Origin of the sequence: Gracilibacillus kekensis (assembly GCF_900143085.1) — a bacterium.
In the GTDB taxonomy this organism is placed as follows: domain Bacteria; phylum Bacillota; class Bacilli; order Bacillales; family Amphibacillaceae; genus Gracilibacillus; species Gracilibacillus kekensis.
The window spans coordinates 461,372-512,748 of sequence record NZ_FRCZ01000002.1; the positions used below are offsets into that span (position 1 = coordinate 461,372).

42 protein-coding genes (1 of these 42 cut by a window edge) are annotated in these 51,377 nt (G+C 35.5%); 11 read left to right on the forward strand and 31 right to left on the reverse strand.

The features are described from left to right. The 3 genes from BUC25_RS07635 to BUC25_RS07645 all read right to left on the reverse strand — a co-directional run. Positions 1–1,879 carry the 5' portion of an alpha-glucuronidase family glycosyl hydrolase gene (locus BUC25_RS07635; RefSeq protein ID WP_073201271.1) on the reverse strand. The gene continues 158 nt to the left of window position 1, outside the view, so the window shows 1,879 of its 2,037 coding nt (coding positions 1–1,879); the start codon lies at positions 1,877–1,879; its stop codon lies beyond the left edge, outside the window. 17 nt (positions 1,880–1,896) lie between these two features. Continuing rightward, positions 1,897–2,574, reverse strand: coding sequence for a GntR family transcriptional regulator (locus BUC25_RS07640; RefSeq protein ID WP_073201272.1), 678 nt, complete (start codon positions 2,572–2,574; stop codon positions 1,897–1,899). Positions 2,575–2,697: 123 nt separating this feature from the next. Beyond that, the gene (locus BUC25_RS07645; RefSeq protein ID WP_073201273.1) at positions 2,698–3,171 is read right to left on the reverse strand and encodes a hypothetical protein; all 474 of its coding nucleotides are present in this window, start codon (positions 3,169–3,171) and stop codon (positions 2,698–2,700) included. A 441-nt stretch (positions 3,172–3,612) separates the two neighbouring features. Here BUC25_RS07645 and BUC25_RS19770 point away from each other — a divergent pair, with 441 nt between their 5' ends. Together BUC25_RS19770 and BUC25_RS07655 are read left to right on the forward strand one after the other, a co-directional pair. Then, positions 3,613–3,828: a serine hydrolase gene (locus BUC25_RS19770; RefSeq protein WP_073201274.1), complete on the forward strand. Its 216-nt coding sequence runs from the start codon at positions 3,613–3,615 to the stop codon at positions 3,826–3,828. 22 nt (positions 3,829–3,850) lie between these two features. Then, positions 3,851–4,684: a serine hydrolase domain-containing protein gene (locus tag BUC25_RS07655; protein ID WP_342039390.1), complete on the forward strand. Its 834-nt coding sequence runs from the start codon at positions 3,851–3,853 to the stop codon at positions 4,682–4,684. A 132-nt stretch (positions 4,685–4,816) separates the two neighbouring features. Here BUC25_RS07655 and BUC25_RS07660 read toward each other — a convergent pair whose 3' ends face one another. The 7 genes from BUC25_RS07660 to BUC25_RS07690 all read right to left on the reverse strand — a co-directional run bounded on the left by BUC25_RS07660 (position 4,817) and on the right by BUC25_RS07690 (position 10,849). After that, entirely contained in the window at positions 4,817–5,332 is a 516-nt protein-coding gene (locus BUC25_RS07660) for a DoxX family protein (RefSeq protein WP_073201276.1), read from the reverse strand. A gap of 54 nt (positions 5,333–5,386) precedes the next feature. Then, the gene (locus tag BUC25_RS07665; RefSeq protein ID WP_073201277.1) at positions 5,387–5,902 is read right to left on the reverse strand and encodes a DoxX family protein; all 516 of its coding nucleotides are present in this window, start codon (positions 5,900–5,902) and stop codon (positions 5,387–5,389) included. A 263-nt stretch (positions 5,903–6,165) separates the two neighbouring features. Then, entirely contained in the window at positions 6,166–6,567 is a 402-nt protein-coding gene (locus BUC25_RS07670; RefSeq protein WP_073201278.1) for a hypothetical protein, read from the reverse strand. A gap of 171 nt (positions 6,568–6,738) precedes the next feature. Next, positions 6,739–7,560, reverse strand: a complete 822-nt coding sequence (locus tag BUC25_RS07675) for a sugar phosphate isomerase/epimerase family protein (protein ID WP_073201279.1) — start codon at positions 7,558–7,560, stop codon at positions 6,739–6,741. Beyond that, a complete protein-coding gene (locus BUC25_RS07680) occupies positions 7,557–8,735 on the reverse strand; it encodes a dihydrodipicolinate synthase family protein (RefSeq protein ID WP_073201280.1) in 1,179 nt (392 codons plus the stop codon). Before BUC25_RS07680 ends, BUC25_RS07675 begins: the two co-directional genes overlap by 4 nt. A gap of 12 nt (positions 8,736–8,747) precedes the next feature. Beyond that, positions 8,748–9,899, reverse strand: a complete 1,152-nt coding sequence (locus tag BUC25_RS07685) for a Gfo/Idh/MocA family protein (protein WP_073201281.1) — start codon at positions 9,897–9,899, stop codon at positions 8,748–8,750. Positions 9,900–10,033: 134 nt separating this feature from the next. Beyond that, positions 10,034–10,849 carry an AraC family transcriptional regulator gene (locus BUC25_RS07690; RefSeq protein ID WP_073201282.1) on the reverse strand — a complete coding sequence of 272 codons (816 nt, stop codon included), beginning with the start codon at positions 10,847–10,849 and terminating at the stop codon, positions 10,034–10,036. A 138-nt stretch (positions 10,850–10,987) separates the two neighbouring features. On the opposite strand from BUC25_RS07690, the gene BUC25_RS07695 reads away from it, so the two are divergent. Then, positions 10,988–12,169 (forward strand): Gfo/Idh/MocA family protein, encoded by a 1,182-nt coding sequence (locus BUC25_RS07695; RefSeq protein WP_073201283.1) that lies wholly within the window; start codon positions 10,988–10,990, stop codon positions 12,167–12,169. Positions 12,170–12,282: 113 nt separating this feature from the next. On the opposite strand, the gene dhaM is transcribed toward BUC25_RS07695, so the two are convergent. From dhaM to BUC25_RS07745, 10 genes are all read right to left on the reverse strand, one after another. Next, complete coding sequence (dhaM, locus tag BUC25_RS07700; RefSeq protein ID WP_073201330.1) at positions 12,283–12,672, reverse strand: dihydroxyacetone kinase phosphoryl donor subunit DhaM; 390 nt, start codon at positions 12,670–12,672, stop codon at positions 12,283–12,285. Between the two features lie 4 nt (positions 12,673–12,676). Next, complete coding sequence (gene dhaL, locus BUC25_RS07705; RefSeq protein WP_073201284.1) at positions 12,677–13,297, reverse strand: dihydroxyacetone kinase subunit DhaL; 621 nt, start codon at positions 13,295–13,297, stop codon at positions 12,677–12,679. A gap of 33 nt (positions 13,298–13,330) precedes the next feature. Next, on the reverse strand, positions 13,331–14,323 hold the full coding sequence (dhaK, locus tag BUC25_RS07710) for a dihydroxyacetone kinase subunit DhaK (protein ID WP_073201285.1): 993 nt from the start codon (positions 14,321–14,323) through the stop codon (positions 13,331–13,333). 248 nt (positions 14,324–14,571) lie between these two features. Next, the gene (locus tag BUC25_RS07715; RefSeq protein WP_073201286.1) at positions 14,572–16,221 is read right to left on the reverse strand and encodes a glycerol-3-phosphate dehydrogenase/oxidase; all 1,650 of its coding nucleotides are present in this window, start codon (positions 16,219–16,221) and stop codon (positions 14,572–14,574) included. Between the two features lie 26 nt (positions 16,222–16,247). Continuing rightward, positions 16,248–17,738: a glycerol kinase GlpK gene (gene glpK / locus BUC25_RS07720; protein WP_073201287.1), complete on the reverse strand. Its 1,491-nt coding sequence runs from the start codon at positions 17,736–17,738 to the stop codon at positions 16,248–16,250. Between the two features lie 242 nt (positions 17,739–17,980). Further along, positions 17,981–20,365, reverse strand: coding sequence for a glycoside hydrolase family 31 protein (locus BUC25_RS07725; RefSeq protein ID WP_073201288.1), 2,385 nt, complete (start codon positions 20,363–20,365; stop codon positions 17,981–17,983). Between the two features lie 22 nt (positions 20,366–20,387). Beyond that, on the reverse strand, positions 20,388–21,692 hold the full coding sequence (locus tag BUC25_RS07730; protein ID WP_073201289.1) for a TRAP transporter large permease: 1,305 nt from the start codon (positions 21,690–21,692) through the stop codon (positions 20,388–20,390). Position 21,693: 1 nt separating this feature from the next. After that, positions 21,694–22,182 carry a TRAP transporter small permease gene (locus tag BUC25_RS07735; protein WP_073201290.1) on the reverse strand — a complete coding sequence of 163 codons (489 nt, stop codon included), beginning with the start codon at positions 22,180–22,182 and terminating at the stop codon, positions 21,694–21,696. Positions 22,183–22,342: 160 nt separating this feature from the next. Then, positions 22,343–23,359, reverse strand: a complete 1,017-nt coding sequence (locus BUC25_RS07740; protein ID WP_073201291.1) for a TRAP transporter substrate-binding protein — start codon at positions 23,357–23,359, stop codon at positions 22,343–22,345. A gap of 306 nt (positions 23,360–23,665) precedes the next feature. Next, the gene (locus tag BUC25_RS07745) at positions 23,666–24,214 is read right to left on the reverse strand and encodes a glycerol-3-phosphate responsive antiterminator (RefSeq protein ID WP_073201292.1); all 549 of its coding nucleotides are present in this window, start codon (positions 24,212–24,214) and stop codon (positions 23,666–23,668) included. A gap of 381 nt (positions 24,215–24,595) precedes the next feature. Between BUC25_RS07745 and ppc the strand changes: the two genes are divergently transcribed. From ppc to BUC25_RS07785, 8 genes are all read left to right on the forward strand, one after another. Beyond that, the gene (gene ppc, locus BUC25_RS07750; RefSeq protein WP_073201293.1) at positions 24,596–27,349 is read left to right on the forward strand and encodes a phosphoenolpyruvate carboxylase; all 2,754 of its coding nucleotides are present in this window, start codon (positions 24,596–24,598) and stop codon (positions 27,347–27,349) included. Between the two features lie 446 nt (positions 27,350–27,795). Beyond that, a complete protein-coding gene (locus tag BUC25_RS07755; RefSeq protein ID WP_073201294.1) occupies positions 27,796–28,077 on the forward strand; it encodes a spore morphogenesis/germination protein YwcE in 282 nt (93 codons plus the stop codon). A gap of 137 nt (positions 28,078–28,214) precedes the next feature. Next, positions 28,215–29,342: a glycerate kinase gene (locus BUC25_RS07760; protein ID WP_073201295.1), complete on the forward strand. Its 1,128-nt coding sequence runs from the start codon at positions 28,215–28,217 to the stop codon at positions 29,340–29,342. Between the two features lie 181 nt (positions 29,343–29,523). Then, a complete protein-coding gene (locus tag BUC25_RS07765) occupies positions 29,524–30,474 on the forward strand; it encodes a ribose-phosphate diphosphokinase (protein ID WP_073201296.1) in 951 nt (316 codons plus the stop codon). Between the two features lie 318 nt (positions 30,475–30,792). Continuing rightward, positions 30,793–31,557, forward strand: a complete 765-nt coding sequence (locus tag BUC25_RS07770) for an ABC transporter permease (RefSeq protein ID WP_073201297.1) — start codon at positions 30,793–30,795, stop codon at positions 31,555–31,557. Positions 31,558–31,577: 20 nt separating this feature from the next. Further along, a complete protein-coding gene (locus BUC25_RS07775; RefSeq protein ID WP_073201298.1) occupies positions 31,578–32,351 on the forward strand; it encodes an ABC transporter ATP-binding protein in 774 nt (257 codons plus the stop codon). A gap of 50 nt (positions 32,352–32,401) precedes the next feature. Further along, positions 32,402–33,472: an ABC transporter substrate-binding protein gene (locus BUC25_RS07780; protein WP_073201299.1), complete on the forward strand. Its 1,071-nt coding sequence runs from the start codon at positions 32,402–32,404 to the stop codon at positions 33,470–33,472. Between the two features lie 82 nt (positions 33,473–33,554). Continuing rightward, positions 33,555–34,082: a nitroreductase family protein gene (locus tag BUC25_RS07785; protein ID WP_073201300.1), complete on the forward strand. Its 528-nt coding sequence runs from the start codon at positions 33,555–33,557 to the stop codon at positions 34,080–34,082. 94 nt (positions 34,083–34,176) lie between these two features. On the opposite strand, the gene BUC25_RS07790 is transcribed toward BUC25_RS07785, so the two are convergent. From BUC25_RS07790 to BUC25_RS07840, 11 genes are all read right to left on the reverse strand, one after another. Continuing rightward, positions 34,177–35,901, reverse strand: a complete 1,725-nt coding sequence (locus BUC25_RS07790; protein WP_073201301.1) for a heparinase II/III domain-containing protein — start codon at positions 35,899–35,901, stop codon at positions 34,177–34,179. Further along, positions 35,898–37,505: a response regulator gene (locus BUC25_RS07795; RefSeq protein ID WP_073201302.1), complete on the reverse strand. Its 1,608-nt coding sequence runs from the start codon at positions 37,503–37,505 to the stop codon at positions 35,898–35,900. The genes BUC25_RS07790 and BUC25_RS07795 overlap by 4 nt, the downstream gene beginning before the upstream one ends. After that, positions 37,483–39,303 (reverse strand): sensor histidine kinase, encoded by a 1,821-nt coding sequence (locus tag BUC25_RS07800; RefSeq protein ID WP_073201303.1) that lies wholly within the window; start codon positions 39,301–39,303, stop codon positions 37,483–37,485. The genes BUC25_RS07795 and BUC25_RS07800 overlap by 23 nt, the downstream gene beginning before the upstream one ends. 93 nt (positions 39,304–39,396) lie before the next feature. Further along, on the reverse strand, positions 39,397–40,800 hold the full coding sequence (locus BUC25_RS07805) for an extracellular solute-binding protein (protein WP_244535154.1): 1,404 nt from the start codon (positions 40,798–40,800) through the stop codon (positions 39,397–39,399). Between the two features lie 135 nt (positions 40,801–40,935). After that, the gene (locus tag BUC25_RS07810; protein WP_425292870.1) at positions 40,936–41,739 is read right to left on the reverse strand and encodes a carbohydrate ABC transporter permease; all 804 of its coding nucleotides are present in this window, start codon (positions 41,737–41,739) and stop codon (positions 40,936–40,938) included. Between the two features lie 55 nt (positions 41,740–41,794). Further along, on the reverse strand, positions 41,795–42,694 hold the full coding sequence (locus BUC25_RS07815) for a carbohydrate ABC transporter permease (RefSeq protein ID WP_073201332.1): 900 nt from the start codon (positions 42,692–42,694) through the stop codon (positions 41,795–41,797). A 43-nt stretch (positions 42,695–42,737) separates the two neighbouring features. Then, positions 42,738–43,409, reverse strand: coding sequence for a YesL family protein (locus BUC25_RS07820; protein WP_073201305.1), 672 nt, complete (start codon positions 43,407–43,409; stop codon positions 42,738–42,740). A gap of 496 nt (positions 43,410–43,905) precedes the next feature. Next, complete coding sequence (locus BUC25_RS07825; RefSeq protein WP_211619563.1) at positions 43,906–44,322, reverse strand: LPXTG cell wall anchor domain-containing protein; 417 nt, start codon at positions 44,320–44,322, stop codon at positions 43,906–43,908. Beyond that, positions 44,303–47,710: a glycoside hydrolase gene (locus BUC25_RS07830; RefSeq protein ID WP_073201307.1), complete on the reverse strand. Its 3,408-nt coding sequence runs from the start codon at positions 47,708–47,710 to the stop codon at positions 44,303–44,305. Before BUC25_RS07830 ends, BUC25_RS07825 begins: the two co-directional genes overlap by 20 nt. 169 nt (positions 47,711–47,879) lie before the next feature. Beyond that, the gene (locus BUC25_RS07835) at positions 47,880–49,601 is read right to left on the reverse strand and encodes a glycoside hydrolase family 35 protein (protein ID WP_073201308.1); all 1,722 of its coding nucleotides are present in this window, start codon (positions 49,599–49,601) and stop codon (positions 47,880–47,882) included. Between the two features lie 188 nt (positions 49,602–49,789). Beyond that, a complete protein-coding gene (locus BUC25_RS07840) occupies positions 49,790–50,821 on the reverse strand; it encodes a LacI family DNA-binding transcriptional regulator (protein ID WP_073201309.1) in 1,032 nt (343 codons plus the stop codon). Positions 50,822–51,377: the final 556 nt, after the last annotated feature.

Sequence of the window (51,377 nt, forward strand, 5' to 3'; positions counted from 1 at the left end):
CCCATCTTTCAATCAGACCATCCACTTGATTGAACCCTTTGAAATGGGTATCGTAAATATGTTGGATAACACTTTTTCCATTTTTTAACATATACTTGTATGGCACGTAATGGAAAAATAAAAGCAGTTCATCAGGACAATGCTCCAGGCTATTATATTTGGATTGGTTTGGTTCCTCATACTGTTCTGTATATCCTGTACCAGTTTCTTTGGTACGATCTACACCTATTCCATCTCGATCTGCAAAGTGATAGGTTCCCCATCTCGAATATTCATAGCCATCAATATTTGGTCCATAGTGAACTCCTGGTGTTACCATCCAGCCAACACCTAGAGGTGCCGTATAATTTTCGTAAATTTCCCATGAGTTTAATAACATATCTTCTATTGTTCCAATAATTGTTTCTGTATTACCAAAAGTTTGAATAATCCACTCTTGAGCAATTTCCTTTGCTGAAAGAGAAGGGTCCCATGTTAAGCGGCCATACCCGTAAAGATTTGCTTGCGCTAGTGTATTACCTGTCCAATTCTCATCATCACCTATATTGGAAACTGCTGAAATTCCGCTGTATTTATAAGGATGAATATTACCAGCCACAATTTCTTCTATACTACTGCCTTCACCTTTGATATGTGTATCAAATTGTAATACTTGTTTCCATTGTGGAATCAAATAGCAAAGGTCTATTTGTTGACCTGTATATTCTTGTGCTACTTGAAATTCTATTATTTGATTGGTGTTTGGCATGGCCCCTATCAAAGGAGAAACAGGTTCTCTTACTTGGAAATCCATTGGGCCATTTTTGATTTGTAAAATAACATTTTCATGAAAACGCCCATCTAATGGTTTAAAGTGATCGAATGCCGCTCTTGCGCGATCTGTTGAGCGATCTCGCCAATCTTGCAGACAATTATAAACAAAGCAACGCCAAACTACTTTACCATTAAATGGCTCTAATGCTTCCGCTAACATATTGGAACCATCTGCATGATCTCGATCATATGTAAAAGGGCCAGGTCGATGTTCGGAGTCCGCTTTGACAACGAACCCTCCAAAATCAGGAATATATTCATAAATCTCTGCTGCTTTATCTCTCCACCATTCTTTTACAGACTGATCTAGTGGATCTGCTGTTGATAAGCCACCGATCGCCATTGGACTGGCAAAGTTAATGCTTAAATATAATGTAACACCGTATGCTCTAAATATTTCTGCGATTTGTTTAATTTCTGGTAAATATTTTTTTGTAATAAAGTACGTTTCTTCTTTCCACACATTAACGTTATTAATAGAAATCGCATTAATCCCAACCGATGATAGATATCTGGCATAATCCTTGATTCTAGATTTATCCTGAACAATTTGGCCATTCTTATAAAATATCGAATTACCAGAATACCCTCTCTCTACACTTCCATCAAGATTATCCCACTGATTCAACATACGGAATTGATTTTTTGGTTGTTGAAAAATTTCAAGGTCACTTATATCCTTTTCCAGTTGTACTAAACGAATCAAATGATGCACTCCATATAATACCGCTCGATCCGAGTTACCAATCACTTTTAATTGATGATTGGAACTAGATAGAAGATAACCTTCATCATTGCTAGACTTTAACTTTTGGATTTGTGTTTCATTAAGTAAATTTCCAAGTTTCTCTATGGTACCGATTACAATTTTAGCTGTAGGATCTTCCCCCTTTACCTTTATTGCTTGGTTTAACATTTTTGATAATGCGAAATCTACTTCTACTTTTGCTGATTTAATGGCAGGTGTATCACCAAAAACACTAATTTCATTCATTAATAATTCATATTGTTTTATGTTTGAGATTGGACGATATTGCAACCACATATTATATTTAGTACGATTCATTTCAAATTCCTCCTTCATTATACAAAAAATTCTGGATATTCTTGTTTTAATTTATCTTTTTCAATATCTACTAGTTGCAGGTGATCTGTATTAGCTTGTTCAGCTAAATTAGTATCCTTTAAAGAAACTGCTTCAAATATCTTCCTATGTTGGGAGACTATAATATTCCAATCATGGTTTACGGATAATCGTAACAAACGTAGACGATCAAATTGGATATTCATACGTTTCACCATTTCCCATGTTCGGTTCTTGCCACATCCTCTATATAATAATTGATGAAATTCATCATCCAATTCAAATAAACGTTGAAACGATCCTTTTTCTAAGGAAAACTCTTGGAGTGTTAAATTAGATTCTAATTGTATTAAATCTTCTTCACTGATCATTTCAACTGCTTCTTTAACAATTGCTTTTTCGATATTTTCCCGAACAAATCGACCTTCTTCTACAAGTTTCAAATCAATCTTTGTCACAATAGTTCCGATCTGAGGATAGACACCTAATAACTCCTCTTGATTTAATTTTAAAAATGCCTCTCTGACGGGCGTTCGACTTACATCTAATTTTTCAGATATTTCTTTTTCAGATAACTTCGTCCCCGGAGCAATATCTCCGTTCATAATTTGCGCTTTTATAGTATCATATACGTAATCACGTGATGAGCCTCTGGTTCTTTGGTTTTGAGTAACCATTCCTACACCCTCTTTATACTAGTATGGTAGATTCATTATACTGTTTTTATTGACTTAATTCAACTTAAAAAAACAAAATAATTATCTAACTATATAATAACAAATGATTTTCTTATAATATATTTAGTCTTCCCAGAGCATGGTCCATTTTTGATCCTCTTCTAAAACAATAACTGGCTGATGGATTTCCAGATAGCCATATTTGCTTTCGTAAAAATAGATAACTGTTAACCTGTAAGCGGTTTGGGGAAAGTTGTTTTCTTGATCAAGCTGATAGCCTTTTATTTTTTCGGCATCAGTCACTTTAAATTCAAATGTATCTACTCCAAAGTGATCAAAGAATACATGAGCTCGATCTTGTATATAGCCCGTTTTATCAAACTTTTCTTTCATATGGGAATGAAATAATTCCCATGAATTTGAAAAATCCCCTTTTTGTTCATACTGATAAAATTCCTCTACGAAATTAATTACTTTTCGTTCTGTCGAGAAAAGTTGAATAAAGATATAAATCAATAAAGTTACAATTACACTTAACACTACCGTTAAAAAAAATAGATTAGGATAATTTTTAGAGTAATATCGCCTTTTTTTCAATTTAATCACCCAATTTTATAAATAGAATAAACTTCCTAGAAGCCTTTCTAAAGCATATTCAAAGAATTGTATATTATTATTCTCAATTACTAACAGATAAAATAGTTCTAATTACCCATTGAAATCGCTTTCTAAATTTTATATACTGAAAACGGTTACAGTAATAGTTGTTGTGTACATATACTGTTCATGCCAAGTTTGGTGTGAATCCATGTACAGTATTTTGATTCAAAATAGATTGTCCCCCTTTGCACCCTATTTAAATAGGGTGCCTTTTTTTTGATTAAATGATATAAATTGTGATCACCAGTCAATCTGTAATTCTAAAAATTCATAGATTAGACTTCCCTCTAATACTTAGAACAAGTTGTATTATTAAGAATTGAACTGAATGTGACATGTTTAGCAAAGATAATTGATATTAAGGAGGACGAAACTTGAATGAGACATCTACATAAAGTTGCAGAGATTGCTGAAGACTTTATAAATGAGCATAAGATACCTGGGTTTAGTTTGCAAATTGTTTCGAGAGGATACAGTATTTTCAAATTTGATTCTGGTTATTCAAACATAGAATTAAAAAGACCTTTTCAACAGAATACAGTTAGTCCAATAATGAGCATTTCCAAGAGCATTACATTTAGAGGAAAATACTGATTTTAGGATAGATACACCAATTATTGAGTATTTACCTTACTTTACTACAAAGAGTGGTAGATGCAACAAGATTACTTCTAAGCACATAATGAGTCATACTGCTGGTTTCCCAGATAATATATGGCTTGTGACGTTGCTGGACAAAGCTTTATTTGAATTTGCAAAAAAACTTCCAGAATACCAATTTATTTTTAAACAAGTTCCAAGCATTCATGATACTATTTTTAAAATAAAAAATAGAGAAGAAATCACGAAGTATTTTTCAAATATTGACTTAACATACCAACCAGGTGAAGGATGGTGCTATTGTACAGATGCATATGTTATTTTAGCTGATATATTAGAAAAAATAAGTGGTTTACATTGGGAAGAATATGTCATAAAAAAAATTTTAAAACCCATAAACATGGATAACACATACATAAATCCCTCAACGACTTCACTTCACAATATGAGTAATTACTATTTGTATGATAAATGTGATTATATAAAAATACCGACTCCCCATAATCCTTTAGGGGCACCTGTTGGATTTATCTACTCCACTGCAAATGATATGGCAAAATATTTAATTGCAATAATGGGAAATGAACAGAATGTTATTAGTCAAACGAGTAGAAGAAAGATGTTTTCTATGATTGCACAAAGAGAGTCTGGGTTAAGTTATGGTCTTGGTTGGAAAGTAAAAATAGTGCGAGAATTAAAAGTAATTGAACATGCAGGAGGTTATCCAGGAGTCAGTAGTTTTGCATCAATGATTCCAGATAAAAATTTTGGACTTATTATGTTATGCAATATTGGTGAAGCTCCTCTTCAAATACTATCAGATAAAATAAGCAAGATTTTTCGTCTCTAATATTTGGTGATATGTTCAAGATTGATTTCATTTCCAAATACGTTAGAAACGCTCAGAAAAATCTGAGCGTTTCTTTTATACTATTTGATGTTATTTCTTTTATTTTTCCACACTCTCTCAAATAGCGTTTTTTTAATGTATTTCTGCTGGTTTAACATATACTTGCTCGTTTTTGTGAAGTACTTTTGCTTTTAAGAATGGGATAACGTATCGGTCTAAACCAAAGCGACGTGCATTATATCCCGCTACGAGTAAGAATAATGTTAGTAAGATCATTTGGGCATTTGTGCTTACTGTTCCACTGAATAAGAAAGCAAAGTTCATGATAATTCCCATTAATGCTGCAAAATTAGTGAATACCCCGAGAATCAGTGCAATCCCAACCAAGAACTCGCCCCACATTACTACGAAAGTAAATATATCTGCACCTGGAAGAGCTACTGCTTCAAGAAAACCTGCCCACCAACCTTGTACTGCAGGATGATCGCCTGTCGCTTTACCGATTGCACCTTGGATAAATCCTCCGGCATCAAAACCACCTGTTATTTTACCCCAGCCACCTACTAACCATTGATAACCGATATACACTCGAATAAATGTTAAGATTCCTGCTATCAGTTTATTATTTCTTAATAAATTTACAAACATTTTATACACTCCTCTACTTGTTTTTGTTTAACATTTCACATGATAAGTTATAAATTAATTTGTTTCGGCAATTACTGCTTTTGTTTGGGTTCTTCTTTCCTGTACAAAATTACGAATAAATGGGATTACATATCTGTCTGCTCCAAAGCGTCCTGCATTGTACCCTGCGACTAAAAGAAATACTGTTAACAAAATCATTTGACCATTAGTGCTTACAGTACCACTAAATACAAATGCAAAGTTCATCATAATTCCCATCAATGCTGCAAAATTTGTAAACAGCCCAAGAACAAGAGCAATACCTACTAAAAACTCTCCCCACATTACAAGAAAAGTAAATAAATTTTCTCCCGGTAATGCAACACTTTCTAAGAATGCTGCCCACCAACCTTGTACCGCTGGATGATCGCCTCCTGCTTTTCCGATCGCTCCTTGTAAATATCCTGATGCATCAAAACCTCCCGTAATTTTACCCCAACCTGCCGTCATCCATTGGTACCCTAGATAAATACGAATAATTGCTAATACACCGGCAACATAACCATTTTTCCTTAAAAATTCAACAAACATTTTACTCACTCCTTTTTATTTGTTCAATGATTCACATTTATTTGTGTGAGTGTTTATCTTTATTACACTTACATCATATCATCTGGTGGTAAACTTATTCAACCATTATGTTCAACATTTCACATTTCGTTCAATTTTGTGTGTCTAAATTGTGACAACAGGATTATGCCTTTACCGTTTAAGCTAACGTGATCATAATCTGTGCGACCGTTGATAAATGAAGAAACAGTATCTATCAGAGATTGTTTCTTCTTATCTACTAATTATCTTGCACAAACATCCTTATGAACTACCCGTTCTTCATCATCTGGTGTATATGGAACGGAATAGTCAAAGTTTTGCATATCTTGATCGATATCACTGGTATACCGATTATCATCTGCCTCCGTAGTATGATAACTTTCTATTTCCTCTTCTTCATTTAGTGTCTCATCTAATTTTTGGTCTACTTTATCTTCTAGTTCTTCTTCATCATTTGCAATCCTCGTACCATTTTGCACATATTGATCCGTTTTAATCATATCTCTTGAATTATGAAGAGCATAAGGATATTGTTGAATCGCATTGTTATTAAAAACAGTACCTCCATCAAGGTAGCTTTTGACAAACCATCCTATACCTATTAATAAGATAATACCTAGTGCAATTGTTATATAAATTTGCATTGAATCTTAATTGTTTTTCAGGATTCTCCCCTCCAAGCATCACTTCATTCATACTACTAAATTACCATTGAAGTATAAACAAGTAAATAAATCCTGATAAAGTTCGCTATTTTTAAATAATAAATAATAGAAAAAAGTGCGACATTTTTAGCCACACTTTTTACAACACTACTATACATGGTTTGCAAAACTTTGCTTAACTTGTTTTAAAACATCATCCCCATTACGATCCCATAACGATTGATTAATAATTTCTACTTCAATCGGACCATAATAACCTGTATCTTCCACTGCTTTTCTCATTCTATTTATTTCAATGACGCCCTCACCCATCATCGCGCGTCCTTTAAACATATCTGCCATTGGCACTTTCCAATCAGAAACATGAAAGCCTAGAATTTTTCCCTTTGCTCTTTCTATTTCATGATAAAGATTTGGATCCCACCATACATGGTAAACATCGACGATCACACCAACTTCATTTGCACTATATTTTTCGGCAATTGTAGTTGCTTGGTTTAATGTATTAATAACGGAGCGATCGGCTGCAAACATCGGATGTAACGGCTCAATAGCAAGCTTTACTCCATGATCTTTCGCATATGGAACTAACTTGTCAATGCCTTCAGCCACCTGTGCTCTTGCAGTGTCGATATCTTTATCAGCACTCGGACCGCAAACAAGTACAAGTGTGTCTGTTCCTAATTCAGCCGCTTCTTCAATGGCTCTTTTATTATCGTCTATTTTTTCTGCTCGTTCTTTGGCAGTTGCAGCTGGAAACATCCCACCTCGACAAACACTTGAAACTTGCAGTCCTGCATCTTGGATTAATCGTTTTGATTGTTTGAGACCGATTTCTTCTATTTTATGACGCCACACTGAAATCCATGATATATCATGACGTACACAACCTTCGACAGCTTCTTGGAGGTTCCATTGTTCTGTCGTAATTTGATTGAGACTAAGACGATTCATTAATTTATCATCTGTCATCGGTTACCCTCCTGTTTCACACCTGCTAATTCAAGTGCCAGTTGCATTCTTTTTGTTGCCATTTCTGGATCTCTGAGCAGTCCTGCCTCGTCAGCCATTACAAATAGATCCGATAAATGAACAATAGACCGCGCACTTTCTTTTCCGCCAATCATACGGAAGTGATCCTGATGACCGTTTAAGTATGCCATAAAGACAACACCTGTTTTATAGGAAAAGGTTGGTGCTTGGAAGATATGACGAGATAATGGTACTGTTTTTTCCAATAGCTGATCATATTTTTGAAGATCTCCTGCATCTAGCGCATGCATAGCTGCTGCCGCCGCTGGTGCTATCGCATCAAAGATTCCCAATAAGGCATGACTGTATCCTTTTTGATCACCTTTAATTAATTCTGGATAATTAAAATCATCCCCTGTATACATGCGCACACTATCTGGTAAACGTCTACGCATTTCTATTTCCTTTTGATCATCCAGAAGTGAGATTTTAATTCCATCTACCTTTGATTCATTGTCACGAATAATTTGTAGACAAACATCCATGGCCTCATCTATGTCTTGATGACCCCAGTAACCTTTTAATGCGGGGTCAAACATATCACCTAACCAGTGTAAAATAACGGGCTCTGAAACATTTTGTAAGATTTTATTATAGACGCGTTGATAATCTTCTGGTCCTTTTGCACATGCTGCAAGTGCACGACTTGCCATTAAGATAATTTTTCCGCCCTCACCTTCGACAAAAGAGACCTGTTCTTCGTATGCTTGTTCAACATCCTCTAAGGTAACAGTTGAAGAAACTTCTAGATGATCTGTCCCAACACCACTTGCGATGTTACCACCAACAGATTTAGCTTCTTTAATCGAACGAGATATTAGTTCTTTAGCGCCTTCCCAACTTAATCCCATTCCACGTTGTGCAGTATCCATTGCTTCAGCAACTGAAAGTCCAAGTGACCACAAGTAATGACGGTATGCCATCGTTTTATCCCAATCAATTTGCGAATGTAATGTTGGATCCGCATCAGCTAATGGATCTGCCACCACATGTGCAGCTGAATAAGCTGTTCTTTTTTGAAAAGGTTTATCTTTTGGTATGTCAAAAGGTGTGAATGGACTAGTTTCATATGCGTACAACTTGCGATCTTTGTTTGGTAAAATTAGCTTTGTCACTTTAGTACCTCCTTACAATCTGATTTCTGGTACATCTACCCAACGTCTTTCTTCCCAAGATTTTAAGCCAAGGTCAGAAAGTTGCGTGCCTTTTGCACCTTCTAATAAATCCCACGGGAATTCCGCGTCCTCAACTACGTGCTTAAGAAATAGTTCCCATTGTACTTTGAATCCATTATCAAACACATCATTTGTCGGTACTTCCTGCCATTGTGCTTCAAAATCAAACGGATTTTCAATGTCTGGATTCCAGGTAGGTTTCGGTGTATTCACACGATGTTGTATTTTACAATCACGTAGACCTGCTACTGCACTACCTTCCGTTCCATCAACCTGAATCGTTAATAAATCATCGCGATTTACACGTACTGCCCAAGATGAATTTGCTTGTACGACAACACCATTCTCTAATTCAAATGTACCGTATGCAGCATCGTCTGCTGTTGCTTTGTATCTATCTCCGTTTTCATCTACACGCTCTGGAATATGTGTCGCACCTAAACAGGATACAGACTTGACATTTCCAAATAAATTATCAATCACATAACGCCAATGGGCAAACATATCAACGATAATACCACCACCATCTTCCTTGCGATAATTCCATGATGGACGCTGGCCTTCCTGCCAATCTCCTTCAAACACCCAATAGCCAAATTCCATTCTAACCGACAACATTTTTCCAAAGAAGCCTGAATCAATAAGACGTTTTAACTTTAATAAACCAGGTAAGAATAATTTATCTTGAACTACTCCATTTTTCACTCCAGCTTCTCTTGCTAATTTTGCTAATTCAACTGATCCTTCTAAATTAGTAGCTGTAGGTTTTTCACAGTAAATATGTTTCCCTGCTGCAATCGCCTGTTTAATACTATCTGCGCGGCGAACGGTTGTCTGTGAATCAAAATAGATCACATTATAGTCATCAGCAAGAGCTGCATCTAAATCTGTCGAATAACGTTCAATCCCATGCGCTTCTGCTAACGCTTTCAATTTCTTCTCATTTCTACCGATCAAGATTGGATCTGGCATTAACGTATCTTCATTTTTTAATAATACGCCACCTTGTTCTCTAATCGCTTTAATTGAACGAATTAAGTGTTGATTCGTCCCCATTCTTCCAGTTACACCATTCATAATAATTCCGATTTTTTGCTGCGCCATTTTGTTTTCCCCTTTCAATTGCTAAGATACATCTATGGTAACGCAATAAAAAAAATCCGTCTTATTAATCTAAGAACGAATTTCTTAAAATCGGAAATGAATTATTGATGAGATTACTGGCAACTTTTAATGATTTACTGGCAACTCTGCTTTTGATTGGTCCGATATTTATTAGGGGATATCGCTGTTATGTTCTTAAATGCTCGATAAAAAGTGGATATGGACTCGAAGCCGACTTCAAAACAAATTGATGCAATGTCTTTATCCGTCTCCACTAACATTTTTTTAGCTAAACGCACTCGAACCTCTGTTAAGTATTGAATCGGAGTCATATTAAATGTTTCCTTAAAAATAGTGTTCATGTGTCGTGTACTAATTCCTAATCTTGAAGCTAAATCTTCAGCATGGATCCATTCATAGTAATGCGAATCGATATAATCTCGCAATCTGTCCGCTCTAAGCGTATTAGCGTCTTTCGTTTCCCCATCTTTTTCACCACGTGATATCAATAACAGTAATTGAGATAAATAGATTTTTAACGCCATCTCCTGATGAATACTTTGATTTGCTTGTTCATAAAGCATCGTACGTAATAATTGCCGGATCTCACTACTATTAAATGGATTCAATCCGATGAATTTTGATTCAAACAATGAGTTTTCGAATAACTTTTGATTGGTAGAATTAATCACACGTTTGTCAAAAGCTAAAACTAATACTGTTAATTTATGATCAGACACGATCGCATGTGGTGTTAATGGTGTAATAAACGTTAAGTGATCTTGTTCAAGTTGATATTCTTTTCCATTTAATCTAATCTTCCCTGTACCTTCCAATGTGTAGATTAATTGATATACCTGATGATGGTGTTCTTCAATTCGGTCTCCTGCAAGGTGCTTGCTTTCATATAATTGAATACCAAACGGTTCTATGAAAATATCTTTTAGCATACACTTCCCCCACTTATCCGATTTCTTTGTATAATTTCTAGTTATTTATCAAGCGATACTGCGAAAATTAGGAAGTTATGATATATTCTATTATAATGTATTTTATTTTAAAAAAGCAAAAAGTGAGGAGAATTAAATATGAAAACCTTAGTTTCCGTTGTGTTAGTCGGAATCGGTGGATATGGAAACGTCTATTTAAAAAGTCTTTTCGATAAAGGAAATGAAAGCGCATTAGTCAAAGGTGTTGTAGATGTTGCACCAGAAAGATCGAACTATTATCAAGAAATCAAAGAAAGAAAGATTCCTATCTTTGATTCATTAGAAGATTTTTATATGGAGAATAAAGCCGATTTGGCGATCATTTCAACACCAATTCATTTACATAAGGATCAAGCGTGTCTTGCGATGGAAAAAGGTAGTCACGTACTTTGCGAAAAGCCTGCTACCGCGAATCCTGACCATTTAGAAGAAATGATTAAAACTAGAGATCGTACAAATAGAAAGTTAGCCATTGGATTCAATTGGTCATTTACGGATTCTGTTCAAGATTTGAAACAAGATATACTCAAAGGGCAGTTTGGCAGACCTTTAAGAATGAAAAGTCTCGTATTGTGGCCACGTAATGCGGACTATTTTAATCGCTCTGGTTGGGCAGGTAAAAAATTCAGTCCAAATGGTGACATGATATTTGATAGTGTTGCTAATAATGCTACAGCTCATTTCTTGCATCATTTATTATATTTATCTGGTGATAAAATTGAAAAAAGTGCTGAAATTGATCAAATTTCTGCCGAATTATATCGTGCAAATCCGATTGAAACATTTGATACTTGCGCCGTCCATTTACATACCAAAAATGATGTGGAGATTATTTACCTTGCATCACACGCTGTGGCGGATGAGCATCGACCTAAGTACAAGCTTGAATTTGAGGATGCTACTATTACGTATCATCCAGATGGCGAGAGAAGTGAAATTGTAGCAAAATGGCATGATGGAAAAGAAAAAATATACGAGGATCCTGAGAAAAATCATTTAGCAAAGTTAGGGGTCATGATAGAAGCAATCCAATCTGACGATCAAAGTATATTATGTGGACCAGAAGCTGCAAAAGCACATGTTCAGGCAATTTATGGCATGCATCAATCAATAAAAGACATACCAACTTTCCCGGCACATTGGATAGCATATAATGAAGAAACCAAATTAACCACCGTCCAGGGACTGGATGAAACCTTAACACAATGCTACCACCAATTTTGTTTACCAAATGACCTGGGCATTGAATGGAGTAAAGCAGGAGATATTGTGAAGTTATAAATCGAGACTTAAACCAGTGGGAGATTTTTTCTCTTAATTACGCACTAAAACAATCCGAACGTTGTTAGCGTTCGGATTTAACTTATTTACTTCGATGTTGATTCAAGTCTTTTTCACATCTCAGTTAATTCTATTTTTTGTAGACTGTTCCTTATTTCTTGAAGAGATTTACCCATGTTTGCTTCCACTGCGGCAATGTAGCTTCCTTCTACAAGTGGAATATGGTCTGCTAGTTGGACATTGGCAGACTCAGAGAATTCGATTGCCATTTCGGCATTCATTTTTGCACTACCTAAATCGTACATTAATAACACACCATTACCGTTGTCTACTTGAGTAATTGCATCGATAATTTTTTCCATACTCGTTCCAATTTGATTGTCATCTGTTCCTGCTGCTACTGCAATTGGTACTCCGGTTATAACTTGCTTAATAAGCTCGAAAACACCATCACCTATCTTTGGGCTGTGAGAAATGATAACAAGACCTACTTTATCTGACATCATTTCAATTCCCCACTTCTATTACTGCTACCAATGCTTCAAAAATATAAAACGATGACATTGAACCGGGGTCCACGTGCCCTAGTGTTCTTTCTTTTAAATAAGAAGCTCTTCCTTTTGTAGCAACCATCTCTCTGGTATCTTCAATTGTGGCCTGACAAGCTTCAATCATTTCCTCCCAATCTTCTACGTTTTCTGATGCTAAAAATTCAGCGACTTGATACCAAACATCATACATTGTCTTTTCACCAAATTCTGCATTCCCTCGCATTTTAATACCTGCAAGTGCTGCATCAATCGCCTCTTTGAAATTTTGCTGATTGACTTCTTTATCCTGTAATGCCATTGACATTTTTAAAAAAGCGGTTCCATATAATGGACCTGAAGCACCACCAACTTTAGCTGTTAACGTCATTGCTGCCGATTTTAAAACATCTGCAACCGAATCGTATTCTGTATCATCAATTTTATTTACAACTTCATTGAAGCCTCGTGCCATATTAATTCCATGGTCACCATCTCCAATTGCTTGATCTAAAGCTGTTAACTGTTCCTTGTTTGCTTCCATCCTTTTCTGAATTTCCTGCATCCATTGTTTTGTTTGTTCAACTGTTAAAATAATCATATTGTATTGTACTCCTTCTTCGTTCTTTTTTAATTAAACTCTAAATGCTTTTGCCTGTGAAATAGCATTTAACCCATCTTTTAATTGATCATCTACTTTCAGCAGGGTGATAGAAAAACCAGACATTTCTAGAGCAGTCATATATTCACCAACCCATTTATTATAAATTGTAATCCCTTTTTCGGCTAATAATTTTGCCACATGTCGATAAACGATATACAACTCCATCTCAGGTGTTGCTCCCATACCATTAACCATCACTGCTACTTCACTATCTTGATAATCGATATCTGCTGTAATTTGGTTAAGTAATCTTTCTACTATTTTATCAGCTGATTGTAGTGGCACACGTTCAATACCAGATTCACCATGTATACCTATACCTATTTCCATCTCGTTATCATCTAACGCAAAACTTGATTTACCTGCCGCAGGAACTGTACACGCAGATAAGGCAACCCCCATGGAACGTACATTAGCAATGACTTTTTCTGCTGCAGCTCTCACTTCTGTTAAACTAGCTCCTGATTCAGCGATTGCACCTGCTACCTTATGAACAAAAACAGTACCAGCAATGCCGCGACGTCCTGTAGTAAAAGTACTGTCTTCCACTGCTACATCATCATCAACGATAACTTTTTCTACGTTAATTCCTTCTACTTCTGCTAATTCCGCTGCCATTTCGAAATTCATTACGTCACCGGTGTAATTTTTAATAATCAGTAATACACCTTCCCCACTATCCACCGCCTTAATTGCTTCATAAACTTGATCAGGAGTTGGTGAAGTAAAAACTTCTCCTACCACTGCGGCATCGAGCATTCCTTGTCCAATATAGCCGGCATGTGCAGGCTCGTGTCCGCTTCCTCCACCACTTACTAAACCTACTTTACCTTTAATCGGTGCATCCTGTCTGACTAACACGGTTGTATTATCAATTCGTTTGATAGAATCTGAATGTGCCGTTACAATACCATCTAACATTTCTTCTACTACTTGATCGACATTGTTAACCACTTTTTTCATAACGGATCACCTCAATTTTTAGTATAGTTTCATCGTAAACAAAATCGAATAAAATTACCAGAAAATAACGGTTCCAAAATGACAAAGTTTTTCTGGACACTTTTGTTGGGTTATTGGACACTTTTCGTCATTTGTTGGACACTTTTTCTACTTTATTGGACGCTTTCAAGATTTTATTGGACACTTATTAACATTTATTGGACACTTTAACTATTCCAACGATCAGAAAAGCCGTGAGATGTTATCTCTCACGACTTTGTTGGATGAACTGCTTCGTAAATGAATTGTTCTAATTCTGCTGTATAATTTTCTGTTTCCTGATCTGACCAGTTTAACTGTTTCGCCATTTCAGCTATCACTGCCGCTTTCTCTTGTTTAACCCTGTCAATATCAAAGAATAAAGCACCTGTTCTACGAATAAAGAAGTCAATCGGCTTACATGCCGCTTCATATTCAATACTGTAGTTAAGCATCGCATTGGTCACTGGATTGATTTTCGTATCTTCTTTAACTTGCTGATAATAATCAAAAACAACCGGCACATTAGATCCATATCGTTGAACAAGCAATTCCGCATCTTTTTCTGATAACCCTAAATGTATACCTTTAGCCAATTGCTCTTTTTTATATTCGATAAACCCTGTAGATCCACCAACATCTCCACCTGACAATGGTAAATGTTTCGTATCACTAGGATAGAACACTTTTTGTTCTGATTTCACCATTTTGTCGCGAATTACATTTACGACGTCTTCTGCCATTTTACGGTAACCGGTCAGTTTCCCACCAGCAATCGAGATTAATCCTGAGTTTGATTCAAAAATTTCATCTTTACGTGAAATTTCAGACGGATCTTTGCCCTCCTCAAAAATTAATGGACGTAATCCAGCCCAGCTAGACTCGACATCATCTGCCGTAATTTGAAGGTTAGGAAACATAAATTCGATTGCTTGAATAACGTAATCCCGATCAGATTCCGTCATGGTAGGATGGGCAATGTTTCCTTCATAAACGGTGTCTGTTGTTCCTACATATGTTTTACCTTCCCTCGGAATTGCGAAAACCATTCTTCCGTCTGGCGTATCGAAATAAATAGCCTGTTTTAACGGAAAACGAGATTCATCAAATACCAAATGAATTCCTTTGGTTAAGCGAAGTCTTTTGCCTTTTTTGGAATGATCTTTATCTCGAAGCGTGTCAACCCATGGACCTGCAGCGTTTATAACATACTTCGCTTCTAATTCATGTATTTCATTTGAGAGTTGATCCTCGATTTGAACACCTTTAACTCGCTCATTCTCATAAACAAGTTCTTTTACTTTGGCATAATTTAAAGCAAGTGCACCATTCTCGACAGCCTTTTTCATAACTTCCATCGTCAAACGGGCATCATCTGTACGATATTCAACATAATAACCTGCACCCTTTAAACCTTCACTTTTTAACAATGGCTCTCGCTTCAATGCTTCCTCACGCCCAAACATTTTACGTCGCTCCGATTTTTTCACTCCAGCAAGAAAGTCATAAACACGTAACCCTATATTTGTAGATATAGGACCGAACGTACCACCTTGGTAAAAGGGAAGCATCATCCACTCGGGAGTAGTAACATGTGGGCCATTTTCATAAACGATTTCTCTTTCTTTACCTACTTCTGCAACCATCTTCACTTCGAATTGTTTTAAGTATCGTAATCCACCATGAACCAATTTTGTAGATCTGCTTGATGTACCTGCTGCAAAATCCTGCATGTCCACTACTGCTACTTTCAGTCCTCTTAGGGTGGCATCAAGAGCAATACCTGCTCCTGTAATGCCTCCTCCAATAATAATCATATCAAGAGAGGTTGTTTTTATGTTATCGTATGTTTCTAGTCGTCTTTTACTTGATAAAGTCATAGATTACGCCCCCGCGGTTCATTTTGTTATTTAAATACTCTAGTCGCTTCTACTGCTTTTTTCCAACCGTTATATAAATCAATTCTAGTTTCATTTGACATCTGACTATCAAAGCGTTTATTAATTTGCCATTGACTATTTATCTCTTCTCTATCATTCCAAAATCCTACTGCTAAACCAGCCAAATATGCAGCCCCTAGTGCAGTGGTTTCTATTACTTCAGGTCTTTCGACAGGTACATCCACTAGATCACTTTGAAATTGCATTAAAAAGTCATTGGCAACAGCTCCGCCGTCTACTCGTAATGATTTAACATAAGTATTTGAATCTTCGATCATCGCATTTAACACATCTTTAGTTTGATATGTCAAGGATTCTAAAGTGGCTCGGATGAAATGTTCTTTCGTTGTTGCTCTTGTTAAACCGAACATGGCACCTCTTGCGTCACTGTCCCAATAAGGCGTCCCTAAACCAACAAACGCTGGTACTAGATAAACACCTTCCGTTGATTCGATTCTGCGAGCATATTTTTCAGTATCTTTAGCAGATTTAACCATTCTTAAACCATCTCTTAACCATTGAACAGCAGAGCCAGCTACAAATATACTGCCTTCCAAGGCATACTCAATTTTCCCGTCTACTCCACACGCTAAGGTAGTTAACAAACCATGATCAGACCGAACAGGCTCTTCCCCAGTATGCATTAACATAAAACAACCAGTGCCATACGTATTTTTAACCATTCCTTTTTCGAAGCAGGCTTGACCAAATAAGGCTGCTTGCTGGTCTCCTGCTGCTCCAGCAATCGGAACATTTTGACCAAAGAAATGGTAATCAATTGTTTCTCCATATACTTCTGAAGACGATCTTACTTCTGGCAGCATACTCTTTGGTACACCAAGAATGTCTAACAGCTCGTCATCCCATTTGAGTTCATAGATGTTATACATTAATGTTCTTGAAGCATTCGAGTAATCTGTCACATGAACTTTGCCACCAGTCATCTTGTAAATAAGCCATGTATCGATGGTTCCAAATAGTAATTTTCCTTGATCTGCTTTTTCTCTTGCACCTTCCACATGATCCAAAATCCATTTTACTTTTGTTCCAGAGAAGTATGCATCCACGAGTAAACCTGTTTTTTGACGGAACGTATCCTGGTAGCCTTGTTCTCTCAATTCTCGGCAAATATCCTCTGTCTGTCGTGATTGCCAAACAATCGCCTTGTAGATTGGCTTACCAGAATCTTTATCCCATACCACTGCTGTTTCTCTCTGATTCGTGATACCAATACTAGCAATTTGTGAAGCTTCGATATCCGCTTTTCTGATTACTTCAGCAATACATGCTAAAACAGATGTCCAAATTTCATTTGCATCATGCTCCACCCAGCCTGAGTTCTGAAAAAATTGTTCGAACTCTCTTTGAGCTACCTCTACAATTTCTCCTTTTTGGTTAAATATGATTGCTCTCGAACTTGTCGTACCTTGATCAATCGATAAAATGAATTTCTCCATAAGAACCCTCCTCTTTTTAAAAACATTTCCCAACTAACCAGAAGACGAAACGATATGTGAGAATACTTTGGTCATTTGATGTATAAAAAAATCCACACAACTTGTTATATTCTCCGATAATAATGAAGAATATATACGTAGCTGTGTGGACTCCTTGTCTCCGGCACATTTTTTAACTTGTAGTATATGTTTATCGTATTACAAAATCTCCATTATTGTCAATCCGAATCAGTGAAAAATGATTAAAGTTCTACCACAATTTTATGTTGATTATCGTGAAGCTTATCATTTACTTTTATAGTTCGTTGCTCTGTCTTAGGTAAATGTAATGTAACTTGATCAAATGGAAGCTTATAGTCTCCAGCTATTTCAGTCTTAATATCGACTAATTGCTCGTCACATGCCATTTTCACCTTAATGTACGTATATTCTCCATCTTGATAATTCATTGTATTTCCATCATCTTCATAGATCCATTCCTCTATTTCACCAGTATGTCGGAAAGGAAATAATAACAAACCGCGTTCCTCTTTGTTATCGTTAAAGCTTATTTCCCCATCTCTAATTGGTAAAATCGACCCAGCCTGAGCATACATTGGAATTTTATCTAAAGGTGCTTCAACAGTTAAGTCTGTGCCACCCTCGTAATATTGATCTGAATCAAGTTCATACCAGCCGTGCTGATTTTCAGGTAAATATACGTCTCGCTCAGTTGCACCTTGTTCCACTACATTACAAATTAAGAGTTTCTCCCCTAATAAGAAATCATCATTCTCTGCGAAAGTCGATTTATCCTGATCAAAATGATAAAGGGTTGGTGTCAATATTGGTTTATAATCTTTATGGGCTTGGTGTACAGTTTGATAGATAAAAGGAATCCACTTCACGCGCTCTTTCATTAATCCACGGATCAAATCTAGGTATTCTGGATACATCCATGGTACGTTAACTGTTTTGTCCTCATTCCAGGAATGAATCGTAAAGCGCGGATGGAAAATACCATTTTGAATCCAACGGATCAGTAATTCCGGATCAGGTGCTTTACCTGAGAATCCACCGACATCATGCCCAAAATTATAGACACCACTCATACTTAAGCTGAGGCCCATTTTGATATTATATCTAATCGTTTTCCATTCCGTGAAATTATCACCTGACCATGTTTGCACATACTTTTGCATTCCTGCTGCACCGGAACGTGATATTAGATATGGTCTTGTGTTCGGATAAAATTCTCGCTGTGCTTCATATGATGCCTTCATCATCAGCATCGTTTGAATTGGTTTGATATAGCTTACAGGGATTGTATTGCCAAACCCATCTGCTTTCGCTCTTTCATCCCAAATTTCATATTCGTTATTGTCGTTCCATGTCGAGTCGATTCCAAATGAAAATAGTTGTTCTTTGATTTTTGCTTTCCACCAATCAAATGCCTCTTTATTTGTGAAATCTAAATAGGATCCAATATCATCCCAAAACTGCGAAATTTCAGGTTGATCCGAATCGTTTGCCTTAATGAAAAAATTCTTTTCAGCTAGTTCATCGTATAAAGGATGGTCCTTTAACAATACTGGTTTGATATTGGCACATAAATTGATGCCATTTTCATGAAAATTATCGATCATATTCGTTGGTGATGGTATTTTTGAATAATCCCAATTAAATACGTATCGTTTGTCTCCAATGCTTGTATAGCCGGAAGATAACTGAAATGAATCACAAGGTATATCGAATTCTTTACACGAATCCACAAATTTCTTTAATTGCTCCTGAGCATCTGGAGCATCTGTATAAGTCATTGTCGATCCAGAATAACCTAGACTCCATTTTGGTGGCATAATCGTTTTACCAGTAAGCTTGGAAAAGGATTCAACTACTTCCTTCACGCGTGGGCCAAGTATGAAGTAATAATCTAAATCGCCTTTTGCGGCATGATAATATCGGTACAAACCATGATAGTTGTCTAATTCATTTCCCAAATCAAAAACGGAATCACTATAATTATCATAATATAATCCGTAAGCAATCTCTGTTTGTTCATTATAAGTTATATAATAAGGAATGTGCTTATACAACGGATCCGTATTTTCCGCATCATAGCCCATAGCATCGATCGTTTTCATTCGATATCGTTTTCCAACTTTATTAAAGGGACCACCTTTTTCACCTAGACCATAATAATTATCCTGTTTATCTCTTTCCAAATAATGATAAACACCAGTCCCTAAACTATCGTTAAAATTATAATTTTGAGTCTTTCTGTCATTTGCAATATTGATCCATTGATTGTTCACCTTCGTAAACCACTGGAATTTCAATCCTGCTAGTTCAATTACAACTCGTAATCGATTGGTGTAAATTTCTACTTCTTTCTCTCCTCGAACGATCTCAAAAGCTGGTAAAGAAAAAGGAGATAAATCCGATTTTTCACGACCTTCTGCACTTACATCTTCAGCACCAGGAGTAATTGTCCATGTTCGTTTTAAAAGTGGGTGATCCTCTTTGGGGATAAACACTCTAAAAACATCTTCTTCTAATATATATACGTGTGCCTCTATTTCATTTGATTTCAATGTTACTGTATTATTTTCAACGGTATCTACTTGGAAATGTACATCTTTTATCATCTTTAAACCTCACTTTTTTTCATTACATTAACCCGAATAATCTTGGGATTAATAAACTGATCCACTCAAAATACGTAACTAACAATAATGCTATTACCATCGGAATATATAATTTAAACAATGGTCTTATTACAGATTCAATGGAAACATTTGCAACACTACTACCTACGAATAAAGCACTACCAACAGGTGGTGTTGTTATTCCAATACATAAGTTAAATATTAATATTACACCAAAATGAACAGGATCGATTCCTATATTCGTTGCTATTGGTAGAAAAATAGGCGTAAAAATTAAAATTGCTGGCGTGATATCCATAAAGATCCCAACTGCTAATAAAATGATGTTCATTAAAAGCAAAATAATGATTGGATTATCAGATATCGAAAGTAATAAATCTGTTATTTGCTGTGGAATTCCTGCATAGGCCATTACCCATGACATAATAGAAGATGCTCCAACTAAAAATAGCACAATACCAGTCATCACTAGCGTATCTTTTAAAACAATAGGGAAATCTGATATTTTAATTTCTCTATAGAACGCAGCTAAAATTGCAGAATATAAAACAGCAACTGCTGCACCTTCTGTTGCAGTAAAAATCCCAGCTACAATCCCTCCAATAACCACGACGATTAAAGAAAGACTTGGAAGTGAGTCAAAAACTACTTTAAGACCTTGTTTAAACGTGACCTTATCTGCTATCGGATACTTTTCTTTTTTTGCGATGAAATAGGCAACGATCATAATCGATAACCCCATTAAAATACCAGGTAAATATCCTGCCATAAATAGTGCTGAGATTGATGTACCACCACTTACTAATGAATAAACGATAAAAGCTGTGGTAGGCGGAATTAACAACCCTGTCGGTGCAGATGCAATATTTACAGCAGCAGAAAAGGACGGGTCATATTTTTCCTTTTTTTGCAGCGGCGTCATTACACTACCGATTGCTGCTGCAGAAGCTACTGCTGAACCTGAAATAGATCCAAATAACATATTCCCTACAACATTCGTATGGGCTAAAGAACCAGGCATTCGACCAACAAAAAGTTTTGCTAAGTTTATTAATCGAATAGCAATCCCACCATTGTTCATGATACTGCCAGATAACATAAAAAAGATGATGGCAAGAAGTGTAAAGCTATCTATACCTTCAAATAACTTTTGCGCCGCAGTAAACGTAATAATATCTAAAGGTACTAAAGTTAATGCCGCTAATAAGGAAGAAATTCCGATTCCAACAGAGATAGGCACACCTATCACTAACATAATAAAAAAGGATCCAAATAATACGATTGTTGCTAATAAACTGGTATCCACCTTATTCACCTTCTCCCTGATTAGTTTGGAAATAATTTTTTACGTTTAATAATTTGTACAAAATAATAAGCACGCCGCTGATCGGTAAAATTGTATAAACAATTCCTTTTTGTATTCCTAGTATTGGCGTAGTTTGAGCCATTGTTGTGTTTACTGCATCGATACCACCCTGCAACAAAATAACAACAGCAAAAAATACGACGAAAAGGTCATTAATAATAGTAATGATTAATTTTCTGCTACCTGATAATTTATTAGTAACAAACGTTAATGCTAAATGTTTATTTGATCCAAAAGCATAACAAGCCCCTAAAAGAGACGTCCACACTAATAAAAACCCTAACAATTCATTCGTAAATGTACTTGGATTTTGCAGAACATAACGAGTAAAAACCTGCCAAAGAGCTCCTAATACCAGAACAACTAATAAGAAGGAAGCGACTATTAAAATTGTACGGTCCAACACCTTTTTTATTTTATCTACCAACATGGAGTATATTCTCCTTTTTTTGTTATGATTTATCATTAAAAGAACTAACTTTCTGTCACTCTAACTGAACGCCAAAATCCTTTAATCTAGTTCTATCCAACTTCACAAAATAAATGTATGAATAGAGACACTCGAAAAGAGCGTCTCTATTTTTCAAAAATTATTGATCAAGTTCATTAATTGCATCAATAATTTCAGCTAATTTTTCGTCTTTTTTCATTTCCTCATGTAACGGTTGTACTGCTTCAATAAACGGTTCTTTATCTACTTCGTTGAATTCAACACCCATTTCTTTTGCTTCGGTAACAGCTTCTTCAAGGGCTTTATTCCATAGTTCCGTATGTTCTTTTCTTGTTTCATCTGCTGCTTCATTAAAGGCTGTTTTTTCCTCTTCTGATAAGCTATCCCATAAATCTGTACTTACAATTAAAATATCTGGAATATTTGTATGTTCAGAATAGGAGAAGTTTTTAGCAACCTCGCCATGCTGTCCTGTTGTTAAGGCAGTAGGATTACTCTCAGCACCATCAATAACACCTTGCTGTAAAGATGTGTAAATTTCGTTATAGCCTAATGGAGTTGGTGTACCTCCTAATAAATCCACCATATCAATTGCAGTTTGGCTATCCATTACTCTGATATTTAAACCTTCTAAATCTTCTGGTGTTTCAATTGGTGTATCCACTGTATAAAAGCTACGTGCACCGGAATCAAAGTAAGAAAAACCCACAAAACCATTATCTGCAGTTGATTGATAAATATCTTCTACAACATCTGATTCCATTACATTTCGATAATGCTCGTTACTTGTAAAAATGTAAGGTAATGAGAAAACCGCAAATTCATCCGAAAACGATTCTAAAGCCCCTGCACTTACTTTTGTCATTTGAACACTACCATTTTGTACTTGTTCTAATACCTCCGATTCAGAACCTAACACACCATTCGGAAATATTTCAATAGTAGTATTACCATCTGTTTTTTCTTCTACGCTTTCTACAAATGTTGTTAATGCTTGATGAATCGGGTGATCTTCACTCAAATTATGTGCTAATCTTAATTCCCTAGTTTCACTTCCTGATTCGCTTTCATTACTTTCATCTGATGACTCGTTGCTTCCACATGCTACTAATAAACCGATTAACAAAATCAAAATTCCAACTAATTGTTTTTTCATTGTTGTCCTCCTAGAATATTTTCTTATTTTATTTAGTGACTCAACAAACTAATTACCCCTTATAAACGATCCACCTCCAAATTCAGACGCAAAAAAAGACCCATGACTAAATGAAGGTAAGCGCAATTATTTTTATTTAACCGCATACCTTGTATAGTTTGGATCTCCGTTTTCTCCGCAATAAATATTATGAACTTGTACGACAATAATATACAATAACTAAAACGCTGTCAACCAACTTAAGTTATTTTTCTACAAAAAATTTAAAAATTCGCGCATATACTAAGTAATTTTTACTATCCATTTTTATTTTAAACTATATAAATTCTCATTTGACGTAGTAATGGCGATAGCACCACTATTAAGCGCTTGTTCAATATCCGCTTCTGTTTTAATCAATCCCCCAGCTATTACCGGAATTCCCGTCTGTTCTGCAATATCATTTATAACGGAAGGGATAATTCCTGGTAAAACTTCTATATAATCTGGTTTCGTTTTTTTAATTAATTCAATGTTTTTTTCGAGTGCCGAGCTATCTATCGCAAACAACCGTTGAATTGCTACAATATTACTTTTTTTAGCCATCGCAATCACATTTGCTCTTGTTGAGATAATCCCATCCACTTTCACATGACGTATCAAAAACTCCATTCCATATTGATCTACTTTTAAACCATTGATCAAGTCGGCATGTACAAATATTTTCTTTTGAAATTTCCGAGCATAACTAACGATTTGTGGCAATTGTGCCACCCTTGTTTCTAAAATTATAATTAAGGGATGATCACTTTTTAGTATTTTTTCAAAATCCTTTATTTTCCGTACAGCAGGTAATACTCCTTCCACCTTCATCATTTAGTCTCTCCTCTCATCTATGTTAAAGACATTTGCGAATATCGCTAAATTAGCATAAAATTAGTTTAGTATGGGTATTACACTCTATATAATACATGATTTTCAGACTATTAAGACATCAAAGAGAAATCATTATTCATTTTTTAAAAATCATGTTATGATAGGTTATGTGTCTTTTTTATGTCGCATTTTAATGTTTTTCGATTCTTTCTGACAATTTTAGAATCGATTGTTCTGTTTACGTCCTCTAACCAATTCCAGCCAAAAAATCTAATGTAGTTATAAGATGCTCTAATCTAAACATTCAATGAATGACACAAACAAATGAATCATCAAGCAAACATCTTATCAAATTAAAACTTTGAAAGGAAGTGGGACACAATGACAACAACGTCAGAGGAAAGATCAAATGTATCCTTATTAAAAGATGTCGAATACCTAACCAAAATTTTAGATGATGTACTGCTACACGAAGGTGGCGAAAAACTGTTAAGTGCAGTGAAAGAAATTCGTATACTTTCTAAAGAGGTTAGAGAAACAAAAGAGGAAAAAACACAAGAAAAAATAAAAGAGAAAATTAATCAATTAGAGCCTGGATTCAGAAAGAATGTTATTCGCGCATTTTCCATCCATCTTCACCTACTAAATATTGCAGAACAAAATTACAGATCAAGAAGACGTCGTGAATATCAAGCACAAGATGCGAACATTATCCAACCTGGTTCACTTGAAGCGGGCGTTAAACAACTAATAGATAACAATATCTCACCAGAACAAGTGACAGAACTTTTAGGTAAATTATCATTGGAACTTATTATGACTGCTCACCCAACAGAAGCAACAAGAAGAACGATTCTGCAAATTCACAAAAGAATAGCTCGTTTATTAACATCTTGGGATTATTCTTACACACGTTATGAGAAAAAATTAATAAAAGAACGAATTGCTAATGAAATTACGATTTTATGGCAGACTCAGGAAATTAGACAGAAAAAACCGTCTGTTATGAAAGAAGTTTCCAACGGTTTATACTATTTTGATCGTGTTTTATTTGATGTTTTACCAAAAATTCACGATGATTTAGAAGATTTATTATATGAGAATTATAATCAAAGATGGAATATCCCTTCTTTCCTACGTTTCGGTTCATGGATTGGTGGTGACCGTGATGGTAACCCTAATGTAAAAGCTACTACTACTTATAATACATTAAAGCGTCATCGAGAACTCGTACTTAAGAAATATAAAGAATCCATAGGGACACTACAAAATCGACTTAGCCATTCGGACTCAAAAGTCGAAGTAAGTAATGAAATAAGAGAATCTATTCAGAAAGATCGTCAAGAATTAAATTGTAATGGTTGGCATAAAGAAGACGAAGTATATCGTGTGAAATTATCACTTATGCTAAAGAAATTAGAATATACGGAGCAAGATGATGAACGTGGTTATGCGATATCAGAAGATTTATTAGCAGATTTAAATTTGATTCGTGAGAGTATGATGATGCATCACCCAAAACAAAATCCAGTGAAATTATTACGAAAAGTAATTCGCCAAGTCGATTTATTTGGTTTCCACTTAGCATCATTAGATGTGCGTAATCATAGTGGTGAACATGAATCTGCATTGACGGAAATATATAATAAAGTAAACATCGCGGACAATTACAAATCATTAGACGAAGATGAGAAAGTAAAGACACTTGTTTCATCATTAGAAAACCCACGTCCAATGATCTCAATTTATGATGAATTCTCACCAGAAACACAGGAAGTCATTGATACATTCCGCATGATTAAAAGTGCTCAAGATACTTTTGGAATGCGTGCAATTGAAGTGTATTTAATCAGTATGACAAACAATGTCAGTGATTTGTTAGAAGTGCTAGTACTAGCAAAAGAAGTTGGACTCTATCGCGTGTATCCAGATGGAAGAGTAGTAAGCCGCATTCATGTAGCTCCATTATTAGAAACCATTGATGATTTGAAAAATGGTCCTGAAATGGTTAAGAAGTTATTTGATATACCGTTATACAGAAAGCATCTTGAAGCTCGTGGAGACTTGCAAGAAATCATGCTTGGTTATTCTGATGGTAGTAAAGATGGCGGTAATATTACTGCTAACTGGGTGCTCTATAAAGCACAACAAGAAATTCATGACATTTCATCCAACTATGGAGTTAAATTAAAATACTTCCATGGTCGTGGCGGATCACTTGGTCGTGGTGGTGGACCATTATATTCTAGTTTATTATCACAACCAGCCGTAACTTTAGGTGATGGAGTAAAAATTACCGAACAAGGAGAAGTATTATCTTCACGTTATTTATTAGAAGATATTGCTTATCGTAGTTTAGAACAAGCTACTTCTACTCTCTTAACTGGAATTATGGGATTAAGTGATGATTATGCGAACATGCAACCATCTCAAAAAGAAGTGGATGCAATGAGTGTCATCTCTGAATATGCATTGAAGAAATATCAATCATTAGTCTTTGAAGATCCTGATTTTATTAAATACTTTAACCAAGCAACACCATTACACGAATTAGGAGACCTAAACATAGGTTCAAGACCAATGAAGCGTAAAGGCAGTGACCGATTCGAAGATTTACGCGCAATCCCTTGGGTATTTGCTTGGACTCAAAGTAGACAACTATTACCTGCTTGGTATGCAGCTGGTACAGGATTTAAGAAATATCTTGATGAAACAGGTAATCTTGAATTCTTACAGGAGATGTATAACCGTTGGCCATTTTTCCAGGCTATTATCAACAACCTGCAGATGGCATTAACGAAAGCAGATATTCAAACTGCGAAAGAATATGCCAATATGATGAAAGACACAGAAATCAGCGGTAGAATCTTTGGACAACTTGCTGATGAATACAAAGAAACAAAGGATATTGTTCTAAAAATTACAGGACAAGATGAGTTACTGGATAACAGACAGAATATTAAAGAATCTGTTCGACTACGTAACCCGCTAGTTGATCCGTTAAACCTCCTGCAAGTTCAACTTGTCTCACAACTTCGAAATGAAGGTGAAGAAAGTGAAAAATATGAAGAACTTCTCATGGAAGCACTTCTCACCATCAACGGAGTAGCAGCAGGACTTCGCAACACAGGTTAATTTAACTACCAAAAGCCTTTAAGCAACCATTTGCTTAAAGGCTTTTTTATATCACTGTTTAACTAAACTGCAAAGTAACTAAAGTGGTAATTTTGAATGAAGGCATCTGTGTAATAACCGCTCCGGCTTGCCCACTTCGCTTTCCAGGGGGCGCGTCTTCAGCTAACTTTTTCAAGCGATCTGTGCTTGGAAAAGTTAGCTGAAGGGAAAACCCCACGGAAAGGGAAGTGGGCAGCCGGAGCGGATGTCTAGTAAATAAAGTATTTCAAAATTACCACTTTGACTAATAAATTTTCAACTGTTTACTTCGCAGTTTGTTCATGTACATAGTTTCCAAAAAAATGTGTCTAAACTATGAACTAATTGTTACAATAATATGAACTTTATGATATACTATATTTGAAAACACTTACAGTTAATTTGTTGATATATAAGAGGTGATAAATATGGATATATTATTAATTTTCTTATTGATATTTAGTTTTACTCCGATCTTATTATGGGGAGATAATTGGAAAAAAACAGCTATTGGTCAAATTCCATTTGTTCTAGGAGCATGGTTTGTATTTTATAAGTATGTAACTGTTGGCATTGCTGCCGGCGAAATGTACTTATGGGGTATTTTTATAGCAAATCTTATATATGGACATATCGCATTTACCATTATATTGTTAGAGATGCGTAAATCCATGAAATTACATCGACCAATGATCCAACAAAATAGTTAATACACTCACTTTTCTTAAAGGGAAACGCAGGTAATGCGTTTCCCTTTTCGTATGTATAGGTCTTTATTGTCTGTAAGTGGTAACTCCAGTATAATTTAAATAAAGTGAGAATACCGTCAAATATTGGAGGAATATAAATGAATATTGTAATCGCACCAGATTCTTATAAAGGAAGTCTTTCCGCTACAGAGGTTGCTAACACGATCGAACAAGCTATAGCAGAAACAGGAAGCCATCAGATAATAAAAAAACCAATGGCAGACGGTGGTGAAGGAACGATTGAAGCTATTCTCTCAGCTACGAACGGAAAAAATGTAGCTATCTCCACTTCAGGTCCTTTAGGAAATTCTATCAAAACAAATTATGCAATTATTAACAAATCTACTGCCATCATAGAAACTGCCTTACATGCTGGTTTATATCAGGTTCCCCCACAAAACCGCAACCCTGACCTCACCACTAGCTTTGGAATCGGACAAGCCATTCTTGATGCAATTGAACAAGGATGTGAGCAAATCATTGTCGGACTAGGTGGAAGTGCCACGAATGATGGCGGTTTAGGCTTATTGCAAGCACTTGGATTAAAAACCTATGATAGTGACGGGAATCTATTAGATAAATTCGGAAAAGACCTTCTTTATATTCACTCTATTAATCTTAACGAGCTAGATTCTCGTTTGAAAAAAGTAGATTTTCGAATTGCTTGTGACGTAGACAATCCTCTATGTGGTGAGTTAGGGGCAAGTGCTGTATATGGCCCTCAAAAAGGAGCTACTTCTAGTCAAATATCTGAGTATGATCGAGCATTAGATAACTTTGCTGATTTAATAGAAACAGCGCTCGGCCAGGAATGGAGAAATACCCCTGGTGCAGGTGCGGCAGGTGGTTTAGGTTTTGCTTTCTTAACGTTAGGTGGAAAACTTGATTCTGGTGCGGCACTGATAGCTAAATCTATTCAACTAGAAGATCACCTGAAAAATGCTGATTTTGCGATTACCGGTGAAGGACAAAGCGATGAACAAACTTTATATGGAAAAGCACCTGGTTATGTTGCGGAATTAGCTAGTCAATGGAATGTCCCTACCATCCTCCTTTCTGGAAGTTTAGGAAAAAATAACCACACTCTAAGACAAAAGTTTGCCGGATGTTTTTCCATCGTTAATCGTCCGTTAAGCTTAGAAGAATGTATGGCGAATACATCATTTTTGTTAGCAGAACAAACAAAACAAATAATGGCATTAATACAGAATATTCGAGCGAGATAACTTGTTTCCACTGTCGCTTTTTGCGATAATATAGTGGGACTTTAATTAGTGTAATCTAACTGACATGTTAGAGAAGCTTATCAGGTGGTTATTTCCACTTAGTTTTTTTAATGACCTAAGACTTGAAGTAAGTGTATTACTGAAGGTTACACAATGATAATACATATAGGAGGTCTTTCCCTTGAACGACACATATAATAATACCAAATTGAAAGTCTTCTCTTTAAGCTCCAATGTTGCATTGGCAGAAGAAATTGTACATCATATTGGTATTGATTTAGGCAAGTCATCTGTAAAAACATTTAGTGACGGAGAAATTCAGATTAATATCGAAGAAAGTATTAGAGGTTGTGACGTTTTTCTTATTCAATCCACGTATGATCCTGTAGAAGATCACATTATGGAACTGTTAATCATGATTGATGCTTTAAAAAGAGCTTCTGCGCGTTCTATTAACGTTGTAATGCCCTATTATGGTTACGCTCGTCAAGACCGCAAATCACGTGCGCGTGAACCTATTACAGCTAAATTAATCGCTGATCTCATTCAAAAAGCTGGGGCAAATCGGATGATTTCTATCGATTTGCATGCACCGCAAGCACAAGGCTTTTTCGATATACCCGTTGATCCAATTACATCAGTTCCAATTATTGGCAGTTACTTGGAAGCAAAACAATTGGAAGATATAGTGGTAGTTGCTCCAGACCACAGTAGTGTATCTCGTGCCAGACAATTGGCCGATCAATTAAAAGCACCTATTGCCATTGTAGATCGTCGAGGGCCTAGAGACAGTGCTTCTACTATAAATATAGTGGGAGATGTTGCTGATAAAACCGCAATTATTATCGATGACATCATTGATACTGGACGAAGGATCACAACAAGTGCCGAAGCCTTAAAAAACCATGGTACAAGAGAAGTTTATGCTTGTTCAACACATCCTGTACTCTCTGGGATTGCAGTGAATAAAATTGCTGAATCCTGCATAAAAGAATTAATTGTTACCAATACGATTCCTTTACCTGAAAACAAACAATTAGATAAAATTACACAATTGACGGTTGCTCCTGTTGTAGCAGAAGCAATTATACGATTATATGAGCAACAATCCATCAGCTCGTTATATATTTAGTGAGTCCTGGAATGTATTGACTCTCTTATGAAATTGAAACCATGTTACCTTCTACAGGTAGCATGGTTTTATTATTGAAAATATTCTTCTGAATCCATTATTGTAATTATGTTCCAATCACTACCTCCCTTCTCTTAAAATTTTTCCATCGTTTAATTATGTGCACACCTTCTGGGCGGACACATATAATGTCATATATAGTAAGACTCCCACTTTGCTCAGCAAAACGTGTAAAAATGTTTTTATCCCAGTTATCTTCTTTAAGAAGTGGGGATATTACGGACGGTTCACACCGTGATAAAGAGAGGAAGAGGTGTTATGTTCAAAAAACTTAAAACTCAATCATTGCCTCAATTAATAACCATTTCCTCCCCCATATTTTTATTATTGTTGTGGGAAATATGTTCACAATATGCTTTACTAGACCCGCGCTTTTTTCCAGCACCGACATTAATCCTAACTACATTAATACAAATGGCGGAATCAGGAAATCTTTTTGAACATATTTATATAAGTTTAACTAGAATTATTCTTGGTTTTGCGCTAGGCGTTATTCCTGCTATTTGTATTGGATTATTAATGGGGATGTATAAATATTTTCGGCACTTTTTCTCACCAATTATTATGATTTTCATGCCTATTCCGACACTAGCAATGTTACCAATTATCTTGATTTTATTCGGTATCGGGGAGTTTTCGAAGATGATTACAATTGCTATTAGTGTCTTTTTCCCAGTAGCAATCAACACTGCTGCAGGCGTAGCGAATATCGACCGAATCTATTTAGACGTTGCTAAAAATTATCATGCAAATGCAAAGGATTTCTTCTTTAAGATTGCCTTACCTGGTTCATTACCAGTAATGCTAGAAGGAATTCAAATGGGGCAAGCGATCGCTTTACTAACGATTGTAGCAGCTGAAATGATCGGAGCAACTTCGGGTATTGGATATTTAATTTGGATGAATTACAAAGCATTTTTATTACCTCAAATGTATGTTGGGCTAATACTTATTTCGTTTTTCGGTTACTTTTTCTCTTTGTTACTTAGAGGATTCGAACGTAAATTATTGCCCTGGAAATAAAGTAGAAATGAGGGATAAAGTTGTCAAAAATTCAAATTGAACAATTATCAAAACGTTTTGTTAAACGGGATAAATATATAGAAGCATTAAAGGATATTACCTTAACAATTAAACAAGGCGAATTCGTTTGTTTGTTAGGACCTAGCGGATGTGGCAAGACCACTTTATTAAGAATATTAGCTAACTTGGAAAAACCTAGCACAGGTGACGTAATCATCAATCAAACAGATAAAAAGAAACCTTTGCAGTCTATGGTGTTTCAGGAAAATGGTGTGATCCCTTGGCTTACGGTAGAGGAAAATGTGGCATTCGGATTAAAAATGAGACATTTATCTAATGATTTTGTGAAAGAACGAACAGAATATTATTTACAAAAAGTCGGTTTATCAAAGTTTCGACGATTGTATCCTAAGGAATTGTCTGGAGGAATGAAACAACGTGTTAGTATCGCTCGTGCATTTGCTAATGATCCAGAAATTTTACTGATGGATGAACCCTTTGCCGCACTAGATGAGCAGAATAAATTTATTTTACAAGAAGAGTTATTAGCCATTTGGCAAGAAACGAGAAAAACAGTATTATTTATCACCCATAGTATTGACGAGGCTTTATTATTAAGTGATCGAATTTTATTAATGAGTGCGCAACCTGGAAAAATTATAAAGGATGTAGCTATTGAAATGAATCGGCCACGCTCAATTGAAAAAGTCCGATCAGATCCTGAAATGACGAAAATATTCTTAGATATTTGGGAGCAACTGCAAAGCGAAGTTAAACAAACGAGATTAAAGTGAATCCTCTTTCAAGAGTTTCATTTTTAAAGAAGTTTATTGGGGGAAAAACAATGAAAAAATTATTGATAATGATGGGAACTGCTGTATTTCTTATTTTAGTATCAGCTTGTCAATCTTCAGAGTCTGATGAAAATGATAATGCTAAAAGTACAGATCCCTTAGCACCATTAGAAGAAACAGCAAAGGTTGTCATTGCCGAAGACGGATCAGCATCAGGTGCAGGATTTTATATCGCAAAAGACAAAGGTTATTTTGAAAAATATAACATTGAAGTAGAATTTGCTACATTTGGAAATAGTGATGAAATGCTTCCTGCAGTTGCTGCTGGTGAAGTTGACGTAGCTGGAGGAATATCTTCTGCTTCCTTTTTCAATTCAATCGCACAAGGGATAGATGTACGATTTATTGCGGATAAAGGACATAATAATGAGGGGAGTTCTTATTTTACTTTTGTCGTACGAGAGGATCTTAAAGATGACATAACTGACTACGAAGATGTTAAAGGGAAAAAAATCGCTGTCTCTACTCAGAATGCGGTAGATCATTATATATACAATGAAATGTTAAAGCATGCTAATGTATCAACGGAAGAAGTAGAGTTTGTTTTAATGAGCGATTTTGGTAATATGATGTCAGCAATGGGAAATCAACAAATTGATCTAGCGCTGCAAATCGAACCCTTAATTACCCAAGGTGAAAATCAGGCAATTCATCAACGATTCCTTGATGCGACTGACTATGCACCTGAAGCACAAATCGCAATGGTTCTCGGTTCCCCAAAATTTTTAACGGAACGCAGAGATGTCGCTGTTCGATTCATGGCAGCCTATTTACAAGGTGTTCGTGATTACCATGATGTTTTCATCAAAGATATTGATGATAATGGTGAAGTTATTTCTATCATGGCAAACCACACAGCTTTAAAAGATGAAGATTTGTGGAAAGAAGTTGGGGTTACCGGTTTAAATCCAAATGGTTATATTTTTGAAGACGATGTAGAAAAGCAATATCAATTTTATAAAGAAAATGGGGCAATCCAAGGGGAATTGGATTTTGATACCATTATTGATATGTCATTAGTAGAAGAAGCCCTTGATATCATAGGAACATACGAAGAATAATACTGCTCCCTACTTTTTTCTTTCACTCGAATCTCCAGCTATCATTTGGTAAAATGAAGAAAATGGTAGAAGGAGGAATGGCATGGATGTATTAGAAGCAATTAAAAATAGACGAGAAATTACAAAATACCAAGACCGAACTATAGAAAAAGATGTTTTAGAATCTGTTGTTGATGCTACGTATTTTGCTCCAATAGGAAACAACTTACCATCAAAAGATATCATAGTCGTTACGGAACAGGAGAAACTTATTGCATTAAAAGACACCACACCTTTTATGCCTTGGATAGTGGATGCAAAAGCAGCAGTAGTGATAACTGGTCGACCTGACATAAGTAAGTATTGGTTACAGGATAGTTCGATCGCTTCTGGCTACTGTTGGTTAGAGGCTGTCAATCAAGGTTTGTGCGGTGCTTTTGGTGCGATATATCATGCTGAAGATGCAGAAGAATCAGAAAGACGGGAAGGTCATGCTCGTAATGTGTTAAATATTCCTAGCGATCGTCGTGTTGTCGCTATTATCGGTCTAGGATATCCAGCCGAAACAAAACCACCGAAAAAACATATTCCAAAAGAAAATATTGTTCATTATCAATCTTTTTCACAGTAAGCTAGCTTTCTACTTATGGATAGAATTTTATTCAGAGGGAGTATTGCACTTCCTCTGATTGTTTTATTTCTAAGTTAAGCTAACATGCGCTTCCCTACTTAAACACAAAAGCGAATTTTAAATCCAGAATCTTAGTTGGTTGCTTCAGTTCAAATAATATATGTAAAAAACACTCTTGTACCCCCTGATGATTATTAAAATGTCTTCGTCTCACCGTCAATACTACTTTTTTGTTATCATAGAATAATTCTAGCTCACCATTATCCCCGCTTAATACAATGGAATCTTCTTTAAAACGATATGGAAGATCAGCAGCAATAAAAGATTCTATTAGCATTTCTGGTTTCTGAGAAAATTGAAAAGCATCTTTCAGAACTAGCGATCTATTTTCTTTATTGCAAGTGAATGTGCGAGTGAACTTTTCAAGTGTTTGATCCTGGTAAGCCTTTCTCATATCTACCTCTATATCATCCAAAGAAGCATGTTGTTCAACTTTTGTAAAAACACCTTTGTACTCTTGACCTGCTGGTTGATATCCGTTAACTACTGGAACAGAATGGCCTTCTGCACTATTACATAAAAATTGGTATCGTTCGTCACTAAAATAAGCTTTATTATACTGCCCTGATCCCAAATCACGTAAAAAGACTTGACCCATACCATACAAAATAAATTGACCAATATCATTATGATTATGCGGTTCATTATTATGACCAGATTTTAGCGCAAATGCATAGTTCTCTCCTTTTTCCTTCCATCTAGATAAGAAGATCGAAGTGTGATCGAAAAGTTGAGATATTTCTGGCCATTCATCACCATGAATAGTTGGATCATACCACCATAATTCTCTAATTGCTGGAGCCCATCGCCCACACGGATCTACAATATCGCTAGCTATAAGATGATTAGGTGGTACATGTACATTTGGAAATTGCTGATGCAAGTAGTGAGTAAAACCAATCATCGGTTTCGCTTTTGGTTCTGCATCAGCGAAATTCATCACATAGTTTAACGCTAAAAAGCTATTTTGCTGAAACATTGCTATTCGCTTCACTTTCGGATTATCCAGTAAATTTATGTTCTGATACTTTCTTAGCAAGTCAGCAAAATAAATAAAATAGCCAAAACCATATTGCCAGTATCCATACCCTTCTTGACATGCTCCGTCATCCTCAAAGCCTTTTAAGTAGTATTCTATCGTTACGATCACACGATCAAGAATTCCCTTTTGTTCGTTACCTTCCAGTAAATATAGGGCAGCAGAACCAATCGAACCCGCACAAACTGATGCCCAGTTATGTGTAGCAGTTTCCCAATGAAACTCAGTACTCAAATACGGAGTAAAGATTCTCCGATCCACTTCAATTTTTATTTTATCTATTAAAAACTGATCTAGCTGTCCATCAAATAGAGAGACTATTTCTGCTAATGAAAAAGCCGTCTCTGCAGCAAATAAATCGACCGTATAGTTTAACCGGTTTGTTTGTTTATAAGATTGATAGCTTTGTTCTTCTAAATCCTGGTCAAGATGTGCAGGTAAACACCAGGTAAATTCATTGCAGATCTGCCATATTTCGTTTTCTAATGCTTCTAAATAAGCTCGCTCATCAGGATATAAATAAAGAAGCAAACCAAAGATAGTCAATCGTCTTCTTCGTAGAAAATATTGGGCCTCAAAGCTTTGGCGTTCCCCTTCCTTCATGAATTGACAATAGGTTTGGAAGGTGATTTCTGTAACAGATTCCTGTAAAAAGCGATCACCCTCCATTTTCAACTTTGATTTCACTGTTTTTAACCAATCATTATTTGTCCCGTTCATTTGGCAAATACCCCATTTATTTGTTTCCCTCTATATTCCAAAGGTGTGTAACCTACTATTTTTTTAAATACTTTAATGAAATAGCTTTGATTGTCATAACCTAATTGTTCGCAAATACTTCCTACTGAATCATTTGTTATCTCTAATAATTCCTTCGCCCGTTCTACCTTTCTTTGTTTTACATATTCTACAAAAGTAATTTGCATTTCTTTCTTAAATAGTCTGCTAAAATAGCTGGCATTGAGATATAAGTAATCTGCTACTTCATCTAGTGAAAGTTTTTTCTCTAAATTATGTGATACGTAATAGCATGCACTTAAAACATCTTTGTGGTATTTATCTTTAAGTTGCTGGTTGGTTTCAGCTAAACATTTTTGAGCATATTCTATTAACCAATTACGTAATTCATAGATGGTGTTTAATAAAAAAACTTCCTCTTGTAACGACTCTACGTAATAATTAGATTGTAAAGAGGGGATGGTTCTTAGCCTCATTTTTAAATCTAAAACCATTCGTAAGAACCATTCTTTTACTATTTTTGAACTGTACTGTTTACTTACACAAAAATGTATCCAATTATCTAAATGGTTAGTGAAGCTCTTGATATCACGCTCAAAGATAGTTTGTTTTAGCTGATTAGCAACATCTTGATAATAATCAAACATCTCTTGGCCTTGATAACTAGATAATTCTTCACTCTTTTTCATTATTATATTTTTGTTTGCGTAAAAAATTTGTTCATCACTATTTATTAACGAATGGATCGAATCCTTTATAGCGATATTATCCACTTGTTGACCTACCACAAAGCTGATATCAATAGATAAATATCGATTTAAAGCTTCTTGAAGTTTTCTTAAAAGCTGTTTTAAAGTACCGTATACATCATGTTTTATCGTAAAGGAATGTTGGTAAAAGACAAATCCCTTATTATTTTCATAATGAATACAATAGGATTGCTGTGATTCTTGATTATCAATAATCTCTTGCATAATATTTTGGACTGCAAACTGAAGTGTATCGGACGAAATAAAATTTTTCTTTACTTTATAATATTCATTGATATAAAAATAAACGGGTATGCTATAGTTCGCTTGTGTAAACAAATCTAAAAACTTATTGGAAGAACCTTGTATATATTGTCTTAATAGTTTTTGATGTTCAATATCATGATTTACTTTAATTTTATGTTGTAATTTTTTTACTTCTATCACTTTTGTAGTGTCGTTATCTAAGCGTTTTTTACAGGTCAAAAGTATTTTCTGTAAATCCTCTGGGTCTAATGATTCCTTTAATATATAATCTTGCACATCAAGCTTTAACGCTTGTTGTGCGTAGGAAAATTCATTATGGCAGGAAATAATTGCTACCTGAATACTGTCTTTCAGTTTTTTAATTTCTCTCGTTAATTCGATGCCATCCATTTTAGGCATGCCAATGTCAGTAATTAATATATCTGGCGTATTTTGTTTCGCGAATTCCAAAGCCTGTAATCCATTTTCATGCGTACTTATTAATTTAAACCCTAAGCTTTCCCAATCTATAGCTTCTGTTAAAAACTCAATCGTAGGATAATCGTCATCAACTAACATAACCTTGTACATTTTTCTCACCACCCAGTGGAATCTTTATGGTAATTGTCGTACCAGTATCATGCTTACTATCTATGATCATTTGTGGTTTTTCCCGATATGATAGCTGCAGGCGTTCATATACATTCGTCATACCAATGCTCGAAAAACCACTTCTAGACCTCTTGCTAGAATCTTCTGAAAGTAAAGCTTGATTTAACTTATTCAATCTTTCTTTGTCTATTCCTTCACCATTATCCTCGACTTTTATTACAAAAAAATTATCAGATATCTCCGCCTTAATGTATATCTTACCGGAACTTTGATTTAAGCCGTGAATAATAGAATTTTCTATTAAAGGCTGCAATAAAAAGCGCGGAACTAATTGTTGACTCGACTCTGGTGTGATATTTATATATAATTCAACTTTATTTTTTTGTCTCATATTCATAACATTGACATAGTCCTTCACTAAATTAATTTCATCACTAAATTTAATATTGTCCTCTTTATAATCAATCGTCCATCTCAATAACTTGGAAAGTGACTGAATCATACTGGCGCTTTCTTTATCCCCATATTTAAATACTTTCATCCGAATAGAATTTAGTACATTAAATAAAAAATGAGGATTAATTTGCGCTTGTAACATCGCTAACTCTGCTTTCCTTTTTCTTTTGTGGGTCTGATTAACTTCTTCTATCATGATGTTTACTCGATCTAACATTTCGTTTAATGATTGGGAAAATTCGCCGATCTCATCATTACTATCTACTTTAGACCTGGTTGATAAATCACCAGTTTGTACTTTTTTGACGACTCGATCCAAGTATCGTAATGGTCTGGTTATTCGATTCATTAAATAAGCTAATATAATAAAAAATACAGCAAAAGAAACCGCTAACAATATAAACACTTCTGAAAAAATCGAATTAATATTAGAAGTGGCAGCTTTATAAGGAATCATAGAAACAAGTTGCCAATCATTAACAGATAATTCTTTCGTCGTTACCACGTATTTTTGATTGTCCAGCTCTGAAATTTGTGATCCTTCTTTTGGATCTATCTTCGTTACAAAATCTGCCTTTGTACCAATAAGCTCTGCATTTTTATGAGATAAAATCTTGTAATCATTATCAATAAGCATAATATCTTCTGATTGATTTGTATTATTTAAAATATCTCTAACCTTTGTTTCTAATAATGTGACCACCACATAACCATATATTTCTTGGCTACTATCTCTTAACGTTCGTGCAACTGAGAATTGATATGGGCTTAAGCTTCTTTCATAGGCAAGTACTGTCGGTTCAACGCTAGACCAATAGGATTCAAAGCCATTTAATGATTGCAATTCGTTAAACCATTGTTCTTGATAAAGCGAATTCGGGTCATATTGAGCAGTTGAATAATTCGTGTAATACTTACCATTTTTCAATAAAATTGTTACATAGGATTTTTCACCTAATAGTGTAATATTATCAATCGTTTTACGTACTTGACGATCTTCAAGATATTCACTATAACTTTGCTTATTAAATTCCTCTAACCTTAAATTAGATTTATTTTTTAAAATGGTATTTAATTCTGAATCAATTTGTACAAAATTAGAGGCATTCATAACATCATCTAAAACACGTGAGATATTTTCTTCTGTTAAATCAAGCTCTTTGTTGGCATTCTGCATCGCTTGTTCTTCCACTGCATCCCTTGTTAGATAACTATAAATTGATAAAGACAATAAAACAGGAATACCAATGCAAATAAAAGAAGCAAGAAATACCTTTGAACGAAAAGAAGGAGACGTTAATCCCTGAAATTTAACCCTCATTTTCATCCTCCTGACTATCAAGAATGTTGGGGGACAACGGAATTAACGTCCCTTAGCTTAAGTGTAATTGACGATAGAGCCTTTCATCAAGCTTTATTCGTTATTCGCAATTATTTCTTGCGCTTTTTGATCCATTGCTTCTATCGTCGCATCTATATCCTGTTCTTCATAAATTAATTTCTCATATTCGTCTCCTGCCATTTCGTAAATTTCAGCTTGATATGGTGCAGGTGGAACCAATTTTGAAGCTTTTGAATTCTTTAATACGGAGATTAATGCTTCTTTATCTACTTTTTCTGGATTATTAGTGTCATTTAAAATAGTGTCTACGATGTTTTCTAATTCATCATCGCCAACCCCATTCCAAGAAGGTATATTTTTCCCTTGGATAACTTGACCTTCTGTTGTATACCAACGAATAAATTTATATGCTGCTTCTTTATGTTCTGAATTAGAGGCAACTGCCATGTAGTCTGTTGTTACAGGAGTATATCCTCCTTCATCTTCTGGGTTATTTTTCGGATATGGCGCTACTCCTACATTAAACTCTAATGGGAATTGATCGGTACCACCTAATTCTGTATTCATCCAGCTTCCGATCATTACAAGACTGGCATCTTGATTAAAGAATGTATCACGATAATGTAATTGTTGCGACATGATGTCTGTATATGGTGTAGCAGACTGATCTTCTTTTTCCATTTGCCAACGCAGTTCTAACGTCTTTTTAAACATTGGATCAGTAAAATTAGAACTTCCATCTGCTTTTAATAATTCTGTTTCCTCTTCCTTACTTGCTAATGCTAATTTTAAATATTCCATCCAACCGCCATTTTGTGGACCATGGAAGAAGGTTCCATAGTGATCATCGTTTGTTAATTGTTTTGCATAATCTGCAAACTCATCCCAAGTCCAATCAGTAGGCGTTTCAAGACCAGCTTCATCTAAGTGGTCCTGGTTAACTAATACATACCATGGATTAAATTTTCCTGGTAGTGCATAATACTCGTCACCTAGTTGTGTATTCACCTTGTAATCTTCGGTTACCTCATATCCTTCTGCTTCGATAAATTCATCAATCGGAGCGACCATACCTAAATCTACTCGTTGTGCATAAGATGCTGGATCACTAAACATTAAGACGTCTAGTTGCTCTCCAGAAGAAGCTGCAAGGTCTAATTTTTGCAGTGCTTCATTTGTATCTCCACTCTCACTTAAAATAACAAGTTCCACTTCGATATTTGGATTTGCTTCTTCAAAAGCAGGAATTGTTTCTGACCAATTATACGAAGCCTCGTTCCCATGCGTATGGAATTTAATTTGAACTTTCTCATCTGATTCAGATTGCTCTTCCGTTCCTGATTCTGTTTCTTCGGCATTTTCTTGATTTTCAGGTTCTGAATCTCCCGCTGTCTCTTCTCCCCCTGAATTACATGCCATCAGTACTCCAACTAATAAAATCATACTAAATAATAACATGAAGACTTTTTTACTCACTTTACAAACCCCCTAAGTATTTTTGTAAACCCTTACATATATGATGCTATCAAATCTTTAAATTGAATCGATATCATTATTTTTACCATTGACAACACTTTTTTTACATTAGGTGTATTTTCTTACTTGTTCATATCATCCTTTCACACCACCTAAGGCAATACCATCAATAACATGTTTTTGACCCATGATAAATACGATTAATAATGGAAGAATTGCTGATACTGCTGCCGCCATGATCAGCGTGTAAAAGCTTCCGTTAATAGTAGTGAACTTTTGCATCGCTAATTGGATTGTGTATAAGGCATCAGTTCTCAAGAATATTAAAGGATTTTGGTAATCATTCCAAGTCCAGATAAAACGTAATATCGCATAGGTTGCAACAGCCGGACGAACGATTGGTAATGCAATTTTCCAGAATATCCGCCAATGTCCTGCTCCATCAATTTTTGCGGCATCTATAAAGTCATTATGAATACCGATAAAAAATTGTCTAAGCATAAACGTACCTAACACACTAAAACTACCTAATAATATCAATCCAAAATGGGTATCAAATACCCCTAAATAGCGAAATAGAATAAACTGCGGTACCAAGCTTGCTTGTGGTGGAACCATATACGTTGCTAACACAATAATAAATAACCATGCACCTGCAGGAAACTTCACTTTCGAAAAACCATAAGCTGCTAAAGATGAAACTACGACAGATACTAATGTTGTTAAAACGGCTACCTTTATCGAATTCCAGTAATAAATATAAAAAGGTGATTCGCCAAACCATACTTCTTGATAGTTTGCTAACGCATTCCATCTCGATGGTATCCACTCAATCGGATACCTGAAAACATCTGCTTCAATTTTTAAAGAAGTGGAAAGCATCCAAATAAAAGGCAACAAGAAAGCAATACTGCAAAAGAATAAGATGATGGTGCTCATGACTTTCTTTATGTTATATTTACGTTCCTTTCGCATCCTAACACATCCCTTTCGATTAATAATTTACCCATTTCTTTTGACCTACCCATTGCAGGATCGTAATGGTAAAAACAAATAAAAATAGTACAACAGCAATAGCTGACGCATAACCTACATCCAAATCAAGAAATGCCCGCTCATATAAATGCCAGACTAACATTGTAGTTGAATTTAATGGTCCACCTTGTGTTAACACGGCAATTAAATCAAAGGCTTTAAATGATGCGATGATTCCGGTAATCAAAAGAAAGAAGGACGTTGGTGATATTAAAGGAATGGTTATATTTCTGAATTTATACCAACTATTAGCTCCGTCGATATCTGCAGCTTCATATAGTTCTTTAGGAATAGACTGTAAACCAGCAATATACACGATTAAGCTAAAACCTATTGAGATCCATGTATGAATGATCATTAGAGATATCAACGCGAAATTTGGATCTGAAATCCATGTTGGTGGATTTTGAATGCCGAATGTCATTAATACTTGATTAATCGGTCCTTGTGATGGATGAAATAGTACTTGCCAGACAACTGCAATTGCCACGACACTTGAAATATACGGCATAAAAAAGGCGACTTTAAAGTAACTTTTCAAATAGACATTTTTATCGATGATGACTGCAAGAAATAAGGCACAGATCATGGTAATTGGAACGGTTAAAATGAAAATGGCGTTATTGATGACTGATTTTATAAATTTCTCATCATTAGCTAAATTAATAAAATTTTCAAAACCAATCCATTTTAATTGATCAATACCTGTTATGAACTTCCAATCTGCAAAAGCTAGAATAAAAGTTGCAATAATCGGAAATAAAACAATAACAGAAATACCTAATAACATTGGAGAAACAAATAAAAAACCGATAAAGTTCTCGTCTTTCTCAATTTTTGACTTTCTTAATTTTCTGATCGTTTTTGGAGCTTCTTTAAATTCCTGTGTTGTTGTAAATTGTTTACTCACTATGGATAACACCTCTTTCGCTAAGAATAGATACACTGGAATGTCTGTTTTTATGATCTTCTATCCGTTTAAAAGCAAAATTACTAAAGTACATTGCAATAAACGATAATCCACTTCCAACAAATAATAATGCAAATCCTGGTAACACCCAGCATATAAAAAGAAAGCTTAATAATGACAATGTCATCCAAAGTGTTTGAAGTGGAAATAACGTACTGACTTGGATTGCTCTTCTTATCTGTTTTATCAATGAATTCTGAGGAAATACGGTAATTAAACTAAACACATACAAAAGCACGATATAACTTAACACTAGTACCGTTGCGGAACTACTCAGAATAATATAATAAAGAATCCCATTAAAATTTTGCACGAGAGCAAAATCTATATACAATGTTATCGTTGTCAGAATAATAAGTATCCCTAACAAATTACTTTTAAGGAAATACTTTTTGAAAGCGATCCAAAATTCTTTTGTTATTGAAAAATCCCCTTCGCCCTGGAGCCATTTATTATTTAAAACAAACATGGCGGTTATAGCTGGAAAGACACCAAAGATCACACCACCTATAATCGAAAAACAAATGGCTAACAGATTTAAGAAGGCTAGACGATATAACCACTCACACATTTTAAACAAACCACTTGATGGATCAAACTGCATCTAACTTCCCCCTTCCATACAAGAATTATAAACGCTTTCATTTTCATAAAAATAGCACTATTTTTACTTTTATCAGAAGATATTTTACATCAAAAGAGAGTTTTGGTAAGTAGGGGGACTTTTAAAACCAGATAAAATACGTTCTCTTCTAAATAATATTCGTGGTTAGAAATGACAGGAAAACTCACCCAGTCCTTTTAGTGGTATTTTTTAGATGAAAAATAGTTGTAATACCCGCTCCGGCTTGCCCACTTCGCTTTCCAGGGGGCGTGTCTTCAGCTAACATTAGAAAGCGCTCTGTGCTTACTAAAGTTAGCTTAGGCGAAAATCCCGTGGAAAGGCAAGTGGACATCCGAAGCGCTGGATTAATATACACTATATTTCAAAATGGCTACATTGAAAATTCGTGGTTTCCAAGCATTTTATGCTTTTCTAATGTATAAAAAGAAGGCTAGCTAAAACATGTAATGTTCTAGCTAGCTAATTGACATACCTGTTAGTTAAATTTTCGACGGAACAACCATACACCGATACCGATAAGTAATAAAACAGTTCCTGCTAGTAATAGGTTAAATTGATTCGTTGCTGTCTCTGGCAAGTTATTAGATGAATCGTTATTGTCTTTTTCTGATCCTGCATTACTTGATGGATTATCTTCTGACTCTTCTTCTTTTGGATCTTCTCTATTCACTGTTAATACTGCATAACTAGAAAAGTGATTGACTTCTATTGATAAGGTCGCTCCCTGATCTTTTGTCGCATGTTGTGCTACCCATTTATCATTTTCTTTATCGAAATAATAGATATCTTTTTCGCCAGCGATCGTTTCATCTAGACCTAACGTTAGTAGATAGGACTCTTGAGGTTTATCTGCACTGTTAGCAAAGTCAAACTTAAAGGTGGAAACTGTCACCGGCAACCTGCCATTGACCTTCTTTAACATCATTCTTATAAATTGCTAGTTTCGTTTCTTCAGGTAAATCAGTTGGCATTTGAATCGAACTATTGGTCCCTTTGATTGTGTAAAGTTGGCCTGCTACTACATCAAAATATTGCACTTCATTCGCGCTACTTAGAGTTATCTCTTGTTGCGTATTGTCACCAGGATCTTCAGGATCATTTGGATCTGTCGGCTTCTCCGGTTCTTCCGGCTCTTTTTCTTTCTCCATAATGGAAATCGAGTAAGTTGTTTGATCTTCTTGATTTTCAGCTAAAACAGTAATCGTTGCTGCTCCCGGTAAAGTGTCTGGCATTTCTACCTGATAAGTAGCATATATATCGGATGTCTCTGCAGTAATAGTTGGCATCGCTTCACCGTGATCCAGTTCTATTTGATACGAATATTGATCGGATTGAAATCCTTCTAAATTTTGACTATTAATCAAAATCGAATCAAGTGATGCATCATCACCTATAACTGGCGTTTCACCCAATCCATATACTTCCATTTCAACAATCGCAATACATGTTTCTTCCATTGCTGTTAATTGAGCTCTTACTTTAGAAGAAGTGATTTCTTCAAATTCAATCAAAATTTTATCCTCTTCCTCTACATTGGTATCTGAATTTTCGATTTTTATCCAATCGTCACCATCCCAATATTCAAGATATAATGATTTTGGAGGCCTTGTACCACCATCATCATCATAAAACGTGAAATCTACTTTTGAAATAACCTGATCATTTTGAAAGTCTATCTCTACCCAGTCTGTTTCACGCCATTCATTTGGATCCCAATTGGTCCAGCGTTCATCCGAATATATGCCATCGTTTACATGGTCAACACTATCCCATTCTCCTGTAAAAGATGCAGATGCTACAGAACTATCACGCAATGCTAAATTCTCGAGACCACTCTCCACAACTTGAATAGTAGCAATTGCATGTCGATCTGTATTTTCTACTTCTCCGTTGACAGTGAACTTTCCATAATTGGCATAGTCATCAGCTTCGAGCTGTTCCCAATCGACTGTAACATCAATTTCTTCACCATTGGATAGAACTGCTTTAATTGTATTCGGTAAAGAAGGCGCTACTTCTTTGACCGTTTTTAATTTTGTATCTTTTAACTGCTCGATGCTACTTACATATACAGTGGTAGTTGCCTTTAAATCAGTTCCTTCTACACTACCTTCAACTTCAAATTCTCCTTCTTGACTGTACTGTTCGGAAGTTATAGCATCCCATTCAACAGATACTTCTGATTGTTCTCCATCACCGTAATAAGCAAGAACGGTTTCTGGCAGATTTGGCATATTCCCTACTGTTGTCCAAGTAGTTATATTTTCTAATTTAGTAATCCCTGACTCCATAATGGTCCATTCCTGATGAGCACCGGCGTTTGCTTGCCACACACCTACGGAAGCCCCTTCTGCTGTTGATTGGCCACCAACTTCTAATAAAGTACCAGTTGCTTTATTTATAAATGTATAATCTTTCTTCCCAGATGTAGAAAGGATCCACTTTTGAGAATCTGTGTTTTCCTTAGCAGAGGCAATCACATTACCATCGTCTTCCGTTAATACTTCATTCGTTGCTTCGTTAACAATATGATATTCTTCACTTGATGTGTAGTCGTCTGTTACTTTGTCTAATTGCCATTCTTGACTTATTTTACCCTTTTCAGATGTATTTTGAACAAGTTCTTGTCCTTCTAAGTCAAGCACCTTTTCACTATTCTTATTCTCGATTTTAAAGCGCTTGTCTTCCTGTAAGAAACTTGCTTCGTCATTCACACCAGCAACACCTGAAACAACAAAAGTAGTAACAGATTTCGGTTCCACTGATGTATGAAGTGTTTTACCTTCGATATCAATAGTTTCTCCTTGGTCAACATTCTTATCAGATGTAGTAGAATAAGGAACTACGCTTGCAGATTGATCAATCACACCAAAACCTGATAAATCAAGTTCAATATTTTCTTCTGATTCAGACTGATTGGTATAAACTACCACAGCCTGTTGATCATTTTTATTTATTGCTGCTAATGTATTTTCGTTATTTGTGTTTATCACTTGATGGCCTGGACGAATAAACTTCGTATAGTTAGCCATCGTGTAATATTTTTTATTCTTATAATATTCTAAACCATCAAAATCTTCCGGATCAAAGTCAACATGAATCAATCCCCAATTCATGTTCTCATTATCTGCATTCATATTGACTTGATCTTCAATTGCTTGCCATAAAACCCATGCTTTTGGCTCTAGAGTCATAATATCGGAAGTAATTCGCTCTGATAATGCCAAACCAGGTTCAATATTATCAAAATCTTGTGGGATTCCACTAGGACCTAAATCAACTTCAGACATCCATAAACGTTTTTCTTCCCCTTTTGCAATATCTCGAACAGCTCCTCTTTCTGCTGGCCAATAGGTATGGACATTCATTTGACCGACATTATCACGAGTTGCTTGATTATATGCTTGCCAGTTTTGACGGAATTTTTGTGGGTTCGTCTCATCCATCGCTGCGATGTCCGTATCTAACTCTAATTCATTCAATTTGTTGCTTACTTCGTTAATGATTTTCGCTTGAGAATCCGGTGACCAATGTGAACCCTCTTGTCTACCTTGCGCCCCCCAGTAGTCTGTATTCGGCTCATTTACTGGTGAAAGTGTATCAAAGGTGATTCCTTTTTCTTCTTCAAAATGCTCGACAACTCTCGTTAGATAGGTTGCAAATTCATCGTACTTGTCTTCTTGCAAATTGTCTTCTGATGAATCCGTATTTCCAGATGTGTAACCACTATTTGTCATAAAATACGGTGCAGAATTTGAGAACGCTTCAAACGTATCAGCACCTCTTGATTTGGCTGCTTCCAACCACCACTGCTGATTGGCATCTTTCTCCCAGTCCCAGTGATCAGGATTGTCTGAATCCCACCAATCTTCTGGCTCTTGCCCATCCTCTGGAGGTGCAAATTCTGCAGGTCGGTTCCAATATCCTGGTACAGCTCCTCCAAGGCGCATATATGGTTCCGTCTCGGGAGCATCTTCTCCCCCAATATTATACCTGGCAATATTTAAATTTAAACCGCTTTCATCAAAGAGTTCGTCAGCTAGCTGATTTCGTATATCATCCGTCCAGCCTCCTGTTACATTTGCAAACCATACTAATGCTGTTCCCCAACCATCGAATGGTGCATGCTGATAGCTCGGGTCTAATTTAATTGTCGTATCTATGCTGCCTTGTGATTGATTAGTAGAGTCTTGTGCATGTGTAGAAACAGGGTTAAGTGTTGCAAAAAATAAAACAAAAATACTCAACATCAAAGCCACTTTTTTCACTAACTGTTTCAACGTTTTCATCCTCTCTAATTTTAGGCATTGCTATATTTATTTTATAAAAAGAAAAAGGTTCACCTCCTTTTAAATCATTGTGTAATCGTCCGTTACCCATCTTTAAAAGACGATGATCTGATAACGGACACAACTTTCTGTTCAGTGTAGATATCTAATATTTGGAATCCTAAGTTAACTTAGGAGTATCAACTAATTTTATCTTTTTTTCATCAGCATTCTCTAGTTCCAATACAACTAATTCATTTTCTTCCTGCTTTAACAAGGGACCTGGTAGATACAGTCGTTGTTGTGGTCCTGCAGTGACCCAATACCTCCCAAGATTGAAGCCATTAATAAATACATTACCTTTAGAAAAGCCTGTTAAATCAACATACGTATCTGCTTGTACATCGACAGTAAAATTCCCTTTAAAAAAGCGAGGATATCTAGTATCAGAACCTGTAAAACTTTGTGGTAATGTCTCTAATTCGATCGCATACATCTCCCAATCAAACCAATATTGCTCACCTAACCATAGATTCTTCACAAGACCTTTTTGATCTGTTAAATGCTCTCCATAGTTGGCGCGTCCCATATTTTCAATTAATATCTCCAACACATTCTCTTGATGAAGGAAGTTTAATTTTCTTTCTTTGATCTCATCATTTTTATATACCGTATCCACATACTCACCATTGATATAAATAAATGCACGATCCTGAATAGCATCAATATTAAATGATAACTCACCCTGTCGATTTACGTTTGTCTTGTAAAGGATATATCCGTAAGCTTGATCTATTTTTTCCATTGTTAATGGTGCAATGTGTGTGACTTTTCTTCCTAGTTGTGGAAACGTATCAAATAGGCTTACAGATTCTTTCAATTCTACTTCTCCGTAATCCTTAGTTTCTATTTGACTATGATAATCTTCTGGTACTTCGATATAATCGGAAAGGACCTCTTTTACCTTCTTATATTTTTCAGTAACCTCACCACTTTCTGAGAGCAAACTATCATAGTCATAGCTTGTAATGGTTGGATAATAGATATCATAATGGTTGGCCCCATTCATAAAACCAAAATTCGTTCCTCCATGGAACATATAGAAATTAACGGAGCTTTTTCGTTCCATTAATTCACGAAATACATCTGCTGCGTCTTGAGCATTTCTGGTATGATGTTTTCCTGTCCAATAGTCGAACCAACCAATCCAGAATTCGGTCACCATCCTAGGTGAACCTGGCTTATAGGCATCAAGTGTAGCAAAAGCACTTTCGACTTTAGAACCAAAGTTAAGCGTTGTTGTCACATCTGGTAATGATCCCTGTTCAATAAAATCTGGTCCATCTGAAGTAAATAAAAAGGTGTGCAGCTCATGTTTTTGATATTGTTGTTTCAAAAACTCCAAATAGGCTTGGTCATTTCCATATGCCCCATACTCGTTTTCTATCTGCATCGCTATCACTGGTCCACCATTTTGATATAGATATCTCTTGAATTTCGGTAATAGTGCGTCAAAGTACTCCTCTACATGGTTTAAAAAGGTAGGATGGCTGCTTCTTAATACGATATCATTGTCCTTTAGAAGCCAGGCAGGTAATCCACCCATTTCCCACTCTGCACAAATATACGGTGATGGTCGAAGAATAACATACAAATCTAATTGATCCGCAAGTTCGATAAATTTTTCAATATCGGCTAATCCTGAAAAGTTAAAATCACCTTTCTTAGCTTCATGAACATTCCATGGTATATACGTTTCTACTGTATTTAATCCCAAAGCTTTTAATTTTCGTAATCGATCTTCCCAATATTCAGGAATGATTCGAAAATAGTGGATTCCTCCTGATAGTATTTGAAAAGGTTGATCATCCAAATAAAATTCACTGTTTCTTGTTGTTAACATGTTTTTATCCCCCTATTACTTTTATTATGAAATGGGTTTCATAATAAATAATAATTGTTTTTAGTTATATTATAATAGATTTAATAACTTATAGTGAAATGGGTTTCATAAAATTAAAGAAAGATTGTAATCCCTTTCAATTAGATACTAAAATATGTTTATTTATTTGTCAACTCATTATTTACGCTTTACTCCCTTAATTGTTGACAAGAGTTCCGCACCATCAATCTGGTCGGAACAGTGATCTTTTTTTCTGCTAACTCATTATTAATCCGTTTAATCAGTACATCTACAGCAGTTCGTCCTAGTTGATCATAATTTTGACTGACAGATGTGATGCCAGGTGGAAAATCCTTTGCTAAATATATATCATCAAAGCCAACAACAGATATGTCTTCAGGAACTTTTAGATCAAATTTTTCTAATGTTTTAATAACTCCAATGGCTACAAAATCATTGACACAAACTATCGCAGTTGGTCGATTCTTTAAAGTTAAAAGTTGGGAAGCTAGAGCTTCACCTGATGCTATTTCAAAACCTTCAGCCAATATCCAATCCGGATTTAATGGTAATTGATTATTCTTCATGGCATGTTGAAATGCGTTGTATTTTAATTCATGTGAGCTTATTCCTGATTCACCGCCAAGAAAAGCGATTTTTTGATGATTTAAATTATTTAGTAGATCCACTACTTTAGTAATACCATCTATTTCATCTGTTTGAACGATATGAGTATCCACACCCTCCATCTCTCCATTCACAAATACAACTGGTACTCGATCCATAATCTGATTCATTTCTTCAGCTAAGGCATGATTCGTTTCCACTTGATTGATTCGACCACCAAGAAAAATAATTCCATCCACTTGTTTATCCACTAAATTATGTAAGTAAGTAGACTCGATTTGCTCATCGTTCATTGAGTTACATAAAAACGTTGTATATCCTAATGATAATGCATGTGCTTCAATCTTCAATACAAGTGTCGAGAAAAAAGGATGGTTAATATCTGGTAATATGATCCCTATCATTTTTGATTGTTTAAATAATAGACTTCTTGCTAAACTATTGGGACGGAAATTGTACTTTTCAATAATTGCTAACACTTTTTCTTTGGTGATTGGCTTGACGCGTTCATTTCCAGTAAGAACCCTTGAGACAGTTGCAGGAGAAACATTCGCTTCTTTTGCTATGTCGTAAATTGTTATATTTTTTTTCATTTTAGTCACCTAGTTTATTGATATGTTTTATTCAAACTGATCTTATTATACTATTTTATCATATTATAGTAAAAATCTAGATGAACAATGAAATATATATGGTTACGCAATACAAGGATACTGTGCAACAAATAATGTAGTAATTTTGAAATTTTTTTAACTGGTTAACATCCGCTCCGGCTGCCCACTTCCCTTTCCGTGGGGTTTTTCCTTCAGCTAACTTTTTTAAGCAAAGAACGCTAAAAAAAGTGGATCTTCAGGTAAAACGTTCCCACAGGAGTGAAAGTGGGCGGCCTGCGCTAATATAATGGTTCTAGAACTATTGTGACAGTTAACATTTTGAGCCTGTTACTCCAATAAACGAATTTTTCACATGAAAGTAATATCATAATGCAACCTCATGCTAGCGTTGTATAATATCAAATTAGCGCAGGCGTCCACTTCGACTCCTGAGGGATTAGCATGATCTGAAGATCCACTTTGACAAGTGTTTTTCTTTTCAAAGTTAGCTGAAGAGCATGCCCCTCGGAAAGCGAAGTGGGCAAGCCGTAGCGGT

Bases quoted from the DNA above. Each gene is read 5' to 3' on its own strand.
- BUC25_RS07715 (WP_073201286.1), bottom strand. From the start codon at position 16,221: ATGACTTTATCAAGTAAAAGACGACTAGAAACATACGATAACATAAAA.
- BUC25_RS07735 (WP_073201290.1), bottom strand. From the start codon at position 22,182: ATGTTGGTAGATAAAATAAAAAAGGTGTTGGACCGTACAATTTTAATA.
- BUC25_RS07640 (WP_073201272.1), bottom strand. From the start codon at position 2,574: ATGGTTACTCAAAACCAAAGAACCAGAGGCTCATCACGTGATTACGTA.
- glpK (WP_073201287.1), bottom strand. From the start codon at position 17,738: ATGGAGAAATTCATTTTATCGATTGATCAAGGTACGACAAGTTCGAGA.
- BUC25_RS07770 (WP_073201297.1), top strand. From the start codon at position 30,793: ATGTTCAAAAAACTTAAAACTCAATCATTGCCTCAATTAATAACCATT.
- BUC25_RS07755 (WP_073201294.1), top strand. From the start codon at position 27,796: ATGGATATATTATTAATTTTCTTATTGATATTTAGTTTTACTCCGATC.
- BUC25_RS07760 (WP_073201295.1), top strand. From the start codon at position 28,215: ATGAATATTGTAATCGCACCAGATTCTTATAAAGGAAGTCTTTCCGCT.
- BUC25_RS07665 (WP_073201277.1), bottom strand. From the start codon at position 5,902: ATGTTTGTTGAATTTTTAAGGAAAAATGGTTATGTTGCCGGTGTATTA.
- ppc (WP_073201293.1), top strand. From the start codon at position 24,596: ATGACAACAACGTCAGAGGAAAGATCAAATGTATCCTTATTAAAAGAT.
- BUC25_RS07820 (WP_073201305.1), bottom strand. From the start codon at position 43,409: ATGCAGTTTGATCCATCAAGTGGTTTGTTTAAAATGTGTGAGTGGTTA.
- BUC25_RS07675 (WP_073201279.1), bottom strand. From the start codon at position 7,560: ATGACAGATGATAAATTAATGAATCGTCTTAGTCTCAATCAAATTACG.
- BUC25_RS07800 (WP_073201303.1), bottom strand. From the start codon at position 39,303: ATGAGGGTTAAATTTCAGGGATTAACGTCTCCTTCTTTTCGTTCAAAG.
- BUC25_RS07840 (WP_073201309.1), bottom strand. From the start codon at position 50,821: ATGAAAAAAAATATAACAATTTACGACATAGCAAAAGAAGCGAATGTT.
- BUC25_RS07660 (WP_073201276.1), bottom strand. From the start codon at position 5,332: ATGTTTGTAAATTTATTAAGAAATAATAAACTGATAGCAGGAATCTTA.
- BUC25_RS07670 (WP_073201278.1), bottom strand. From the start codon at position 6,567: ATGCAAATTTATATAACAATTGCACTAGGTATTATCTTATTAATAGGT.
- BUC25_RS07695 (WP_073201283.1), top strand. From the start codon at position 10,988: ATGAAAACCTTAGTTTCCGTTGTGTTAGTCGGAATCGGTGGATATGGA.
- BUC25_RS19770 (WP_073201274.1), top strand. From the start codon at position 3,613: ATGAGACATCTACATAAAGTTGCAGAGATTGCTGAAGACTTTATAAAT.
- BUC25_RS07780 (WP_073201299.1), top strand. From the start codon at position 32,402: ATGAAAAAATTATTGATAATGATGGGAACTGCTGTATTTCTTATTTTA.
- BUC25_RS07685 (WP_073201281.1), bottom strand. From the start codon at position 9,899: ATGGCGCAGCAAAAAATCGGAATTATTATGAATGGTGTAACTGGAAGA.
- dhaL (WP_073201284.1), bottom strand. From the start codon at position 13,297: ATGATTATTTTAACAGTTGAACAAACAAAACAATGGATGCAGGAAATT.
- dhaK (WP_073201285.1), bottom strand. From the start codon at position 14,323: ATGAAAAAAGTGGTTAACAATGTCGATCAAGTAGTAGAAGAAATGTTA.
- BUC25_RS07810 (WP_425292870.1), bottom strand. From the start codon at position 41,739: ATGAGCACCATCATCTTATTCTTTTGCAGTATTGCTTTCTTGTTGCCT.
- BUC25_RS07795 (WP_073201302.1), bottom strand. From the start codon at position 37,505: ATGTACAAGGTTATGTTAGTTGATGACGATTATCCTACGATTGAGTTT.
- BUC25_RS07835 (WP_073201308.1), bottom strand. From the start codon at position 49,601: ATGTTAACAACAAGAAACAGTGAATTTTATTTGGATGATCAACCTTTT.
- BUC25_RS07790 (WP_073201301.1), bottom strand. From the start codon at position 35,901: ATGAACGGGACAAATAATGATTGGTTAAAAACAGTGAAATCAAAGTTG.
- BUC25_RS07785 (WP_073201300.1), top strand. From the start codon at position 33,555: ATGGATGTATTAGAAGCAATTAAAAATAGACGAGAAATTACAAAATAC.
- BUC25_RS07690 (WP_073201282.1), bottom strand. From the start codon at position 10,849: ATGCTAAAAGATATTTTCATAGAACCGTTTGGTATTCAATTATATGAA.
- BUC25_RS07745 (WP_073201292.1), bottom strand. From the start codon at position 24,214: ATGATGAAGGTGGAAGGAGTATTACCTGCTGTACGGAAAATAAAGGAT.
- BUC25_RS07740 (WP_073201291.1), bottom strand. From the start codon at position 23,359: ATGAAAAAACAATTAGTTGGAATTTTGATTTTGTTAATCGGTTTATTA.
- BUC25_RS07725 (WP_073201288.1), bottom strand. From the start codon at position 20,365: ATGATAAAAGATGTACATTTCCAAGTAGATACCGTTGAAAATAATACA.
- dhaM (WP_073201330.1), bottom strand. From the start codon at position 12,672: ATGTCAGATAAAGTAGGTCTTGTTATCATTTCTCACAGCCCAAAGATA.